The organism is Aeromonas sp. DNRA1, from assembly GCF_963888745.1.
Classification (GTDB): Bacteria; Pseudomonadota; Gammaproteobacteria; order Enterobacterales; family Aeromonadaceae; genus Aeromonas; species Aeromonas hydrophila.
Window position 1 is genome coordinate 1 of the sequence record NZ_CAWPKQ010000003.1, and the last position, 57671, is coordinate 57671.

General features: G+C 62.2%; 44 protein-coding genes and 1 tRNA gene. 26 read left to right on the forward strand and 19 right to left on the reverse strand.

Annotation, left to right across the window (positions count from 1 at the left end; all coding sequences use genetic code 11):
* From AACQ43_RS10140 to AACQ43_RS10150, 3 genes are all read left to right on the forward strand, one after another.
* Nucleotides 1-2212, forward strand: a 2212-nt coding sequence (locus AACQ43_RS10140) for a type I secretion C-terminal target domain-containing protein (protein ID WP_168967172.1), incomplete at its 5' end; no start/stop codon positions are given.
* Nucleotides 2213-2298: 86 nt separating this feature from the next.
* A complete protein-coding gene (locus AACQ43_RS10145; protein ID WP_025201484.1) occupies nt 2299-2856 on the forward strand; it encodes a hypothetical protein in 558 nt (185 codons plus the stop codon).
* 56 nt (nt 2857-2912) lie between these two features.
* The gene (locus AACQ43_RS10150) at nt 2913-3617 is read left to right on the forward strand and encodes an SIMPL domain-containing protein (protein WP_029300114.1); all 705 of its coding nucleotides are present in this window, start codon (nt 2913-2915) and stop codon (nt 3615-3617) included.
* A gap of 246 nt (nt 3618-3863) precedes the next feature.
* Here the strand turns inward: AACQ43_RS10150 and AACQ43_RS10155 are convergent, their stop codons facing one another.
* On the reverse strand, nt 3864-5240 hold the full coding sequence (locus AACQ43_RS10155) for an amino acid permease (RefSeq protein WP_168967173.1): 1377 nt from the start codon (nt 5238-5240) through the stop codon (nt 3864-3866).
* Between the two features lie 362 nt (nt 5241-5602).
* On the opposite strand from AACQ43_RS10155, the gene AACQ43_RS10160 reads away from it, so the two are divergent.
* Complete coding sequence (locus tag AACQ43_RS10160; protein ID WP_168967174.1) at nt 5603-5890, forward strand: hypothetical protein; 288 nt, start codon at nt 5603-5605, stop codon at nt 5888-5890.
* A gap of 90 nt (nt 5891-5980) precedes the next feature.
* Here AACQ43_RS10160 and ppsR read toward each other — a convergent pair whose 3' ends face one another.
* Nucleotides 5981-6793 (reverse strand): posphoenolpyruvate synthetase regulatory kinase/phosphorylase PpsR, encoded by an 813-nt coding sequence (gene ppsR, locus AACQ43_RS10165; RefSeq protein WP_168967175.1) that lies wholly within the window; start codon nt 6791-6793, stop codon nt 5981-5983.
* Nucleotides 6794-7101: 308 nt separating this feature from the next.
* Between ppsR and ppsA the strand changes: the two genes are divergently transcribed.
* Nucleotides 7102-9480, forward strand: a complete 2379-nt coding sequence (gene ppsA, locus AACQ43_RS10170; protein ID WP_168967176.1) for a phosphoenolpyruvate synthase — start codon at nt 7102-7104, stop codon at nt 9478-9480.
* Between the two features lie 301 nt (nt 9481-9781).
* The gene (locus AACQ43_RS10175; protein WP_076361043.1) at nt 9782-10759 is read left to right on the forward strand and encodes an AraC family transcriptional regulator; all 978 of its coding nucleotides are present in this window, start codon (nt 9782-9784) and stop codon (nt 10757-10759) included.
* 95 nt (nt 10760-10854) lie between these two features.
* On the opposite strand, the gene AACQ43_RS10180 is transcribed toward AACQ43_RS10175, so the two are convergent.
* From AACQ43_RS10180 to AACQ43_RS10195, 4 genes are all read right to left on the reverse strand, one after another.
* Entirely contained in the window at nt 10855-13236 is a 2382-nt protein-coding gene (locus tag AACQ43_RS10180; RefSeq protein WP_168967177.1) for a beta-glucosidase, read from the reverse strand.
* Between the two features lie 412 nt (nt 13237-13648).
* Complete coding sequence (locus AACQ43_RS10185; RefSeq protein ID WP_146060987.1) at nt 13649-14107, reverse strand: serine protease chaperone; 459 nt, start codon at nt 14105-14107, stop codon at nt 13649-13651.
* 17 nt (nt 14108-14124) lie between these two features.
* On the reverse strand, nt 14125-15999 hold the full coding sequence (gene asp, locus AACQ43_RS10190) for a serine protease Asp (protein ID WP_168967178.1): 1875 nt from the start codon (nt 15997-15999) through the stop codon (nt 14125-14127).
* A 479-nt stretch (nt 16000-16478) separates the two neighbouring features.
* Complete coding sequence (locus tag AACQ43_RS10195) at nt 16479-17018, reverse strand: isochorismatase family protein (protein WP_168967179.1); 540 nt, start codon at nt 17016-17018, stop codon at nt 16479-16481.
* Between the two features lie 236 nt (nt 17019-17254).
* Between AACQ43_RS10195 and AACQ43_RS10200 the strand changes: the two genes are divergently transcribed.
* A complete protein-coding gene (locus AACQ43_RS10200) occupies nt 17255-18085 on the forward strand; it encodes a MetQ/NlpA family ABC transporter substrate-binding protein (RefSeq protein ID WP_168967180.1) in 831 nt (276 codons plus the stop codon).
* Nucleotides 18086-18156: 71 nt separating this feature from the next.
* Here the strand turns inward: AACQ43_RS10200 and AACQ43_RS10205 are convergent, their stop codons facing one another.
* A complete protein-coding gene (locus tag AACQ43_RS10205) occupies nt 18157-18879 on the reverse strand; it encodes a phosphatase PAP2 family protein (RefSeq protein WP_168967181.1) in 723 nt (240 codons plus the stop codon).
* Nucleotides 18880-19226: 347 nt separating this feature from the next.
* Between AACQ43_RS10205 and AACQ43_RS10210 the strand changes: the two genes are divergently transcribed.
* The 7 genes from AACQ43_RS10210 to dedD all read left to right on the forward strand — a co-directional run bounded on the left by AACQ43_RS10210 (nt 19227) and on the right by dedD (nt 28086).
* Nucleotides 19227-20378: a 4-phosphoerythronate dehydrogenase gene (locus tag AACQ43_RS10210; RefSeq protein ID WP_168967182.1), complete on the forward strand. Its 1152-nt coding sequence runs from the start codon at nt 19227-19229 to the stop codon at nt 20376-20378.
* Nucleotides 20379-20502: 124 nt separating this feature from the next.
* Nucleotides 20503-21519 (forward strand): aspartate-semialdehyde dehydrogenase, encoded by a 1017-nt coding sequence (locus AACQ43_RS10215; protein WP_016351142.1) that lies wholly within the window; start codon nt 20503-20505, stop codon nt 21517-21519.
* Between the two features lie 275 nt (nt 21520-21794).
* On the forward strand, nt 21795-23978 hold the full coding sequence (locus tag AACQ43_RS10220) for a FimV/HubP family polar landmark protein (protein WP_168967183.1): 2184 nt from the start codon (nt 21795-21797) through the stop codon (nt 23976-23978).
* 178 nt (nt 23979-24156) lie between these two features.
* Nucleotides 24157-24966, forward strand: a complete 810-nt coding sequence (gene truA, locus AACQ43_RS10225) for a tRNA pseudouridine(38-40) synthase TruA (protein WP_029300144.1) — start codon at nt 24157-24159, stop codon at nt 24964-24966.
* 119 nt (nt 24967-25085) lie between these two features.
* Nucleotides 25086-25949, forward strand: coding sequence for an acetyl-CoA carboxylase, carboxyltransferase subunit beta (gene accD, locus AACQ43_RS10230; RefSeq protein WP_011706493.1), 864 nt, complete (start codon nt 25086-25088; stop codon nt 25947-25949).
* A gap of 2 nt (nt 25950-25951) precedes the next feature.
* Nucleotides 25952-27211 carry a bifunctional tetrahydrofolate synthase/dihydrofolate synthase gene (gene folC / locus AACQ43_RS10235; RefSeq protein ID WP_168967184.1) on the forward strand — a complete coding sequence of 420 codons (1260 nt, stop codon included), beginning with the start codon at nt 25952-25954 and terminating at the stop codon, nt 27209-27211.
* Nucleotides 27212-27285: 74 nt separating this feature from the next.
* Complete coding sequence (gene dedD, locus AACQ43_RS10240) at nt 27286-28086, forward strand: cell division protein DedD (RefSeq protein ID WP_168967185.1); 801 nt, start codon at nt 27286-27288, stop codon at nt 28084-28086.
* Between the two features lie 57 nt (nt 28087-28143).
* Here the strand turns inward: dedD and AACQ43_RS10245 are convergent, their stop codons facing one another.
* From AACQ43_RS10245 to AACQ43_RS10255, 3 genes are all read right to left on the reverse strand, one after another.
* Entirely contained in the window at nt 28144-28488 is a 345-nt protein-coding gene (locus AACQ43_RS10245) for a TusE/DsrC/DsvC family sulfur relay protein (RefSeq protein WP_011706490.1), read from the reverse strand.
* A gap of 20 nt (nt 28489-28508) precedes the next feature.
* Complete coding sequence (gene yccS, locus AACQ43_RS10250) at nt 28509-30662, reverse strand: YccS family putative transporter (RefSeq protein ID WP_168967186.1); 2154 nt, start codon at nt 30660-30662, stop codon at nt 28509-28511.
* Nucleotides 30663-30825: 163 nt separating this feature from the next.
* The gene (locus AACQ43_RS10255; RefSeq protein ID WP_016351136.1) at nt 30826-31482 is read right to left on the reverse strand and encodes a Bax inhibitor-1/YccA family protein; all 657 of its coding nucleotides are present in this window, start codon (nt 31480-31482) and stop codon (nt 30826-30828) included.
* A 183-nt stretch (nt 31483-31665) separates the two neighbouring features.
* On the opposite strand from AACQ43_RS10255, the gene AACQ43_RS10260 reads away from it, so the two are divergent.
* Nucleotides 31666-31753 (forward strand) — tRNA-Ser (locus AACQ43_RS10260).
* Between the two features lie 70 nt (nt 31754-31823).
* On the opposite strand, the gene AACQ43_RS10265 is transcribed toward AACQ43_RS10260, so the two are convergent.
* A complete protein-coding gene (locus AACQ43_RS10265; RefSeq protein WP_168967187.1) occupies nt 31824-33038 on the reverse strand; it encodes an MFS transporter in 1215 nt (404 codons plus the stop codon).
* 470 nt (nt 33039-33508) lie between these two features.
* On the opposite strand from AACQ43_RS10265, the gene AACQ43_RS10270 reads away from it, so the two are divergent.
* From AACQ43_RS10270 to AACQ43_RS10285, 4 genes are all read left to right on the forward strand, one after another.
* Nucleotides 33509-35134, forward strand: a complete 1626-nt coding sequence (locus AACQ43_RS10270; RefSeq protein WP_168967188.1) for an MCR-3-related phosphoethanolamine--lipid A transferase — start codon at nt 33509-33511, stop codon at nt 35132-35134.
* Nucleotides 35135-35611: 477 nt separating this feature from the next.
* Nucleotides 35612-38161 carry a bifunctional lysylphosphatidylglycerol flippase/synthetase MprF gene (gene mprF / locus AACQ43_RS10275; RefSeq protein ID WP_168967189.1) on the forward strand — a complete coding sequence of 850 codons (2550 nt, stop codon included), beginning with the start codon at nt 35612-35614 and terminating at the stop codon, nt 38159-38161.
* 9 nt (nt 38162-38170) lie between these two features.
* Nucleotides 38171-38857 (forward strand): AcvB/VirJ family lysyl-phosphatidylglycerol hydrolase, encoded by a 687-nt coding sequence (locus AACQ43_RS10280; protein ID WP_039213231.1) that lies wholly within the window; start codon nt 38171-38173, stop codon nt 38855-38857.
* Between the two features lie 157 nt (nt 38858-39014).
* Complete coding sequence (locus AACQ43_RS10285) at nt 39015-40568, forward strand: methyl-accepting chemotaxis protein (protein WP_017408049.1); 1554 nt, start codon at nt 39015-39017, stop codon at nt 40566-40568.
* Nucleotides 40569-40635: 67 nt separating this feature from the next.
* Here AACQ43_RS10285 and AACQ43_RS10290 read toward each other — a convergent pair whose 3' ends face one another.
* On the reverse strand, nt 40636-42219 hold the full coding sequence (locus AACQ43_RS10290; RefSeq protein WP_168967190.1) for a GGDEF domain-containing protein: 1584 nt from the start codon (nt 42217-42219) through the stop codon (nt 40636-40638).
* Between the two features lie 86 nt (nt 42220-42305).
* On the opposite strand from AACQ43_RS10290, the gene AACQ43_RS10295 reads away from it, so the two are divergent.
* From AACQ43_RS10295 to maiA, 6 genes are all read left to right on the forward strand, one after another.
* The gene (locus tag AACQ43_RS10295) at nt 42306-42965 is read left to right on the forward strand and encodes a TIGR01621 family pseudouridine synthase (protein WP_168967191.1); all 660 of its coding nucleotides are present in this window, start codon (nt 42306-42308) and stop codon (nt 42963-42965) included.
* A complete protein-coding gene (locus tag AACQ43_RS10300; RefSeq protein WP_168967192.1) occupies nt 42962-43630 on the forward strand; it encodes an HAD family hydrolase in 669 nt (222 codons plus the stop codon). Before AACQ43_RS10295 ends, AACQ43_RS10300 begins: the two co-directional genes overlap by 4 nt.
* Before the next feature lie 237 nt (nt 43631-43867).
* Nucleotides 43868-44965 carry a 4-hydroxyphenylpyruvate dioxygenase gene (hppD, locus tag AACQ43_RS10305; RefSeq protein WP_017408053.1) on the forward strand — a complete coding sequence of 366 codons (1098 nt, stop codon included), beginning with the start codon at nt 43868-43870 and terminating at the stop codon, nt 44963-44965.
* A gap of 47 nt (nt 44966-45012) precedes the next feature.
* Nucleotides 45013-46173: a homogentisate 1,2-dioxygenase gene (locus AACQ43_RS10310; protein WP_011706477.1), complete on the forward strand. Its 1161-nt coding sequence runs from the start codon at nt 45013-45015 to the stop codon at nt 46171-46173.
* Nucleotides 46174-46184: 11 nt separating this feature from the next.
* Nucleotides 46185-47183 carry a fumarylacetoacetate hydrolase family protein gene (locus AACQ43_RS10315; RefSeq protein WP_168967193.1) on the forward strand — a complete coding sequence of 333 codons (999 nt, stop codon included), beginning with the start codon at nt 46185-46187 and terminating at the stop codon, nt 47181-47183.
* Nucleotides 47184-47255: 72 nt separating this feature from the next.
* Nucleotides 47256-47894: a maleylacetoacetate isomerase gene (gene maiA, locus AACQ43_RS10320; RefSeq protein WP_043119137.1), complete on the forward strand. Its 639-nt coding sequence runs from the start codon at nt 47256-47258 to the stop codon at nt 47892-47894.
* Nucleotides 47895-47975: 81 nt separating this feature from the next.
* Here the strand turns inward: maiA and AACQ43_RS10325 are convergent, their stop codons facing one another.
* From AACQ43_RS10325 to AACQ43_RS10345, 5 genes are all read right to left on the reverse strand, one after another.
* Nucleotides 47976-48476, reverse strand: a complete 501-nt coding sequence (locus tag AACQ43_RS10325; protein WP_168967194.1) for a thioredoxin family protein — start codon at nt 48474-48476, stop codon at nt 47976-47978.
* A 179-nt stretch (nt 48477-48655) separates the two neighbouring features.
* Entirely contained in the window at nt 48656-50320 is a 1665-nt protein-coding gene (asnB, locus tag AACQ43_RS10330; protein ID WP_168967195.1) for an asparagine synthase B, read from the reverse strand.
* A gap of 193 nt (nt 50321-50513) precedes the next feature.
* Complete coding sequence (locus AACQ43_RS10335; protein ID WP_017408059.1) at nt 50514-50882, reverse strand: cupin domain-containing protein; 369 nt, start codon at nt 50880-50882, stop codon at nt 50514-50516.
* Between the two features lie 125 nt (nt 50883-51007).
* Nucleotides 51008-52582: a cation:proton antiporter family protein gene (locus tag AACQ43_RS10340; RefSeq protein WP_168967196.1), complete on the reverse strand. Its 1575-nt coding sequence runs from the start codon at nt 52580-52582 to the stop codon at nt 51008-51010.
* A gap of 69 nt (nt 52583-52651) precedes the next feature.
* On the reverse strand, nt 52652-53401 hold the full coding sequence (locus AACQ43_RS10345; protein ID WP_011706469.1) for an HAD-IIA family hydrolase: 750 nt from the start codon (nt 53399-53401) through the stop codon (nt 52652-52654).
* Nucleotides 53402-53615: 214 nt separating this feature from the next.
* On the opposite strand from AACQ43_RS10345, the gene AACQ43_RS10350 reads away from it, so the two are divergent.
* Nucleotides 53616-54635, forward strand: a complete 1020-nt coding sequence (locus AACQ43_RS10350) for an adenosine deaminase (RefSeq protein WP_168967197.1) — start codon at nt 53616-53618, stop codon at nt 54633-54635.
* A gap of 85 nt (nt 54636-54720) precedes the next feature.
* Here AACQ43_RS10350 and AACQ43_RS10355 read toward each other — a convergent pair whose 3' ends face one another.
* Both AACQ43_RS10355 and AACQ43_RS10360 read right to left on the reverse strand, forming a co-directional pair.
* Nucleotides 54721-55842 carry an alkene reductase gene (locus tag AACQ43_RS10355; protein WP_168967198.1) on the reverse strand — a complete coding sequence of 374 codons (1122 nt, stop codon included), beginning with the start codon at nt 55840-55842 and terminating at the stop codon, nt 54721-54723.
* 188 nt (nt 55843-56030) lie between these two features.
* Nucleotides 56031-57566, reverse strand: coding sequence for a TerC family protein (locus AACQ43_RS10360; protein ID WP_168967199.1), 1536 nt, complete (start codon nt 57564-57566; stop codon nt 56031-56033).
* Nucleotides 57567-57671: the final 105 nt, after the last annotated feature.

Sequence of the window (57671 nt, forward strand, 5' to 3'; positions counted from 1 at the left end):
GAGTGCGACGGTGACGGTGGTGGATGGGGACAACGACACCGCGACCGGGACGGTGAGTGCGGACCTTGGCGGCAACATCCGCTTCGAGGACGACGTGCCAACTGCAAACCCTGTAACCAATGCAGGTCAAGCAACTCAGGTTCAAAATACCAACCTGATGCTTATCCTCGATATTTCCGGCAGCATGGATTATGACTCCGGTTATCAAGGCATGACTCGAATGCAAGTCATGCAGAAATCAGCATTGGAGTTGCTCGACAAGTACAGTGCTTATGGCAATGTCATGGTCAATATCATCACATTTGCTACTTCCGCGACCAATCCGACAGGTGTCTGGGTCAATGTGGATACAGCCAAGGCGATTATCCTGGGTCTGGTATCAACAGATTCAACAAACTATGACGATGCACTCAATGAGGCGATCAAAGCATTCGGCGATACAGGCAAGCTGGCCAATGCCCAGAATGTCTCTTACTTCATGTCTGATGGTGAGCCTAATGCAAATGCTCTGAGCGGTAGTCCAGCCACAGTACCTGATGGCAACAACAGCTTGGGTGGAGGGGATGGTATTGATGGCGATGGGACCACTCTCACTGGGGAGGCAAAAGACTGGGCTGATTTCCTGAAAGCAAATGACATCAATTCATTTGCTCTAGGTATGGGAAGTGGTTCAACTGCCTCGGCATTGGATCCTATTGCCTATAACGGTGTCAGTGAGGTGAACACAACTTCGTTGATTGTGACTGACTTCAGTCAACTGGCAGCCACGCTGTTGAGCACTGTTGTTGCACCTCCACTGTCCGGACAATTGCTCAACGGAGGGTTAACAGCCAGTACCGGTGCTGATGGTGGATGGATTGGCTCTATTACAGTTGCTGGTGTTACCTACCATTACGACCAGAAAACTGACATCTCAAGTGTTACCGGTGGTACCTCTGCGGGAACATTCAACACTGCTACCAATGAATGGTCTATCTCGGTTGCTGGCGGCATCCTGAAAGTTGATATGGACAATGGCGCCTATACCTTTACTCCGCCATCGGTCATTCCGTCTGGTGGGATAAGTCAGGTATTTGGCTACAACGTGATTGACCATGATGGAGACACGGCTGCAAGCACTCTGTCTCTTATCATCAACCCAGCTATCGGACCTACAGTGGTGCGTGATGACTTTGTCATTACCAATCAAGATCCTTCGACTATTCCTGATTGGGCACTGCTTGCCAATGACACTGGACCATTAGCTGCCACTCAAGTAATCACAGGTGTATCTGGTGCTGTCGGGGGCACGGTCACTGATGGAGCTGGTTCTATTGTGTTTGATGACACGTCGGGTAGTGCAACACCTAGTACCTATGATGGTTCATTCAACTACACCAACAGTACGACGACGGATCCGGCTAAGGTTTTCGTAGATGTACAGAGTGGTTCTACTCTCACGGGCAGTTACCTTGATGAAATCCTGATTGGTGGTTCAGGGAATGACACGCTTAACGGAAATGCTGGTAACGATATCCTACTTGGGGGAGCAGGCAATGACAGTCTGAATGGTGGTGAGGGTAACGATATTCTTGTCGGTGGTGCGGGTAATGACACCCTAAATGGTGGCAGTGGCAATGATACCGCGAGCTACCTTGATAGCACGGCAGGAGTCACTGTCACTGTAAATGGTAATAACCAGATCACTGGCGGTGCAGGTACGGATAGTTTGAGCAACATGGAGAACCTGATTGGTTCCATGTTCAATGACTCTCTAACAGGAGATGGCAATGCCAATGTCCTCAGTGGTCTTGCTGGCAACGACATCCTGATTGGTGGTGGTGGCGATGACATGCTGATAGGAGGAGCAGGCAGTGACACTATGACCGGTGGCACTGGCAAGGATACCTTCAAGTGGATGGCGGGTGACGCCGGTGGTATTGATACCATCAAGGACTTCACCACTGGGGCTAATGGGGATGTACTCGACCTGAGTGAATTGTTGAGTGGTGAGCATACCAATGCTGCCACGCTGGATCAGTATTTCAACTTCGCATCTGGTCCTGGCAGTAACAAGTCAACATTAACTATCGATTTGGATGGTTCGGGAAGTGCGTCTACAACTCATACCATCTTCTTCGATAATGTGGATCTCACTCTCGGAGGCACAAGAACAGATCAACAGATCATTCAAGACTTGCTGAATCAAGGCAACCTCAAGGTTGATCCGTAACCAGCCAAGGGGGCCGGGTAATACCTGGCCCCTGTTTTTTGACTGAGGGGGCGGCTAAGATAGCGGCAGTACAGGAGAGGGTCACCATGCAGTCATTTAATTGGGTCGATATCGATGGCATTCGCTATAGCTGGGACGGGCAGGGCAGCATTACCTGTACCGGCCAGTTTGGCTATCACGCCACGATGGCGGGTGATCGGATTGATGCGCTGGATCTGGAGAGCGATGATGGCGAGGTTGCTGGTTCACTGAATGTGGATTTTGCGGCAGCCACTATCTCATTCACGCCAGCCGTCGATGCAGCACCACCTCACATGATGGTGCTGGTAGGTCATGAACAGGGGCAGCAGGAGTATACGTTGCAGAGTTTGAGCGATGTCTGCCTGCAGGATCTGCTCGGCCACTCCGACAACATCGATTGTGCCCCTCTGGTGACCACCACGATGACGGAGCCGGTAGCTCCGCTGGCCGGACATGTTCTGTCGTGGGACTCCTTCCATTTTGATGATGATGTGCTGCTGGGTTCCCGCAGCGCCACGCCACAGGCTGCTGCTCATCAGGGGCTGCCGGGTGGCGAGATCAGCATCAATATCGATATGACCAATCAGGTGCTGGATCAGATCCCGCCGTTGCACGATATATGAATCCCATTCGACGACGGGCATAATGACCTCACTCCAATAGATTGAGGTCTTTTTTTATGTGGCGTCCCCTGCTTACCCTGTCTGCCCTGGTTATCAGTGCACCCCTGTTTGCCCTTGAAGTGCCGCAAGCCCCCCATCTGGTGGTGAGCGGTTATGCCGAGCAAAAGGCCGAGCCCGACATGCTGACGCTGAATGTCTCCGTAACGGCGCTGGAAAAGCAGGGCATCAAGGCCAAGCAGCAGGTGGATGGCAAGGTTGCCGCCTTCTTTGGCCAGCTGGAAGGGCTGGGCATCAAGCGCAGCGACGTGGAGGCGGGCAATCTGGTGATCTCTCCGGAATACCAGTATCCGCAGAACAAGAAGCCGGAACTCGTGGGCTACCGTGCCCAGCGCCAGCTTGCGGTCAAACTCTATCAACTCGACAAGCTGAGCGAGCTGATGGACACCGCACTCAAGGCAGGGCTGGAATCCGTGTCCCAGATTGAGTACGGGCTCAAGGCGCCGCAAACCATCAAGGAGCAGGCGCGCCTCGGAGCGGTTGAAGATGCCAAAACCAAGGCTGAGTCTCTGGCCAAGGCGTTTGGCATGAAACTCGGCAAGGTTTACAGCGTCGAGTACCGCAACAATAGCCCCATGCCGATCTACAGCCGGGCCCTCAAGGCTGCTGCCATGGCACCTGCTGCCGACATGATGGAAAACAGCTACCAACAGCAGCAGATCACCATCACGGACAACGTGGAAGCCGTCTTCCTGCTGGAATAATCCTGCGGTTTTCTACCTGCCTATCTGCATCAAGCCCGAGCACTCTGTCTCGGGCTTGTTGTTTTTAGACGAGCAGGATGCTTGCCAAAGAGAGAGGGTTGGCGATTGCTGCTGGCTGAGCGCGTGCTCACAGGGTCATGGTGGACTGGAGAAGGGAGGCGGGCGGTGCCAGCCATCAGGGGTCATATCCGGGTAGAAAAAAGCCGGTCAGTGACCGGCTTTTGAGGAGCGATGAGGCTGATGCCATCAGCCCAGGTTGGCAGCAACGCGAGCCTGGCGCTTCTGCTTGAACTGATAGCCGATGGCCAGCACGATGATCCAGACCGGGATGAGCAGTACCGAGATCTGGATGCCCGGTGTCAGGTACATGATGACCAGGATGCCGGCCATGAAGGCGAGGCAGAGGTGGTTGCCGAACGGATACCATAATGCCTTGAACTTGGGAACCACGCCTTCGGCCTGCTTGCTCTTGCGAAACTTCAGGTGCGCCAGGCTTATCATGGCCCAGTTGATGACCAGGGCGGAGACTACCAGCGCCATCAACAGCTCGAACGCCTTGCCCGGCATCAGGTAGTTGATGAGTACGCACAGCAGGGTTGCCGCAGCGGAGACGGAGATGGCCACCACCGGCACACCGCTCTTGTTGGTTTTGAGCAGGCTGCGCGGGCCGTTGCCCTGCTTGGCCAGACCAAACAGCATGCGGCTGTTGCAGTAGACACAGCTGTTGTAGACCGACAGGGCCGCAGTCAGTACCACCATGTTGAGCACGGTGGCAACCAGATTGCTGTCAAGTGCGTGAAAGATCATGACGAAGGGACTGCCGCCTTCCACCACCTTGCCCCAGGGGTAGAGGGACATCAGCACGGCCAGGGCGCCGATGTAGAAGATGAGGATCCGGTAGATCACCTGATTGGTGGCCTTGGGGATGCTCTTCTCGGGATTGTCGGCCTCGGCAGCCGTGATGCCGACCAGCTCGAGCCCGCCAAACGAGAACATGATCACCGCCATCGCCATCACCAGACCGCTGATGCCGTTGGGGAAGAAGCCGCCCTGGGCCCACAGGTTGCTGACGCTGGCGTCCGGGCCGCCGTTGCCGCTGGCCAGCAGGTAGCCGCCAAACCCGATCATGCCGATGATGGCCACCACCTTGATGATGGCAAACCAGAACTCCATCTCGCCAAACGCCTTGACGTTGGAGAGGTTGATGGCATTGATCAGCACGAAGAAGAAGGCCGCCGACATCCAGGTCGGGATCTCGGGCCACCAGTACTGGACATAAATGCCCACCGCGGTCAGCTCGGCCATGCTCACCAGCACGTAGAGCACCCAATAGTTCCAGCCGGAGGCAAAGCCGGCAAAGTCACCCCAGTATTTGTAGGCAAAGTGGCTGAAGGAGCCGGCTACCGGCTCTTCCACCACCATCTCGCCCAGCTGGCGCATGATCAGGAAGGCGATAAAACCACCGATGGCATAGCCAAGCAGCACGGAGGGGCCCGCCATCTTGATGGTCTGGGCAATGCCGAGAAACAGGCCGGTGCCGATGGCGCCGCCCAGCGCGATGAGCTGGATATGGCGGTTTTTCAAACCGCGTTTCAGCTCCTCGCCGTTTTGTTGAAGATCCATTCTTCCTTCCTTACGTCTTCTGAAGTCATTCGTCTGTCATCTCGTCCGTCGGGTCACTCCATGTGACCGTGCACGGCAAAGCGTGCCTGAAACGTGACGAAATCCGTATTTATTTCGTTACAGTGAGCCGCTTTCTGTTTTTTATGGCGACTACCAACGGAAGCAGAATAGTGATAATCCATCGCCGATGCACCTGTTTTCCTCATCATTCGCTGGTTTTTTCGGCGAAAGGCAGGTTTTTAGGGAGCTGTGAAGCTGGCAGGGAAGTGTTTGGTCGTATTGTGAGCAGTTAGGCTCTGTTTGGTTGACTCTGTCGGCAATTCCTGTTTTATGAAGCCTCCTTTGCAACAAGGATGCACTTCATGCAACGTATTATTGGCAGTTTGCTGGCCGTCGTGCTGTGGCTCACTGTGTGGCTTTCGCCCCTGTTGCTGACCATGGCGGCGGGGTGTCTGCTGGTGTGGGCCGTACAGGGTGATGATTATCTGGTGATGCACCTGCGGACGGTCTTGTTGATCGCCGGTGCCATCGGCCTGCTGCCGGCCCTCTGGCTGACCGAGCAGGTACGCCGGCGTCACGGTGTGCTCAACTTCTACGCCATGCTGATGAACAACAGAGAGCTGAACCGCTCGGGCTCCCAATCCCGCTGAGGTCCAGTCGACAAGCGCCGGATACGGTTGTATCCGGCGCTTTTTTATTGGCGTTTGCCATGTCGTCAGCTTGCCGGCGGGCGGTGCGGCTCAATAAAGCTGACGGCGCAGGCCGGTGGCCTCGAGGATCTTGGCGCTGATCTCCTCCACTGAGTGGGAGCTGGTGTCGAGGAAGCGGATCGCCTCCTGGCGAAACAGCCGCTCGACGCAGGCCAGCTCCTGTTCGCACTGCTCCAGCGAGGAGTAGCGGCTGTTGGCGCGGCGCTGGTTGCGGATCTCGTGCAGCCGCTGGGGGGCGATGGTGAGGCCGAACAGCTTGTGGCGATTGGCCTTGAGGGCGGCCGGCAGATCCAAGACCCCCATGTCCTGCTCGATGAAGGGGTAGTTGGCGGCGCGAATGCCGAACTGCAGCGCCAGATAGAGGCTGGTCGGGGTTTTGCCGCAGCGGGAGACCCCGATCAGGATGATGTCGGCCTCCTCATACTCCTTGGTGGTGATGCCATCGTCGTTGGCCAGCGCGAAGTTGACCGCCTCAATGCGGTCGTCATAGAGCTTGCGGTTTTCCATGCCGTGGGTGCGGTGCAGCCTGGGTTCGGCCTTCACCCCGAGCTCGTGTTCCAGCGGGCTGACGAAGGTGTTGAGAAAGTCGTGGCTGCTGGCCTGGGCCTTGAGCACCTCCTCGCGCACCTGATGATCGACGATGGTGTGGAACAAAATGGGGCGAACCCCGGTCTGGCGGAACTGCTCGTCGATGCGTATCCGTACCTGGCGCGCCTTCTCCAGGGTTTCGACAAAGGGGATGGTGATCTGCTCGAAGGCCAGCGGAAACTGGCTCAACACGGCGTGGCCGAACACTTCGGCGGTGATGGCGGTGCCGTCTGAAACATAAAATACGGTGTGCACTGGGGGCTCCTGTGAGGGGGGCGGCGAGCTGGCAAGCAAGAAGTATCTCTCGAAACCATATCGTTTTTGTCAACCGGTCTGCCGTGCCCAAGTTGTGAAGTGGCTTGCAAACCTGAGTCGTTACCTTTTTGTGTTGGCATTGTAGAATGTCTGTGTCATTCGACCATCCCCAAATCTTGCTCGGGGATTTTTTTGACAATAAGTAGAAAACGTTTTCATGGTCGTTGGCAACAGTAGAAACAGACAATAACGCACATAAACTGGCGCACAAGGTGCCATGGCGGCACAGTGCCCACCAACCTGGAGACATGCAAGTGCAACAGTACGTACTCTGGTACGAGCAACTCGGAATGCAGGACGTAGAACGAGTTGGCGGCAAAAATGCATCCCTTGGCGAGATGATCAGCAACCTCTCTGGTGCCGGAGTGTCGGTGCCGGGCGGGTTTGCCACCACCGCCTTTGCGTTTAACGAGTTTCTGGAGTCAAGCGGCCTCAACGGCAAGATCCACGATCTGCTCGACAGCCTGGATGTGGACGACATCGCCGCCCTCAACCGGGCCGGCCAGCAGATCCGTGACTGGGTGATCGAAGCCCCGTTCCAGAGCGCACTGGAACAGGCGATCCGGGTTGCCTACGACAAGCTCAGCGGTGGGCTTGATGCGTCCTTTGCGGTGCGCTCCTCCGCCACTGCGGAAGACATGCCGGATGCCTCCTTTGCCGGCCAGCAGGAAACCTTCCTCAACGTGCGCGGCATCGACGCCGTCATGATTGCCGTCAAGCATGTGTTTGCTTCACTGTTCAACGACCGCGCCATCTCCTATCGGGTGCATCAGGGCTATGACCACAAGGGGGTCGCCCTGTCGGCCGGGATCCAGCGCATGGTGCGTTCCGATCTCGCCGCCTCCGGCGTCATGTTCACCCTGGATACCGAGTCCGGCTTCAACGACGTGGTGTTCATCACCGGCGCCCAGGGCCTTGGCGAGATGGTGGTACAGGGTGCGGTCAACCCCGACGAGTTCTACGTGCACAAGCCGACCCTCAAGGCAGGACGCCCGGCGGTGGTGCGCAAGACGCTGGGCTCCAAGCTCATCAAGATGACCTATTCCGGCGATGCCAGCCACGGCCGCCAGGTGCAGATCGTCGACACCTTGGATGCCGAGCGCAGCCGCTTCTGCATCACGGATGCCGAGGTGATGGAGCTGGCCAAGCAGGCCCTCATCATCGAGCAGCACTACGGCCGCCCGATGGACATCGAGTGGGCCAAGGACGGGCAGGATGGCCAGCTCTACATCGTGCAGGCTCGCCCGGAAACCGTGCGCAGCCGTCAGGAGGCCAACACCCTCGAGCGCTTTGCCCTCAAGCAAGCGGGCAAGGTGCTGATCGAGGGGCGCGCCATCGGCCACAAGATCGGGGCGGGCCCGGCACGGGTCATCTCCTCCATCAGCCAGATGGACGAAGTGCAGCCCGGCGACGTGCTGGTCACCGACATGACCGACCCGGACTGGGAGCCCATCATGAAGCGGGCCTCCGCCATCGTCACCAACCGGGGCGGGCGCACCTGTCACGCCGCCATCATCGCCCGCGAACTGGGCATTCCGGCGGTAGTGGGTTGTGGTGATGCCACCAAGCGCATTGAACCGGGCCAGCTCATTACCGTCTCCTGCGCGGAAGGGGATACCGGTTTCATCTATGACGGCGAGCTCGACTTCGACGTGGCGGTGACCGAGGTGGGCAACATGCCGCGCCTGCCCATCAAGATCATGATGAACGTCGGCAACCCGGACAGGGCGTTCGACTTCGCCCAGCTGCCGAACGCCGGTGTCGGTCTGGCCCGTCTCGAGTTCATCATCAACCGGATGATCGGGGTACACCCCAAGGCGCTGCTGGAGTTCGACAGCCAGAGCCCCGAGCTCAAGGCCACCATCGGCAAGATAATCGCCGGCTACGAGAGCCCGCGTGAGTTCTACGTCGCCAAGCTGACCGAGGGCATCGCCACCTTGGCTGCCGCCTTCTGGCCGGAGCGGGTGATAGTGCGGATGTCGGACTTCAAGTCCAACGAGTACGCCAACCTGGTGGGTGGCCGTGACTACGAGCCTCACGAAGAGAACCCGATGATCGGTTTCCGCGGTGCGTCGCGCTACATCGCCGACAGCTTCCGCCCCTGTTTTGCCCTCGAGTGCGAGGCGATCAAGCGGGTGCGCGATGTGATGGGGCTGACCAACGTCGAGGTGATGATCCCCTTCGTGCGCACCGTAGGCGAGGCGGAGCAGGTGATCGACATCCTGGCAGAGAACGGTCTGCGCCGTGGCGAGCGGGGGCTCAAGGTGATCATGATGTGCGAGATCCCGAGCAACGCCCTCTTGGCAGACAAGTTCCTCGAGCACGTGGACGGCTTCTCCATCGGCTCCAACGACATGACCCAGCTCACCCTTGGACTTGATAGGGACTCGGGCCTTATCGCACACCTGTTCGACGAGCGCAATGAAGCGGTCAAGGCGCTGCTGGCGATGGCCATTGCTGCCGCCCGCAAGGCGGGCAAGTACGTGGGGATCTGCGGCCAGGGGCCGTCCGATCATCCGGACTTTGCCGCCTGGCTGGTCGAGCAGGGCATAGACTCTGTGTCGCTCAACCCGGATACCGTGGTCGACACCTGGCTCTATCTGGCCGAGCAGCACAAGGCGAACTGACGCCGGCTGCACAGCCCCCCACCAAAATGGCGCCCACGGGCGCCATTTTTCATGACTGAACCTGACGCAGCTGGTCCGATATGACGGCCAGATGTGCCCAAAATGGCGCGCTGGCGCGTGCTTTTACACTCCGTTACATCTGCTCGCTTTGCAACCGCCCCATAATGGTCGCGCCAGCCCGCTGCACGGGGTGGCAGGCCTGCCGCCAGTGGCGGGCCAGGGGATCACGAGCAGTTTCCTGTCAGCACGGAGGCCAGGACGGCAGATGTCACAGAGCGTATCAAACCAGGTGATCAGACGAATGCTGGGAGCCTGCCAGCAGCAGGGGGGCGATCCCGATGCGATTCTGATGGCGGGCGGCCTCACGTCGTTCGACATCGAGCGGGAACAGGGTCGGCTGCCGGCCCACAGCCACTACCGGATGCTGCAACTGATGCAGCCCTATCTGGCCAGTTTTCACGAAACCATCCTCTCCTACGACATCGGCCAGCTCTACCAGCACTATCCGCCGCTCATCAGCCTGTGCCTGAACCAGCCCTCGCCGCGGGCGGCGCTCGAGGTGCTGTTGGCCTATCGCCCCATCATCGGCAGTTGTGACGAGCTGCGGGTGCGGCGGGGGGCGCAGGCCAGCCAATACCTGTATGTCAATCAGGGGCCTGCCAGCCTGGGGGCAAGTCAAGCCATCCCCAACTTCATCATGCTCTACCGGATCCTGCGGGTCTATCTGGCGGATCCCCGGGTCTCGGTGGGCTTCACGGGGCTGCCGCCACCACGCCATCAACTGTTGGACCAGTTCTTTGGAGCCCGTTGCCGCTGGGAGCAGGGGGAAAACACCCTGACCATCGACAACGCCCAACTCGACTGCCCCAGCCACTGCTACAACGAGCCGCTGGGTCATCTGCAACTGGCCCAGCTGGCGCAGATCTGCGCCGACATCGCCGAGCGGGCCCCCTTTGCCTATCTGGTGGGGGAGCGGATCCGCCACAAGATCCGGGAAGGGGAGCTGGAGAGCGACGAGAGCCTGCTCAAGGAGGTGTGCGCGGCCATGAACGTCAGCCGCTGGACCCTCAATCGCAAATTGCAGGGGGAGGGGAGCAGCTTCTCCACTCTGCTGAGGGAAGCGAGGGTGAGCGAAGCCTGCCGCTTGCTGGGGGAGGGGGATCAACCGCTGCAGAACATCAGCGATCGGGTCGGTTTCTCGTCCCAGAGCGCCTTCAACCGTTTCTTCAAGGCCAACACCCGGATGACGCCGCTGGCCTATCGCAACGCCCGCCAATAAAAACGGGACCGGCGCAAGGCCGGTCCCGTGGTCGGGTCATTGCTGGGCAACTGTCGGGCAAGGCCGGGCTGGGCGCCCGGCCGTGTCTGCCCCTGTTAGCGGGTGACGGTGGTGACGCTGGCGGGATCCACCCCGGCCGGCAGTGCCAGTGCCCCTGGCGTGGTGTTGCTTACCACTATCTCCTTGCTCACCGTGAAGCTGACCGGCGTGCCGGCGGAGACATCCGACGAGGGGCTGATGTAGGCGCTGTAGCGACCCGGCTCCACGATCCACTGGTTGCTGGCCTCATCGAAGCTGGCAAGGATGCTGGCCGGAATGGTGAAGCTCAGCTGTTCGCTGGCCCCCGGTGCCAGTTGCGCCGTCTTGGCAAAGGCCTTGAGCTCGATGAGCGGTTTCTTCAGCTTGACCTCGGGGGCGGTCACATAGACCTGGGCCGCCTCCTTGCCTGCCACGGCGCCGGTGTTGGTGATGGTGGCGGTCAGCACCAGGTTGCCGGCACTGCCGTCCGCCAGGGTGTTGCTGGCGATGGCGGGGCTGGTGTAGCTGAAGCTGGTGTAGGAGAGACCGAAGCCGAACGGGTAGGAGACCGCCTGCTCGAAGGTGCTGTAGTAGCGATAGCCCACGTAGATCCCCTCGTTGTAGTAGAGATCGTCCGGTTCGCCGTCCCCGTCGGTGTCCTCACCCGGGAAGGTGCCGGCGGAGGGAACGCTGGCGTAGCTGTGCGGGAAGCTCTGGGCCAGCTTGCCGCTCGGGTTGACCGCGCCGGAGAGCACGTCCGCCACCGCGTGGCCGGTCTCCTGGCCAGCCATGTAGGCCAGCAGGATGCCATCCACCTTGTCGCTCCACTGGGCGGTGTCGATGACGCCGTTGACGTTGAGCACCACCACCACCTTCTTGCCCTGGGCGTGGAAGGCGCTGCTCACCGCATCGATGAGGGCGCGCTCGTCATCACCGAGCAGATAGTCCCCCTTGCCGCTGCTGCGATCCGCCCCTTCCCCGGCCTGGCGGCCGATGCTGATGACGGCGGCTTGCTGGGTGGCGGCTGCACTGGCGATCAGGGCCGCCAGATCGCCGCTGATTGGCGCCTCGGCGCAGGTGTAGTAGCCCTTGGCGCCAAATTGTCCCTCGTGATAGACCTTGTTGTTCTCGTAAAAATCGCGGTAGTAACTCTGCAACGCCTCGTTGACCGGGAAGCGTGCCGCCAGTCCCTGTGCGATGGTGGTGGTGCTGGCGGCGTTCACATCCCCGCTGCCAGTGCCGCCCTTGTAGGTGTTGATCTGGTTGATGCCAAAGCTGGCTAGCGTGCTGCTTGCCGCCAGTGGCAGGGCTGCGGCGTCGTTGCGCAGCAGCACCATGCTCTCGGCGCCGGCCTGACGGGCCAGTTTGGCATGGGCGGTCAGATCCGGGCTGTTGCTGATGGCCAGCTGGTTGTAGGAGGGGCTCTTCATTACCTGGGTCAGGATGTGGATGGCGGCCTCGTTCACCTTGGCCTCGTCGAGATCGCCGTGCTCGATGGATTGCTGCAACTGCTCCTTGACGTTGCCCGGCTCGATCAAATCCTGTCCCGCCAGCACCTGCTTGTAGGCGTTGTTGGCCACATCGCCGGCAAACCAGTCGGACATCACCAGGCCGTCGAACTTCCACTCGCCGCGCAGCAGGTCGGTCAGTGCATCCCTGCGTTCGTTGACATAGGTGCCGTTGACCTTGTTGTAGGAGGTCATCACCGCCCAGGGCTGGGCCTCGTCTACCGCTATCTGGAAGCCGCGTAGATAGATCTCGCGGAAGGTTCTCGGTTCGCCGATGTCGTTGATCTGGTTGCGGTTGGTCTCGGAGTTGTTGCCAAAGTAGTGCTTGATGGTGGTGCCCACACCGTTGCTCTCCACCCCGTTGACCATGGCAGCGCCGATCTTGCCGGTGAGCAGGGGATCTTCCGAGTAGTACTCGAAGTTGCGGCCATTGAGCGGGTTGCGCTGGATGTTCATGCCCGGGGCCAGCAGGATGTCGACCCCGTATTGGCGCACCTCGTCCCCCATGGCTTCGCCGACGGCCTTGACCAGCTTGACGTCCCAGCTGGAAGCGAGCAGCGAGCCGATGGGCCAGGCGGTGGCGTAGTAGCTGGCGCTGTCACCGTCGCGGTTGGCGTTGATCCGCACCCCGGCCGGCCCGTCCGCCAGTTTGAGGGCCGGAATGTCGATGCCGTCCGCGCTGCGCAGCACGCCGTTGATGTAACCCGCCACGCCGGGCACGTCCTGCTTGACGTTGATGGCGCCGTTGGCACTGCCGTAACCGGGGCCGGAGAGCAGGTCCAGCTTCTCGCCGAGGGTCAGCCTGGCCACCATGGCCTCGGCCTGGCCGCGGTAATAGGCATCGTCCTTGACCAGGGGATCCGAGTCATTCTGGTTGCAACCGACCAGCAGGCCGGCCAGCGCCAGGCTGACACCCAGTGAAACCGCTTTCAATTTTGTGGTGATAGGCATGAAGACGTCCTCGTAACTGTCTGAATAAAAATAAAAAGGAGATATCGACACCGGGCGCAAGGCATCCGCCTGGGCTGGGCCGCTCTGCTGGCGGCTGCCATTGGATATCGCAAGGAAGGCCGAACGGGCCCGTGGGCAGGTGTTTGGCTACAGGCAGGTTAACAAGCCGGGTGATGGCCGCCTTGCCCCTGGGGGGCGAGAAATGTGCCGGCGGGAGCAAGGGGACCGAGTTGTGAGCAAGGTCGCATTGAAAGGCGGTGCCGAACCAAGGTGGCAAGAGGGGAGAAGGGCAGGGGAGATTGGGAAAACGGGTGGCCTGATGGTCACTGAGGATGACTGCGAGCAACGCGCGAGGGGGCCGGCGGCCCCCTCGAAGATCAGCTGATATGCCCGGGCAATGGCCCGGGACGGCTCACTTGGGCTGTTTGAGGGCCCCGGCGAGTTCAATCTGCACGTTGACCCCCTCCTGCTTGAGCGCCGTGGCGACGGCGTTCAGATCGGTGCCCGGCTTGGCTTCCAGCAGGGCGATGCCGCCGCTGCTCTGCTTGAAGCGCAGGCCGTGACGGCTGGCCAGCGCGCTGGCCTGGTTGTCATCGGCTTCCACCAGCAGGGTGCCGCTGGCGGTGAGCTGTGGGCTGGCCACCCCTTGCAGCAACACGTCGCCGCTGCGCAGGGTTTGCCGGGGCGCCTTGCCGTCCGCGCTGCGGGCGACCCGCTGCTTGCTGCCGTTGTCCGGGGTGAGGTAGGTCTGACCGTTCACCTCGATGGTGCGGTACTGCTTGCCGTCGATCACCACCGACTCATCGGCGGCGTGCACGCCGGCCGAAGCCAGGAGGCTGGCCAGGACCAGGCCGAGTAAGCTGTGTTTCATCTTGTGACTCCTTGTGATCATGAGCGGGCGGCATCGTGGCCGATCACCCGCAGGGACCAGTTGAGCAGTTGACCCGGCTGGCTGTTGTTGCGCTCGGTCAGGGTGCTGCGGCGGTTGGTGTTGAGGTCAACCAGCGTCAGCTGGCGGCTGCTGTTGGAGACGTCGGTCACCTCCAGTCGCCACTCGCCCAGGGCCGCTTCGCCATAGAACTTGTGGGAGAGCATGCGCATGTCGCGCAGCCCCTTGGTGCGCACATAACCCAGTTGCTGCCGGTCGAGGGATTGCCCCACCAGGCTGTTGTTGGGGTTGAGCAGCACGCTGCGGGTGCCGGACGGGGAGACCAGCTCGATCAGCAGGTCGGGCAGGCGCTGATGATCCAGGCTCACCGTGACCTGGACCGCTTCCACGGTCAAAGCTTGCGCCACCTGGGTGCTGGAGCGGGTGGCACTGCTGCCCACATCCGCGATGCTCCCTTCACTGCGCGGCACCGTCACCTTCTGAGCCGGCAACTGCACCAGCGGCGGCAGCGGGGTGTGGTTGGCGGCGGCCGTCAGGGTCTTGTTCACATCGATGAGGCCAAAGCCGTAGGTGGGGCTGTACCAGAGGCCGGCGGCGTTGCGCTCCCACCCTTCCAGGCCGGTGACCTGGCGGGGTTGACCGTTGGCGGCGGTATAGCTGACCTGGACCGACTGCTGGCCGGCATCAATGCGGGTGGCGTTGCGGGCCAGCAGATCGCGCAGATCCCGCACCGACAGATCCGGGTAGGCGGACATCAGCAGCGCCATGGCGCCCGAGGTGTTGGGGGTGGCCGAGGAGGTGCCGTTCATCACGCCGTTGTAGTCGCAGGTGGCATCCAGTTGCGGGTTGTTGTGCAACCGGTTGGTGCTGGGATCGTCGGTGCGGTTGTAGCCCATGTCGCAGCCGGGCAGATCCGTGGTCACCATGGCCGGCGCATCGGTACCGTACTCCCCGCCGGGGGCGCTCAGGAAGACGTTGCTGCCGACGCTGGAGTAGGAGGAACGCACTCCATCGGCGTTGATGGCGCTCACCACCAGGTTCCAGAAGTTGCTGTTGGAGGGGTCTATGTTGCTGTTCTCGAACGGCAGCTTGGGCAGGGCGCCGGTGCGGCTGAACATGTAGTCACCCGCGGCGATGCGGTTGAAGCCGTTGCCTGCCGCCTTGATATAGGCTGCGCCCTGTGCCTGCTGGGTTTGCTGCTCGAACAGGCGATCGAGCTGAACCTGATCCAGCCCGCTGGCGCTTTGCGGATCCACTAGGCTCATGCCGTAGCTCTGGTTGAAGACCCGGTTGTCGGCGGTGGCGGTGCTGCCGCCCAGCGCATAGATCCAGTCTTTCTGCAGCTGCTTGCTGCGCTCATCCAGCAGGTTGAACCCCTGCAGCTGGACGCGGGGGGCCACCCCCAGGGTGCCGATGCGGTTGTCGACCGCCCCGATCAGGCCAGAGACGGAGGTGCCATGGGCACTGTCCGGATCGGTCGGAGTGGGGTCGCTGCTGCCGGTCACCACGTTTTTCGAGCCGGGGCGCACATTGTCGGCCAAGTCCGGGTGGGCGATGGCCAGGCCGTCATCAACCACGGCCACGTTGATGCCCTGACCCTGCACGCCGGTACGGTGTGCCCACCAGAGGTTGAGGTCGTTGCCTGCCACGCCGCCGCGGGGGCTGAAGGCATTCTGGCCGCTGTTGAGCAGGTGCCACTGCTGATCCTGCAGCGGGTTGATGCCGGGCAGGCAGCGCGCTGCGCTGCTGCGGCCGGTATCGAGGCCGGCTTCCTTGCCGGTCAATGGGGTGCAACTCTCACTCGCCTGAACTGAAGCGATGGGCAAGGCCGAGAGCAGGGCCGAGATTGCCAACGCTAACGATGTTTTTCTCATTCATAAACTCCATCTTATATCGCACCGTCCTGGGTGCGACTGGCATCTATACACGGGAAAAACAGAGTCAAAAAGCACTCGTTTTGATTCTGAGATAAGGCTCAAAAAAATCCCACAACAAATATTTCACAGACCATGTGGGGGTTCCTGTGAATCCTTTTGTGTGCTGTATTGAGAATTTTTCTCAGCTAACTGGTGTTGATATTTATCTTTATATATCAACCTGTTGGTAACCATTCATTAACGTTTGGTGAGGAGGCCGGTGCGAAAGAGGGTGGGCGGAGCGGCGCGAAATGGGAGGCGCACCGTGCAGGCGGGGAGCGCAGAGATCGAAAGCAGAGTGAGGGTCAATGCAGGCAAGCCACAGGGTGCCAATGGCGCAGTGTCGGATGAAGTGGCTGGTCGGCAGGGGAGGCTATTTAATCAGCACCAGCAATATAGCGCGGAATGCCGGACGGTGGGGCCGGTCGACAGGAGGGCTATTTGATCAACGCCAGAATGGATCGAAAGGCCGGATGGCGGCAATCACCCAGCAGCTCGTAGAGGCACATCTCCACCGAGGTGAGTTCGGCCCCGTGCGCCGCCAGCTTGTGGATGGCGATCTCCCGGTTGGCGGCGCTGCGCGACGACACCGCATCCACCACCAGCGACACCTGGCTGCCCGCATCCAGTAGCCCCAGCACCGTCTGGTAGACGCAAATATGAGCCTCGATGCCGCACACCAGCCAGTGGCTGACGCCCTGGCGGGCTAGGGCGTCGGCCAACGCCGGTTCCCCCAGGGCGCCGAAGCTGTGCTTGGCCAGCACAAGATCGCCTGCCTGCATCAACTGCAGCTTGGGCACGGTGGCCCCGAGCTTGTCCGGGTTCTGCTCCAGCCAGACAACCGGCAGACCTAGCAGTCTGGCCCCCGCCACCAGTCTGGCGGTGTTGGCGATCAGGGCATCGCTCCCCTCGACCAGCCGGGCTAGCTTGCCCTGAATATCGACGACCAGCAGGCCGGTGTTCGTGGTGGTCAGCATGATGGACTCCTTTCTAGGGAATGAAATGGGTAGCCGATGGTGCTCAGCCGCATTGAGTCCTTATATCAAAGGCCGTGATTTTTTATAAATAAGCTTGCCCGATTTTGTTGCTTGGCGAAGAGAAACGGCTCTGTTATGGTGTGCTAAATTAGCCGTTTGGATGGCTAGATGGTTGCGGTGGTTCAAGCACGACTCTGCCATCGCGCCAGCCGTTGAGATGTTTACAGGGAGTTTTTATGCAGCGTCGTTCCTTCTTTACCCTTTCCGCCCTGGCCCTGCTGGCCGGTACTCTGCCATTGGCGACGCTGGCCGCCGATCCGGCCAAACAGGAGATCGTCATCGGCACCACAGTGGGGGATTTTGCCGACATGGTGACCGACTCCATCAAGCCGCAGCTCGAAGCCAAGGGTTATCAGGTCAAACTGGTGGAGTTCACCGACTACGTGACCCCCAATATCGCGCTGGCCGACGGCTCGCTCGATGTGAACTGCTTCCAGCACAAGCCCTACCTAGAGAGCTTTGCCAAGGATCGGGGGCTGTCGCTTGCCCCCATCACCCAGGTACCGACCGGCCCCATGGGGCTCTATGCCGGCAAGTTGGGAGATCTGAAGGCGGTGAAGGAGGGGAGCACGGTGGCCATTCCGAACGACCCCACCAATCAGGCGCGGGCGCTGCTGATGCTGCAGGATCTGGGCTGGTTGACCCTGAAGGAGGGGATCAACCCGCTCAAGGCGAGCGAGTTCGACGTGGTGGAAAACCCGCACAACCTCAAGCTGGTGCTGCTGGAGGCGGCCCAACTGCCCCGCTCGCGCGAAGACGTGGACTTCTCGGTCATCAACGGCAACTTTGCCGCCTCAAGCGGCATTCCTTTCAGCTCCGGGCTGTTCCTTGAGCGCAGCTACGACTTCATCAACTGGGTGGTGGTAAAAAGTGCCGATGCGGACAAGCCCTTTGCCAAAGATGTGGCTGCGGCCTACAACTCGGCCGCCTTCAAGGCCTATGCCGCCAAGCGCTTCGTCGGCTACAAGTACCCCGAAGGGTGGCAAGGCGCGAGCGCCAGCAACTGAGTGGCCAGCGTCACAGGCTTTGAACAAAAATGGGCACCCGCGGGTGCCCGTTTTTTTGTGTCGTGCAGATGTCAGTAACGGCGTAGCCACCAGCGGGCGGCGAACAGCGCGGTGAGGCTGCCGAGCAGGGCGCTTGCCAGCACATCCAGCGGCCAGTGCATGCCGATCAGCATGCGCGACAGGCCGACACCGATGGCCCACAGCGGCAGCAGCCAGGCGCCGGCAGGGGCGCGCGCCAGCCAGATCAGGCCGAAGAACTGGGCCAGGCTCATGGCGGCGATGCTGTGGCCGGAGGGGAAGGCGTAGTTCACCTCCGCCTGCCAGTGGTTGGCGAGCCACTCGGGCAGTGCCAGCAGCTGGCTGGCGGCATGGACCTGCTCGCTGCGCACCTCCACCTTGCCAGCGTAGAACTGCTGGATGGCGGGGATCAGCTGCTGGCTCTCCAGCCAGAGCAGGTAGGGGCGGGGCTCCTCGGTCAGATGCTTGATCAGGCTCTTGATGAGCCAGTCGCCGGCCAGCACGGCAAACAGGGCGCTGCCGAGGGCCAGCAGGGCGGGCAGGCTCAGCGTCAGCTTGTGTCGGGTCAGCAGCAGCAGGGCCAGGATGCTGACGGCGATGCCGGGCACATCCACCATGCGGGTAAGGGCGTAGGGCCACCAGAGCCAGTCCGAGTGCAGGGCCTGGCTCATGAACGGTTGCCAGGGCAGGCAGGCCAGCAGGAGCAGCGGCAGGATCAGGGCGGCACTGAAACACAGCACCTGGCGGCGCGGCAGGGAAGAGGCGTGAGTCGGCATAACGGGGCTCGGCAAGGTGCCCAATCATGGGCAGCAAAAAAAGAGGCGCCATTGTGCCAGCCCAGTCCGGTCGGTCAAGTCGCGCCCTGCTCGCTGTAACACGGGGTTACAAATGAGTGTGGTGATGACCGACCTGCCGAGTGCAGTCCGGCTGGTGGCGAGGGGGAACACCCGAGGTTGCTTGTGCAGGTTGCACCACTCGGTTGAGCAGAGATGAATCAGCAGCGCGCAGGTTCCCGCCAGAAAGTCGCGGCGACGGCCGCTCATGGATGAATAAGCATCTGAAACTTCGGTCTGTTTGGGCTAGAATGGCGCGCTTGTGGCCGCTAGCGAAGTGAGAGAGCCCGATGAAGATCGTCGTTGATGAAAATATGCCCCACGCCCGTGAGCTGTTTGCCGAATTTGGCGAGGTCATCCCGCTGCCCGGCAGGCAGATGCAGGCGGCGGATCTGCAAGAGGCCGACGTGCTGCTGGTGCGCTCCGTCACCCGGGTGGACGCTGCGCTGCTGGCCAGCTGCCCGCGGCTGAGCTTCGTCGGCACCGCCACCATCGGCACCGATCACGTGGACAAGGGGCTGCTGGCCGAGCGGGGCATTCCCTTCTTCAGTGCCCCCGGCTGCAACAAATATTCGGTCGGCGATTATGTGCTCTCCGCCCTGCTGGTGCTGGCCGAGCGCCATGAGCTCAACTTGAGCGAGATGAGCCTCGCGGTCATCGGTGCCGGCAACACCGGCGAGTGTGTGGCAGGCAAGGCCGAGGCGCTCGGCATGCGGGTGCTGCGCTGCGATCCGCCCCGTGCTCGCGCCACCGAGGCCAACGAGGTGGCGCAGTTTGTCGACTACCAGCAGGCCCTTGAGGCCGACATCGTCAGCTTCCACGTTCCCATCACCCACCAGGGGCCGGACGCCACGTTCCACCTGCTGGATGCGGCGCAGATTGCCGCCCGGCCGGCCGGGCAGATCCTCATCAACGCCTCCCGTGGCGAGGTGTGGGACAACCAGGCCTTGCTGGCGCGCCAGCAGAGTCAGGCGCCGCTGCGGCTGGTGATGGACGTGTGGGAAGGGGAGCCGGAGCCGCTGCAGGCCCTGGTGCCCCACACTGAGCTGGCGACCCCGCACATCGCGGGTTACAGCCTGGAAGGCAAGGCCCGCGGCACCTGGATGCTCTATGAGGCGCTCTGCCGCCAACTGGGGCGCACGCCGCGCCAGGATCTGCAGAGCTTGCTGCCCATTCCCGAGGTACGCGAGGTGACACCGGGCCAGCCGGCGGATCAGGCCTTGATCAAGCAACTGGTCCACCTTATTTATGACGTGCGCCGCGATGACGCCCGTTTTCGCAACCGGCTTGGTGTGGCGGGCAGTTTCGATGAGCAGCGCAAACACTATCCGGAGCGGCGCGAGCTCTCTTCCCTGCAGCTGAAAGGGCCGTTTGCCAGCGATGCCCTGGCCCGGCTCGGGTTTGTCTGCCAGCCAGCCAGACTGAACACTTTACATACTTGAAGGGGCGGGAGCCTTGTCCCGCCCACCCCCGGTCTGGCCGACGTCAGACCCGCTATCAGGCAGGTCCGCCTGCCAGCGGTGATGCCAGCGCGCGTCACCGGCACCATCATAGGAGAGAACAGCAGTGAGTCAGCAATTCAACGTAGCGGTATTGGGCGCCAGCGGCGCCGTGGGCGAGGCGATGATCGAGATCCTGGAAGAGCGTGCCTTCCCGATCGCCACCCTCTATCCGCTGGCCTCCAGCCGCAGCGCCGGTGACACGGTGCGTTTTGCCGGCAAGAACGTCGAGATCCTGGATGTGGAGGAGTTTGACTGGAGCCAGGTGCAGATCGCCCTCTTCTCCGCCGGGGCCGAGGTCTCTGCCAAGTGGGCGCCGATTGCCGCCGAGCACGGCTGCATCGTCATCGACAACACCTCCTGCTTCCGTTACGACGAAGACATTCCGCTGGTCATTCCGGAAGTGAACCCGGATGCGCTGGCCGATTTTCGCAACCGCAACATCATCGCCAACCCCAACTGCTCCACCATCCAGATGCTGGTGGCGCTCAAGCCGTTGCACGATGAGGTAGGTATTGCCCGCATCAACGTGGCGACCTATCAGTCCGTCTCCGGCTCCGGCAAGGAGGGGGTGAGCGAGCTGGCCGGCCAGACCGCCCACCTGCTCAACGGTCGTCCGGTGGAGCCGAGCCTCTACCCGCAGCAGATCGCCTTCAACCTGATCCCGCAGATCGACAGCTTCACCGACAACGGCTACACCCGGGAAGAGATGAAGATGGTGTGGGAGACCCAGAAAATCCTGGGGGATGCCAGCATCGCCGTGAACCCCACCTGCGTGCGGGTGCCGGTGTTCTACGGTCATGCCGAGGCGGTCCACGTCGAGCTGCATCAGCCGCTCGACGCCGAACAGGTGAAGGAGCTGCTGCGCAATGCGCCGGGCGTCACCCTGTTTGACGACGAGAACGACTATCCGACCCCGGTGCGCGACGCAACCGGCAAGGATGAGGTTCTGGTGGGCCGGGTTCGCCAGGATATTTCTCACCCCTGCGGTATAAATATGTGGATCGTGGCCGATAACGTTCGTAAGGGTGCGGCGACCAACAGCGTGCAGATTGCCGAACTGCTGGTGCGCGATTACCTCTGATCGCCGGGTCCATTGGCCTGGCGGGGAGGGAAATCCGCCAGGCTGCCAGTCTATGCACCCATGAGGTGGATGTGACCGGGGACGCACTCTGCTGACGCGGGAATTTTTCGCGATATCAACTGATTAAGTTTTTTCCTACACTCAGGGGCAAGTTGGGTGCTAAATGTGTCGGACTGCTGGCTTGCAACCTGAGCCTGATTTATATTGAACCGACTGTTTTGGGGTAACTATCCAGATTTTTCAATGTGATAGGGCCGTCATACGAAGGAACGAATATGGGACATTCCCGCATAACATTGGCAACGCTACTCGCATTGGGTCTGCTGGGCACGGCCCAGGCTGAAGACTCGGCGCGGGAGCCTTTTTTTGTTGAGCTAAAAGGCCCGGACGAGCCGGCTCCGCCCGCCGTCAATTCCCAGCCGCTGGCACAACCCGTCGCCGCTCCCCGCGCCACGTCTCAACCCAGCCGAGCCACGGCCCAGCCGATCGTGCGGCAGGTCGTGAGCAATGCCGGCAGTTATGGCCCCATTCGTCCCACCGACACCCTCTGGAGCCTGGCGAGCAAGTACCGCCCCTCCAGCAGTGTCAGCGTCTACCAGACCATGGTGGCGATCTACGAGAAGAACCCCCGCAGTTTCGCCGATGGCAACATCAACCACATTCTGGTGGGCTCGCGCATCCAGCTGCCCACCACCGCCGAGGCCAGCGTCATCACCGATGCCGAGGCCCGCGCCAAATTCCGCAGTGACAACGCCAGCTGGAAAGGGCTGAGCCCGAAATACTTGGCCAGCAAACATACCCAGCCAGCCAAGCCGGTGACCACCAAAGCAGCCTCGACCAAGGCGGCCGAGCCAGCCAAACCCGAGGTCGCCAAGGCCGCGCCCGCCAAGGCGGCGCCCATTCCGGCCCCGGCACCCAAGGTGGAGACACCCCAGCCGGCCACCGAGGTGAAGGCGGTCGCCAAGGCTCCCGAGCCGGTAGCCAACCAGGCGGCGGCCACCAGCGCCGCCACGGCCAGCGCACCGGCGCCGTTGCCGGCAGATGTCAGTCAACCGGTCGGCAAGCCTTCCACCGAGATGGCGCTGGCGCTGGAAGATGCCAACGCCCAGCTCGGCCAGGTCACCGAGATGAACCACAGGCTCAAGCTGCGGCTGCAATCACTGACCGAAGAGGTGGAGACCCTCAAGGCCCAGCTGCAGGATCAGACCGCGCTGCAAAAAGAGATTGCCGAGCTCAAGGCCAAGCCGGTTCCGCCGGTGGCGCCGGCCCCCGAGCCCAAGCAGAACTGGCTGATGGACCTGCTCTCCTCGCCGCTCAATCTGGCCATGATCATCCTGTTGCCGGTGCTGCTGGTGCTGGCGCTGGTGACCCTGTGGCTGCGGGCGCGGGCCCGCCGCGAGCTGGAGGAACAGGAGAAGAGCCTGTCCGAATCCACCGCCATGGTGATGGATCAGGAGAGCAGCGAATTTGACGAGCTGATGACGGTCGGCATCACCGACGACGAGCCGGTACGACCGCGCCCGGATCTCAATACGCCGGATGGCTACATGGCGGTGGAAGAGCCTGCCGCGCCGGCCGACCTGGTGTTCAGCGACGATGGCGAGATGGACCTGGCCAGCTTCGATGCCGAGCCGGCCCCGTCCGCCAAGGCCGCCATCCGGGATCCGGATCTGGTGCCCGAGCTGGATCTGGCCCATGACGAGTCCATCACCCTCGACACCGAGCCGGATCTGGATCTTGCCAGCGAATTCAATCCCAAGCCCAAGGCTGACAACGAGATCATGAGCGAAGAGGAGCTGCAGGCAGCCCTGTTCGCCGAGCTGGACGCAGACCTGGAAGCCGATCTGGCGCTGGACGAGCCCGATGCCGACCCCATGGTCAGCGACGAGGATCTCGCCTCCTTCGATTTGAGCGACTTTGAGACCGCCTTTGCCGAGCCTGACGCCGACAAGGCGGCCAGTGCCCCGGCCGACGCCAGCGCCGATGAGTTGCTGGCGGAGCTGGGGCTGGAGCCCGAGCCGAGCAAGGGGAAACAGGAGGCCGCTGAGGATCTGGAGTGGGATCCCAACGAGCTGGCACTGGCCGATTTCGAGGATGCCTTCGCCGAAGTGGAGTCCCATCCGGGCGAGGTGAAGCCACGGGAACAGGCCCAGGAGAGCGGCTATGTCGAGATCGACAAGCTGCTGGCCGAGGCAGACGCCACCACCACCGAGCAGGAACCCTATCAGGGCTTCTCACTGGACGTGGGGCTGGATGGCTTCCCCGAGGTGCTGCCGGAGTCCACCGGGTTTGACGTGGATGCCGACGATGGCGGGGTCGGGGCCAAGCTGGATCTGGCTCGTGCCTACCTCGAGATCGACGACAAGGATAGCGCCCGCGAACTGCTGCAAGAAGCTGCGGAGCAGGGTTCCGAGCATCAACGGGCCGAAGCCGAGAAGCTGCTCAAGCGCCTTGGCTAGAGAGCCAGCGCATAGTGGTGAAAGCAGGGGCAGCCGATGGGCTGCCCCTTGTTTTTGGCTCCTGTGTTTTGGCGCCTGGTCCGGCCTGGGCGTTGCTATTTGGGATTTTTGAGGCGAGACGCGTATAATCCGCCCCGTTTCGTTTACCGCCCCTTTTCATCAGAAGACAAGTTTATCCATGCGAATTGCCCTAGGTATTGAATACGACGGCAGCCGGTATTTCGGCTGGCAGCGTCAGCGCGAAGTGATCAGCGTACAGGAGGAGCTGGAAAAGGCCCTCAGCCGGATCGCCAATCACCCCGTCTCCATCCAGTGCGCAGGGCGCACCGATGCCGGTGTCCACGCCACTGGCCAGGTGATCCACTTCGATACCGATGCGAACCGCGCCGAAGGGGCCTGGACCCTGGGCCTCAACTCCAACCTGCCGCCGGACATCGCCGTGCGCTGGGTCAAGCAGGTGGACGAGGGGTTTCATGCCCGCTTCAGCGCTACCGCCCGTCGCTACCGCTACGTCATCTACAACCACAACTACCGGCCGGCCATCCTCGGCAGTGGCGTCAGTCACTACCACGAAACCATCGATGCCGATCTGATGCACCAGGCGGGCCAGAGCCTGCTCGGGGAGCACGACTTCAGCACCTTCCGGGCCGTCGCCTGCCAGTCCAACACCCCGTGGCGCAATGTGACGCACCTCTGTGTCAGCCGCTCCGGCCCCTACATCGTGCTCGACATCAAGGCCAATGCCTTCCTGCACCACATGGTGCGCAACATCACCGGCTCCCTGCTGCTGGTGGGGCAGGGGCTCCAGCCGGTGGAGTGGATTGCCGAGGTGCTGGCAGCCCGGGATCGCAACCTGGCGGGCCCGACCGCCAAGGCGGGGGGACTCTATCTGGTGGACGTGGATTACCCGGCGGAGCTGGGGTTGCCGCGGATGCCGCTGGGGCCGTTGTGGCTGCCGGACTCGGCACCGGGTACGACCAGTTTTTAGTAACTGGCCCCGAAAATTTGTGGTTTAATGATCCGTCATTTATTGCCATCGAGCTATTAAGTCATTGAACAATCTAGGCTCGATGCGTTTTGTCAGGCACAAAAGCATTAAGGAATTCCATGAGCTGGCTTGAGAAGATCCTTCCCAAGAGCAAGATCACTACACCTCGTCGTCACAACATTCCGGAAGGGGTGTGGACCAAGTGCAGTGCTTGTGAACAGGTGCTCTACCGGGCAGAGTTGGAGCGCAATCTCGAAGTGTGCCCCAAGTGTGATCATCATATGCGCATCAGCGCCCGTGCCCGTCTCGAGAGCTTTCTCGACGAGCAGGGCCGCACCGAGATCGGTGCCGAGCTGGAGCCGCAGGATGTCTTGAAATTCAAGGATTCCAAGCGCTACAAGGATCGTTTGTCTGCCGCCCAGAAAGAGACGGGAGAAAAAGATGCGCTGGTGGTGATGAAGGGGACCCTCAAGGGGGTGCCGGTCGTCGCCTGTTCATTCGAGTTCTCCTTCATCGGTGGCTCCATGTCCTCCGTGGTGGGTGCCCGCTTCGTGCGTGCCGTCGAGGAGAGCATCAAGGAAGGTCGCGGTCTGGTCTGTTTCTCCACCTCGGGTGGTGCCCGCATGCAGGAGGCGTTGTTCTCCCTGATGCAGATGGCCAAGACCAGTGCGGCGCTGGACCGACTCTCCAAGGCCGGCCTGCCCTATATCTCCGTGCTGACCGACCCCACCATGGGTGGCGTTTCCGCCAGTCTGGCCATGCTGGGTGACATCAACGTGGGCGAGCCCAAGGCACTGATCGGCTTTGCCGGCCCGCGCGTCATCGAGCAGACCGTGCGCGAGAAGCTGCCGGAAGGTTTCCAGCGCTCCGAGTTCCTGCTGGAGAAGGGCGCCATCGACCTCATCATCGATCGCCGCGAGATGCGCAACCGTCTGGCCAGCCTGCTCGCCAAAATGCTGAATACTCACGTCATCGAAGAGTGAAGATGAGTTCCAACATGCAACAATCCCAAAGCCGGTCGCTGGTCGACTGGCTTTCTTATTTGGAGCAGATCCACCCGGTCAACATCGACATGGGGCTGGATCGGGTCGGCGCCGTGGCCCGCCGCATGGGTCTTACCCAACTGCCGTTCAAGGTGATCACGGTGGCGGGCACCAATGGCAAGGGCTCCAGCTGTGCCATGGCGGCCAGCATACTGATGGAAGCCGGCTACCAGGTCGGCGTCTACTCCTCTCCCCATTTGCTGCGCTTCACCGAGCGGGTGCGGATCAACGGGGCCGAACTGGCCGACAGCGATCACTGTACCGCCTTTGCCGAGGTGGAAGCGGCCCGCGGCGAGATTGCCCTTACCTTCTTCGAGTTCGCCACCCTGGCGGGCTTGTGGCTGTTCCGGCGCGCCGCGCCGGATGTGCTGTTGCTGGAAGTGGGGCTGGGCGGTCGGCTGGATGCCACCAATGTGGTGGAATCCGATGTCGCCATGATCACCTCCATTGCGCTCGATCACTGCGACTGGCTCGGGGATACCCGCGAGGCGGTGGCGGTGGAGAAAGCGGGGGTGTATCGCGCCGGCAAACCCGCCATCAGCGGTGAGCCCAATCCGCCCGTCACCATCGCCAGCGAGGCTGCCCGCCTCGGTGCCTGCCTGCGTCAGGTCGGCATTGATTTTCGTGGCGATGAGCACGCCACCGGCTGGGATTATCACGGTCTTCATCAGTGGCGCGACCTGCCCAAGCCGGCCCTGCCGCTGATGAACGCGGTCACCGTGCTGGCGGCGCTGGAGTCCCTCGGCCTGCCGCTGCCGGAAGAGGCTATTCGGCAAGGGCTGGCCAATGCCCGGCTGGCGGGGCGGATGCAGCAACTGCAAAGTGCGCCGCTGGTCATCGTCGATGTGGCCCACAACCCCCATTCTGCCGCCTATCTGGCAGCCCAGCTGCGCAAGATGCCCTGCACCGGCGTGCGCCGCGCCGTGGTGGGCATGCTCAAGGACAAGGACATGGCGGGATCGCTCGCCGAGCTTGATGGCCTCATCGGTGAGTGGTATCTGGCCAGCCTGACCGGCCCGCGGGCGGCGAGCGCTGCCCAGCTGGCGGCCGCTCTTGGCAGCGAACGGGGGCCGGCGACCACCTTTGACAGTGTGGGACAGGCTTATGCTGCGGCGTTGGCCGCATCGAGTCCTGATGATATGGTCATTGTGTTTGGTTCGTTTTACACTGTTGCCGACATTCTGGCGGGTGCCGCCGTCTAGGCCACACCCCGGCTCCCCGGCCCTCTGGCGGGGTGCCGAATCGCATATTGAGTTACGTAAAGGTAGGATTCAACTTGGCCTCTAAGTTTCAAAACCGTCTGGTGGGCACCGTCATCCTGGTGGCCCTGGTTGTCATTTTTCTGCCGGATTTGATGGACGGCCACAAGCTGGAGCAGAAGGAAGAGGCGTTTGCCAAGATCCCGCTGCGCCCGGAGCTGGAGCCCGCCAAGCCCGCCTTGCAGGTATCGGCCGCCAGCACCCTGCCGGCGGAACACCTGGCCAGCCAGCAGCAGGCCTCTGCTGCCCAGCAGTGGCAGGTGGAAGAGGTATCTGAGCCGGTAACCCTGGGGGCCAAGCAGGGCCAGCCGCCGGTGCAACAACCGGCCGCCAAGCCGGTGACCCAGCCCATCACTCCGCCTGTGGTCAAGCCCCAGCCCAAGCCTGAGGTGATCGCCAAGAAACCGGTGGAGCAGCCCAAGCCCAAGGTGGTGCCGCCCAAGCCGGTCGAGGTGCAAAAACCGGTTGAGAACAAGCCACAGGCGGGCCAGATCAAGTCGATGGACGATCTCATCGCCAGCAAGATGGGACAACCGACCACGACAACAGCCCCGGCGCCAGCGGCTACTGCACCGGCCCAGGGCAGCTGGATCCTGCAGCTCGGCGCCTTCAAGAACGTCGACAGCGTCAATGCGCTGGTGGGCAAGCTGCGGGCTGCGGGCTACTCGGCGCACACCTCGCCGCGTACGCCTGTCCAGGGTCAGCTCAACCGGGTCTTCATCGGGCCGGATGTCTCCAAGGCCAAGCTGCAGGGCATGCAGAGCCGCATCGGCCAGATGACCGGCTTGAGTGGTTCCGTGGTGGCTTACAACCCCTAAGAGGGTCGACAAGATAAAAAAATACCGCGCCCATCCAAGATGCAGCGCGGTATTTTTTTAGATGCATTTCACCGGTTTGGGCAGGCCGCCAATCTTGGTGGCCTGCTTTGCGGGGCCTTCCGGGAACAGCTTGTATAGGTAGCGGCTGTTGCCCTTTTCGGGGCCGTACTGCTTCTCCATCGCCTTGACCAGGGCGCGGATGGCGGGAGAGGTATTGAACTCCAGATAGAAGGCGCGCACAAAGCGCACCACTTCCCAGTGCGGCTCCTCCAGCACGATGCCTTCCTGCTCGGCCAGTACCAGTGCCAGCGCTTCGCTCCAGTCGTTGCTGTTGAGCAGATAACCCTTGGCATCGGTTTCGATGAGTTGGCCGTTGAATTCCAGCTGGTGATGCTCGGACATGGTGGGCTCCTTGTGGCCTGTCAGGATTGGGCGGGCATGGTAGCGCCTTGTTCCCGGGTGAGCAACCGGCTCTCGTTGGCCAGGGTGAGCAACTCATCGGCCAGCTGGCTGATGAGGTTGAGCTGCTGGGTCAGCATCAGCTGCTCCTCGCTGCTGTCGGGGGTGATGACCGGGCACTGCCCCTCGATCTGCTCCGGCATCTCTCCCGCCAGATGGCCGGCAGCTCGCTCAAGGGTGTGGCTCAGGTGACGGCTGATCTCGTCCAGCTCGCCGATGGCCTCCAGCTTGTCGCGATGGGCTCCCAGCGCCGAGATGTAGGAGAGCAGGGCGTGGTTGCGCCAGGTGAGGGTGAAGCAGAGGTCGAGAAAACGGCGACGCTTCTGCGGCTCCACCAGCATGCTCTGCCAGGCCATGGCCAGCTCGCTGTCCGCCAGATGGGCGCTCTTGCGCGCCACCCGGTAGTCGATGGACTCATCCCGCTGCTGCTGCAGGCTGGCGAGCACCGCCGAGAGGTAGCGGGCGTTGGCCGAGAGCGAGTTGGCGATCAGGGTTGGCAGCCGCTTATACTGCCAGTCCGGCCAGAGCCAGGCCACCAGGGCGTAGGAGAGCAGACAGCCGAGGAAGGTATCGAGCATGCGCGGCCCCAGGATGGCGAAGCCGATGCCGTCCAGCAGGTTGAACGCCATCAGCACGTAGAGGGTGATGAAGCAGACCGCGGCGCTGTAGTTGCTGCGCACCTGGGTGAAGAACAGGAAGGCGGCCAGCCCCATCACCACCAGCTGCACGTGCAATTCCGGGAACAGCCAGAGCACCGGGATCCCCACCAGCAGGCCAGCGAAGGTGCCGAGCATGCGCTGCACCAGCCGGCGGCGGGTGGCGCTGTAGCTCGGCTGACAGACGAACAGCACGGTCAGCAGGATCCAGTAGCCCTTGTCCAGGTGGAACGCCTGCAGGATGCCATAGCCCACCACCAGCCCGAGCGACAGCCGCAGGGCATGGCGAAACACCATGGAGTTGGGGGTGAGATGCTGTTTGAGCTGGGTCAGCAGTGGCAGGCGGGTAGGGCGGGCCAGGGGTGGCAGGTTCTGCGGCGCCTGCTCGGGATTTTGCAGCTCCTCGGCGCTTTGCAGCAGCTGGTTGATGCTGGCCAGATTGCGGCGCAGAAACTTCATCGGCGTCAGCAGGGTTTTCGGGTAGTGCTGCTTGAGGTGGGTGAACTCCAGTTGATCGCCGAGGGCCTCCAGCGTCCAGTGGATGCGCTTGTTGTGGGCATAGGGCTTGTGCACCAGGATGGCGTAGCCGAGCCGCTGACACGCCTCGGAGAGCTGCAGGAACACCTCCTGGAAGCCGTCAAGCACGATGCCCTGTTTGAGCTCGGCCTCCAGCTTGCTGTAGGGGTAGTGGCTGGAGGTGGCCCGCTCGTGGATCTCCAGCGCCAGCAGGTAGAGGCGCAGCAGGCTGGCCAGCTCGGGGGAGGCCCGGTGACGGGTGCTGAGGCGGGCGTTGAGCGCCGACTTGGTGAGCGTCAGGGCGTTGACCAGGTTGATGTTGAGCTGGGCCAGGTTGTGGCGAATGGCCTGGGCGCCGTGCTCGTCGGCCGGGAAGAAGCGGGATTTTTCCAGCAGATAGCGGGAGAGGGCAAAGTAGCTCTGGGCCAGCTGCTCGTGCAGGGTCTTGTAGGGCAGCAGCCAGAGCCAGATCAGCGACACCAGGCCATACCAGAGTGCCCCGGCGCCGAGGGCCAGCGGCTGATAGAAGAGATCCGGTGCCTTGGCGGCCCCCAGCATGGTGTAGATGGCGATGAGCAGGGAGCCGAAGCTGATGGTGGCGTAACGCTGACCGAGCGCCCCCACCATCACGAAGATAAAGGTGGAGCCCGCGAGCCCCAGGGCGAACAGCCAGGGTGTGGGGAAGAGGTACTGCACGCACAGGGAGGCAAACAGGAAGCAGAGCAGGGTCATGGCGAGGTTCTTGACCCGGCCCCACAGACTGTCGTCGGTCTCGGCGATGGCGCCGGCCACCACCCCGAGGGAGAGCAGCACGGTGAGCTGGATGTCGCCGGTCGCCAGGGTGAAGGCAAGCAGCCCCATGATGGCCAGCAGTACCTTGAGGGCGAAATAGATATGACTGTCAGTCAGCAAACGGCGCAACAGGCCAGAGAAATCCGTGGGCATGGGAGAACGCAACCCTTGAGCGAAACGAAAACCAGAGCATAACCGGTCAACAACGAAACGGCCCTGATTTGGATCAGGGCCACTTCGCTTCATATCCTTGATTTACAACTTATCCTGACAGAAACAGGCGCCAATAAAAACCCCGCCGAAGCGGGGTGTTTGATTAGTTGCGGTTGCCGCCAAGCAGACTCAGCAGGCTCAGGAAGATGTTGTAGATGGAGACATACAGGGTGACGGTGGCGGAGATATAGTTGGTCTCGCCGCCGCGCACGATCTGCTGGGTGGTCAGCAGGATGGCACCGGAGGAGAACAGCATGAACATGGCGGACAGGGCCAGGCTCAGGGCGCTCATCTGCAGGAAGATGTTGGCGATCATGGCCACCAGCAGTACCCAGAAACCGACGAACAGCATGCCGCCGATGAAGGAGAGGTCACGCTTGGTGGTCAGGGCATAGGCCGACAGACCGAAGAAGGTGAGCGCGGTGCCGCCAAGGGCGGTCATCACGATCTCGCCGCCGCCATTGTTCATGTACATGTTGATGATGGGGCCGAGGCTATAGCCCAGCAAACCGGTCAGGGCGAAGGTGAACACCAGCCCCATGCCGTTTTCGCGATTCTTCTCGGTCAGGAACATCAGACCGTAGACGCCGATGAGGAAGATGGCCCAGTGCAGGGGCGGCATGTTCATCACGGTGGCTACCCCGGCCACCACGGCAGAGAAGCCAAGAGTGAGGGAGAGCAGCATATAGGTGTTGCGCAGTACCTTGTTGGTATCGCGCGCGGCACTCTGGGTGCCGGTATAGATAGAACGGGTATCCATCTTGGGTGTCCTCTTGATTTCCGGGGTGAGGCGGCAATCAGCCTCGTTAACGCATTGTATGCACTGAATGTCGGGATGACGAGCGCTGATTTCAAGCCCCACCCCAGCCTGTTGCCCCCTACTATCCCAAATCAAATATGTATTGCATATGAACAAGGGGCTGACGTAGTATGCACGCCGTTCGGAGGGGTGGCAGAGCGGCTGAATGCACCGGTCTTGAAAACCGGCGATGGGCGACCATCCGTGGGTTCAAATCCCACCTCCTCCGCCATCTTCAGAAAAAGCCCGCGGCAACCTGGTTGCCGGGGGCTTTTTGCTATCCGGCCGCCGGTGTTTTCGGGTTATGGCGTCGTGGTGGATGGCGGCGGCTGGTATTTGCCGAGTACCAGCAGGGTGAGCAGGCAGCAGGCGGCGCCGGCGTAGAAGGTGAAGGCGGGGCCCAGATTGTCCCATAGCAGGCCGGCCAGCAGGCTGGCCAGCAACATGGCGAGGCCGCAGATGAGGTTGAAGAAGCCAAACGCGCTGCCGCGCAGATCCGCCGGGGCCGTGGCGGCCACCATGGCGGCCAGCAGCCCCTGGGTCATTCCCATGTGAATGCCCCACAGCATCACCCCTGCCAGCAGCACGCCCCAGTGGGTGCTGGCCGCCAGCACCAGATCGGCGGCAATCAGTACCAACAACCCCCAGATCAGCAGGGTGCGGTGGCTCATGCGATCCGAGAGGCGGCCGAACGGGTAGGCGCTGAGGGCATAGATCAGATTCATCGCCACCATGACCAGCGGCACCAGCGCCAGCGCCATGCCGCTTTGCTGGGCACGCAGCACCAGAAAGGCTTCGCTGAAGCGGGCCAGGGTAAACAGGGCGCCGATCAGCAGCACCCAGCGATAGGGTTTACCCAGCCGGCGCAGGTTGTCGCGTCGCAGGGGGTTGCGGCGCTCGCGACGGTCGCTCTCTTTGGGTTCACGCAGGCCGATGGCGAGCAGGGTGACCGAGGCCAGCCCAGGAATGACCGCCAGCCAGAAGATGGCGCGAAAATCATCGTGCCAGAGCAGCATCAATCCGACGGCAAGCAGTGGCCCCAGCAGGGCTCCGACCGTGTCGAGGGACTGGCGCAGGCCAAAGGCGGCGCCGCGCAGCTCAAGGGGAGTGAGGTCGGCCACCAGCGCATCGCGGGGCGCGCCCCGAATGCCTTTGCCGATTCTGTCCAGCAGGCGGGCGGTCAGTATCAACCCGCTGCCAGTGGCGATGGCGAACAGCGGCTTGGTCAGGGCTCCCAGCCCGTAACCCAGCAACGCCAGCCCCTTTCGTCTCCCCAGATAGTCGCTCAAGGTGCCGGAGAAGACCTTGACCATCAGTGCCGTGGCCTCCGCCATCCCTTCGATGAGCCCGATGGTGAGGGCGCTGCTGCCGAGCACCGTCACCATGAACAGGGGCAGCAGGCTATGGATCATCTCGGACGAGATGTCCATCAGCAGGCTGACGAAGCCCAGCACCCAGACCCCGCGCGGGATCTGGCGGGAGGGTGGGGCCGGGTCTTGTCTGTTGCCTGTCGTCATCGGGGGGGGGCGCCTTGCTTCGCATCAATTCCCACAGAGCATAGCCAGCCCGGCGACCCAGAGACGGCCGGGCTGGCTTGCTGTTGTGCATGTTAACCCTCTCTCGCATCTGTCGTGTGACGAGGACTCGTCAGGGAACAGCCTCGCCGAGCAGTCTTAAGCAAAACTTAAGGACGAGCGGTCGTCTGAGAAAGAGTGGTGCGAGCGCCAGGCGGGGAGATGAGTCGTATGTGTGTGGCTGTTTTTTGTGCGGCCAAATAACACGGGTATCTTAATTTTTCCTTAAGTATCGTCGGCTAGGCTGTCGGTTTGCTGATGATTGTTGATATAAATCACATTATTGATGATATTTGAAAATAGTATATTTGGTGTTTTCAGCACGCTGTTACTATCCGGCGCCAAATATCGGCGTGTCGACTCTGGCTCGGCTATTTCGATGTGTAATAAAGAAGCGTAACAGGGAGATATGCATGCCTTCTTTTCTTAGAATAAGAATTGTTCCATTTATTTTGTTGTTGGCATTTATCTTTGCTTTCTTGCTCAACTGGCCAGTTCTGCTGCATTTTTATGAGATATTGACGCAGCTTGAGCATTTTAAAATCGGGTTTGCCATCTCCATTCCCATCGTATTGGTTGCGGCATTGAACTTTGTATTCATGCCATTCTCTGTGCGTTATTTCATCAAGCCTTTCTTTGCCTTTCTGTTTATCACCGGTGCCATTGCCAGCTACACCATGATGAAATACAAGGTGCTGTTTGATGGCGACATGATCCAGAACATCTTTGAGACCAACCAGAGCGAGGCTTACTCCTACCTGAGCGTGCCCATCGTGGTCTGGGTATTGCTGGCCGGGGTGCTGCCGGCGGTACTGCTGTTCTTCGTCAAGATAGAGTATCCGGCCAAATGGTATCAGGGCCTGTTGCAGCGCGGCCTCTCCATGCTGGTCTCGCTGGTGGTACTGGGACTCATCGCCGCGGCCTACTATCAGGACTATGCCTCGGTTGGGCGCAACAACCAGACCCTGAACCGGGAGATCACGCCGGCCAACTACATGTACAGCACCACCAAGTATCTCTACAAACGCTATCTGGCGGAGCCGGTGCCGTTCCAGCGCATGGGTGACGACGCCAAGCGGGTGGCTGGCAAGGACAAGCCGACCATGATGTTCCTAGTGGTGGGGGAGACGGCGCGCGGCAAGAACTTCTCCATGAACGGCTATCACAAGGAGACCAACCCCTTCACCAGCAAGCATGCGGGGATCATCTCCTTCAACGACGTGCGCTCCTGCGGCACGGCGACGGCTGTCTCGGTGCCCTGCATGTTCTCCAACATGGGGCGCAACCAGTTCGACGGCAACCAGGCCCGCAACAGCGAAGGGCTGCTGGATGTGCTGCAAAAGAGCGGTATCTCCATCTTCTGGAAGGAGAATGACGGCGGCTGCAAGGGTGTGTGCGATCGGGTGCCGAACATGGTGGTCAAGCCCAAGGAGCACCCCAAGTTCTGCGACAAGAACACCTGCTATGACGAGGTGGTGCTGGAGGGGTTGGACGACGAGCTTGCCGGCATGAAGGGGGACAAGCTGGTGGGCTTTCACCTCATCGGCAGCCATGGCCCGACCTATTACAAGCGTTATCCGGGGTCGCATCGCCATTTCCTGCCGGATTGCCAGCGCAGCGATATCGAGAACTGCACCGATCAGGAGCTGGAGAATACCTACGACAACACCATTCGCTACACCGATTTTGTGATTGCCAGCATGATCGAACGGCTGAAAAAATATGAAGACAAATACAACACGGCGCTGATCTATATTTCCGACCATGGCGAGTCACTGGGGGCATTGGGGCTCTATCTGCACGGCACCCCTTACAAATTTGCACCGGATGATCAGACCCGGGTGCCCATGCAGGTATGGATGTCGCCCGGTTTCTCCAAAGAGAAGGGGATGAACCTCGACTGTCTGCAGCAGAAGGCAGCCAATACCCGTTATTCCCACGACAACCTGTTCTCGTCCATGCTGGGGATCTGGGATGTGAATACGGCGGTATATGACCAGCAGCTGGATATCTTCAGTCAGTGTCGCAGCGTACAGTAACGCCATATTGAGATAAAGGGGAGCCTGGTTCCCCTTTTTATTTTGGCGCAGTCTATTGATGACCCATGAGCGGCTTGCCAATCTGACCAGCTGGGTCGGGTAAACCCTGTTATCTGGTGTATGATGTCTCTGCTCATTAATTGTACGGTGCGCCCACGGGATGTGGTGGGGCTGACCGTCAGGGTAAGCGGTGAATTAATCTGCCGGCAGCTGAGTAATTTTATTTCTAGAGCAAGGCTCGTCTTTTGCAAAAAAGTCGATATAAAGTGGGATGCCATGCTGGGCGGGGGCATTTTCCGGGCAGCCAGGGCCAAACCGGCCATGTCATCCGTGCCGACCGTTCGCCGCCCATGGCCCATAAAACATCTATTTGAAGGCCAAGGCGCGAAGGAGTGCGAGCTGCGCTTCTCGCTGCCAGTGGCCACGTTCAGCAACGTGACGCGCATGGCCATGGCCTCGCGTCGGTAGGGATCGGCAATGCGGCGTCATCTGTTTATCTGGTTAGGCCCGTTATGTAGCTTGTTGTTGTTGGGGGCGGCGCTGGCCGTGCTCTATCGTCTGACTCACCTCTGGCACTGGCACGACATCCGGCTGGCCATCTGGTCTTTGCCGCTGCCGCTGCTGGGCGGTGCCCTGTTGCTGACCCTGCTCAGCTATGCCTGCCTCTGCTGCTACGACCTGCTGGCGGTGCACGCCCTCGGCAAGCGGCTGCCCTGGCAGCAGGTGGGGGTCACCTCGTTCATCGCCTACACCTTCTCCAACACCCTGGGCTTCGCCCTGCTGACCGGCTCGTCGGTGCGCTATCGCATCTACTCGTCGCTGGGGCTCGGCACCGGGGAGGTGGCCAGGATCATCGTCTTCTGCTCGGTGACCTTCTTCCTCGGCCTGCTGGCCTGGGGGGGCACGGCCCTGCTGGTGGGGCAGGCCACCACCTTGCTGCCGGACTGGCCGCTGTGGGCCGATCAGCTGCTCAACGTGGCGGGCGCTCTGGCGCTCTTGGCGGTGCTTGGCTATCTGTTCTGGCCAAAGCCTGCGCTGGTCTGGCGTGGCCATGAGCTGGTGTTGCCGGTATTCAGAACCCGGCTGCTGCAACTGCTGGTGGCGCTGCTGGACTGGATGGCCGCTGCCGCCGTGCTCTATGTGCTGCTGCCGGCGGACAGCGTCTCCTATCCGGTGCTGCTCAGTGCCTTCGTGCTGGCCAGCTTCCTCGGGGTGCTGGCCCATGTGCCAGGCGGGATCGGGGTGTTCGAGGCGAGCATGAGCCTGCTGCTGGCCAAATACCTGCCGGTGGACAAGCTCTTGGCCTCGCTGCTGCTCTATCGCTGCATCTACTATGTGCTGCCTTTCCTGTGTGCCCTGCTGCTGTTCACCAGCCAGGAGTTGCTGCAGCAGAAGGCGCGCTGGAGCCGGCTGCAGGGCATCATGACCGCGGTGCGCGAGTTCCTGCCGGCGCTGATCAGCCTGGGGGCGTTCGCGGCGGGCAGTCTGCTGCTCTGCTCGGGGATGATCCCCACCATGCGCGGGCGCATCGAGATGTTCCTGCAGGTATTGCCGCTGCACCTGCTGGAGCTCTCCCATGTGCTTGGCAGCGTCAGCGGCGTGCTGCTGATCCTGCTGGCCCGCAGCCTCTACCGGCGTCACGATGCGGCGTTTCGCATCACCCAGCTGCTGCTGGGGCTGGGGATGATCTTTTCCTTGCTCAAGGGGTTCGACTGGGAGTCGGCCCTGCTGCTCGGGCTGTTCCTGCTCATCATCACTCCCTGCCGCTCACTGTTCTATCGCAAGGGGTCCCTGCTGCACGCCCAGTTCACCCCGGGCTGGCTCATCTCGGTGGGGGCCGTGCTGCTGGGGGCGCTCTGGCTGCTGCTCTTCTCCTACCGTCAGGTGGAGTATGACCACGCTCTCTGGTTCCACTTCTCGCCCCATGGCGCCGCCTCCCGTGGGCTGCGGGCCATGGGCAGCGTGGTGGCCGTGCTGGCCGTGGTCGGGGTGGCCCAGCTGCTGGCACCGCTGCGGGTCTCCGGGCGCAAGCCGGAGCCGGACGAGCTGGCCCGCGCCCATGCCCTGGTGCTGCGGGAGGGGGGCGGTCATGGCTACCTGGCCCAGCTTGGCGACAAGTCGCTGCTGTTTCATCCCGGCGGCGAGGCATTTTTGATGTACGGCGTCGAGGGCAATGGCTGGATCGTGATGGGGGATCCCATCGGTCAGCCTGAACTGATCGAGGAGCTGCTCTGGCAGTTCCGCGAGCTGTGCGATCAGCACGATGCCAGCCCGGTGTTTTACCAGGTGTCGGCCCGCTACCTGCCGCTCTACCTGGAGCAGGGCCTGATCCCGTTCAAGCTGGGGGAGGAGGCCATCGTCGATCTGGCGGCCTTCGAGCTGGCCGGCAGCCGGCTGCGCAACCTGCGCCAGAGCCATGCCAAGGGCAAGCGGGAGGGGTTGTCGTTCGAAGTGGTGGCGCCTGAATGCGTACCTGCACTGTTGCCGCGCCTCAAGGAGGTTTCGGACACCTGGCTGCAGAGCAAGCAGGGCAAGGAGAAGGGCTTCTCGGTGGGCAGTTTCGAGCCCGCCTACCTCAGCCTGAGCCCGGCCGCGCTGGTGCGTCACGAGGGGCAGATCGTCGGTTTTGCCAACCTCTGGGTCAGCGACAACAAGGAGAGCCTCTCCATCGATCTGATGCGCTACAGCCTGGACACGGGCACGGCGCCCATCATGGACTTCCTGTTCGTCGAGCTGCTGCTGTGGGGCAAGGCCGAGGGCTACGCCAGTTTCAACCTCGGCATGGCGCCCATGTCCGGTTTCAACGATCACCCCCTGAGCGGCTACTGGACCCGGCTTGGCAACACCATCTTCACCCGGGGCAGCCGTTTCTACAATTTCCAGGGGCTCAGACGCTACAAGGAGAAGTTCTCGCCGGACTGGGAGCCGCGCTACCTGCTCTGTACCAGCAAGCTGGTGCTGCCGAGGGTGCTGACCAACCTGATATCCCTGATCAGCCGAGGCCCGTTCGGGCTCATCAAAAAATAGGAGTCGGCCATGAAAATCCTGTTATTGCTGCTGGCGTGCTGCGCCTTTTCGCTCTCTGCCGCGCCGGTGAAAGAGGAGTTGGGGCTGGTGGAGCTGCCGGTGGCGCAAGCCTCGAGCGCCCCCATGGTGGTGTTCATGAGCGGTGACGGCGGCTGGGCGGCGCTGGACAAGGGCCTCAGCGCCCAGTTGCAGCAGCACGGCATGCCGGTGGTGGGCTGGAGCTCGCTCACCTACTACTGGAAGAAGAAGGATCCAGAGCAGGTCACCGCCGATCTGGTGCGGATCCTGGATGATTACCAGTCCCGCTGGGGGCGCCAGCGCTGGCTGCTGGTGGGCTTCTCCTTCGGTGCCGAGATAGTGCCCTTCGTCATCAACCGGTTGCCCGAACCTTATCGCAAGAGCCTGGTCGGGGCCGTGATGCTCTCCCCTTCGACCGCCTCCGACTTCGAGATCCACGTCAGCGACATGGTGACCCACGACAAGGCGGGCAGCTATCCCACCCAGCCCGAGGTGAACGCCATCCACACCCTGCCGATGCTCTGCGTGCAGGGGGCGGATGACGACTCGCCGGTACGGCTCTGTCCCCGTCTGCAGCAGCCCAACGTGACCACGGTGACCCTGCCCGGTTCGCACCATTTCGAGGATGACTATCCGGTGCTGTTCAAGACCATTGCCAGCCATCTTTCACTGCAATAAATATCGCACGCCGGCAGGAAATATTGATTTAAATCAATGATTATTTCCTGCTGGCCCGATCCGTTCTCGCCTCGTCAGAATCTTTTTGCATTGACCTTTACAGGTGCTGATTGCTTCCCAACACTCTACTGAGCAACAACGTAAGAGTGGGGGCTACATGCGCGAACAAAAAGGCCATCTTGTTGATCAAGAAGTGGATTTCGCAGCTGATGAACAGCTGGTGTCCACCACGGATCTGCGGGGCGTGATCACCTACGCCAATGACAACTTCTGCCGGGTCGCCGGTTACAGCCGGGCCGAGCTGGTGGGGCAGCACCACAACATGGTGCGCCATCCCGACATGCCCAAGGCGGCATTTGCCGACTTGTGGGGCAAACTCAAGCAGGGCCAGCCATGGCGCGGCATGGTGAAGAACCGCTGCCAAGATGGTCGTTATTACTGGGTGGATGCCTACGTCACCCCCATCTTCGAGCAAGGCAAGATCAGCGGCTATCAGTCGGTGCGCTGCCGTGCCGATCCGCAGATGAAGCAGATCGCAGCCCGTACCTATGCCCGGCTGCGGGCGGCGGAGCAGGGCGGCGGCAAGCCCAGGATTTCGCTGGCGCGGCTGCGCCACGGGGTAGCGGTGGCCGGGTTGCTGGCGCTGGGCTGGCTCGGCACCGTGCAACTGGGCGGCTGGGCCGCGCTTTACATGGCGCTGCCGCTGATCTTGCTGGGGTTGCTCTATCGCCACGAGCTCATCACCACCCCCCGTTATCTGCAGCAACTGGCCGGCGAGTACGACAGCCTGACCCGGCTCATCTACTCGGGCCAGGAGCCAAGCGCCATCGCCGACTTCCACATCAAGCTGCTGCAGGCCCGTATTCGCACCGTGCTCGGCCGGGTGGATGATGCCACCCACGCCCTGCAGGATCTGGCGGTGCACCTGAAGAGCGCCTCCAGCGAGGCCAGCTCGGACATCGCCGAGCAGGATGCCCAGACCCAGCAGATGGCGGCCGCCATCACCGAGATGGCGAGCACGGCCCAGGAGATCGCCCGCAACATCCAGGACACCAACAGCCAGATTGCCGAGGCCAAGGCTCACTGCCAGCACACGGATCAGCAGTTGATCGAGACCGAGCACAAGATCACCGATCTGGCGAAGGAGGCGGAGCACGCCTTTGCCTCGGCGGTGGCGCTGGCCAGCGAGTCGGATCGCATCGGGGTGCTGATGGGGGAAATTCAGGGCATCGCCGATCAGACCAACCTGCTGGCGCTCAACGCCGCCATCGAGGCGGCCCGGGCCGGCGAACAGGGGCGCGGTTTTGCGGTGGTGGCGGACGAGGTGCGTACCCTGTCTACCCGCACCCACAAGGCGACCGAACAGATCCAGAGTAGCATCGGCCAGATCCAGCGCACCCTGAACGGCTGGAAGGGGATGATGCAGAACAACCTGCAACAGACTCAGGCCTGCGTAGAGATGACCCGGATGGGGTCGGACAGTTTGCACCAGGTACTGACGGAGATCGAGCTGGTGATGGACTTCTCGGCCCAGATCTCGGCGGCGGCGGAGGAGCAGCAGGCGGTGGTGGAAAACATCAGCCAGAACGTCAACCTCATCTCTCAGCACTCCCATGCCAACAGCAGCAAGATGCACGACGTCGACGAGTCGAGCGAGATCCTGCTGACCAAGGCCAGACAGCTCAAGTCCCTAGGGCAGACCTTCGGCTAGTCGCCGCTGCCATCCATACAACAACAAGGCCACCTGCGGGTGGCCTTGTGCTGTCGGGGACTTGGGGTCAGCCTGGGGGCTCAGCCAGCGGGGCCCCCTTGTCGTGGTACATGGCGCGGTCGGCCTGGATCAGCCACTGCTCGGCGCGCCAGCCCGGCTGGTACTGGCTGATGCCGACGCTGATGCCGACCGCCAGCGGAACTCCTTCCACCTCGAACGGCGACTGCATGGTGGCCCTGATCTGCTCGGCGATGACGTCGGCTTGCGCCTGATCATGGCCCGGCAACAGCAGCACGAACTCGTCGCCGGCCAGTCTGGCGAAGAAGTGCTGTGGCCCGAGGCTGCGGCTGATCCGCTCCGCCAGCTGGCAGAGGAGGGCATCGCCGTGGCTGTGGCCGAAGTTGTCGTTGACCTGCTTGAAGTCGTCGAGATCGCAAAACAGCAGGCAGCCGGGAGCCGGGCCCTTGACCTGGGCATCGAGCCGCTCCATCAGGCTCAGCCGGTTGGGCAGGCCGGTGAGCGGGTCGCGGCGGGCGAGCTGCCAGATCTCCTCCTCCCGCTGGCGGCGCAGGGCGATCTCGCGATTGAGCCGCTGGTTGCACATCAATAGATAGAGGGCCAGCAGCAGGATCAGCACGCTGGCCGCCAGGCTCAGCAGGAACCAGGGGCGCCAGAAGATCCACTGCTCGGAAGGGGCCTGATAGAGAAATTCGTGCAAGGAGACCGGCTTGGACACCAGCCCGATCTCGACCAGCTGTTGCATGATGTGGGTCATGCGATCGGGATTCATATACCCGATCTCCACATAGAGCGGCTGGATCATCTCCTTGCTCACCTGCAGCTCGTACTCCATGTGGGCCTGACTGCGGTTGACGCCATACTCCTTGCGCAGCAGGGCGATGGCCTCCTGTGGGTGAGCGAGGGCATAGCGCCAGCCCGCCAGGCTCGCGGCCCGAAACCGGGCCACCCGATCCGGATGGGCACGCTCCTGCGCCTGGGTGGTGAACAGGATGTCGCTGTAGAAATCGATGCCGTAGTTGCGCGGATTGATGACGGAGACGGGAATGCCGCGCTCCTCCAGATAGAAGGGCTCGTTGCTGAGGTAGGCGTTGAAGATATCGACCCGGCCCTCGATGAGATCCTCGATGTTGACCGAGGTGGGCAGCGGGATGAGCTGGTGCTCATTGAGCCCCTGATAGAAGAGGGTGGCCAGCAGTTCGGCGTCCTGATGGGCCGAAAACATCATGATCCGTTTGCCACGCATGTCGTCAACGGTGAGAATGCCGCTGTCACGGCGAGCCAGAAAGATGGACGGGGAGTGCTGATAGACGCTGGCAAGCGCCAACAGCGGCTGGCCGCTGGCGTAGCTGGTGAGCACCTCGGTGTTGCCGACCCCGAAATCGGCCCGCCCGCTCAGCACCTCTTCTACCGGGCTGATGTCCTTGCCGCCGGGCCGTATCTCGACGTCCAGCCCTGCACTGGCATAAAAGCCCTTGGCCTTGGCCATGTGATAGCCAACGAACTGGGGCTGATGCAGCCAGCGCAGCTGGAGTACGACCCGCTCCGGCGCTTCAAGGGTGGATTCGCTGGCCCGCAAGGGAACAGCGTGACTGATGCCAATCAGCAGCAGCCAAAGCAGGTATCTCTTCATCCGTGCGAGTCTTGTTCTGAGTGTTCATGGGGTGCGACCCCGCAGGGTCATGTTCTTGTAATTAAAAACATTCTAAAGGGTTATTGATGTACCGGATACTAGCGCAGCACAAAGATTTCATGGTTATCAACAAGGGGCCCGGGCTCGGCATGCATGACGAGACCGACGAGGCCGGCCTGCTCCATCCGGGGCTGGTCAGTCGGGTCAAGGCCGACACCGGTCTGCTGCTCTATCCGGTGCATCGGCTCGACAAGATGACCTCCGGGCTGGTGCTCTTGGCGCGCACCACCGAGGCCAACCGGGCCCTCAGCATGGCCTTTGCCGCGCGGGAAGTGAGCAAGCAGTATCTGGCCCTCTCCGATCGCAAGCCCAAGAAGAAGCAAGGCTGGGTGAAGGGGGACATGCAGAAGGGTCGGGGTGGCAGCTGGATGCTGGCGCGCAGCCAGGACAACCCCGCCATCAGCTGGTTCGACTCGGTCTCGGTGCGCGAGGGATTGCGGCTCTACCGGATCAAGCCCAGAACCGGCAAGACCCACCAGATCCGGGTGGCCTTGAAGAGCGTGGGGGCGCCGATCCTCGGGGATGAGCGCTACGGCGGCACGGCGGCCGATCGCGGCTATCTGCATGCCTGGCGCCTCGCCTTCACCCTGGCGGGGGAGACGTTCGACTTTGTCTGTCCGCCCGACGAAGGCGCGCTGTTTGTGCTGCCCGAGCTGCACGCCGCCATCGCGGGGCTGGCCGAATGAAGGGGGCTGCCATGCAAGGAGTGCCGGATCTGCCCGCCAGCGGCTGGATCCTGGCGGATTTTGACGACACCCTGGCGCCGGATGACAGCCATGCCGGGCTGCTGCGTTTCATCCTGCGCCGCCGCATCTGGCCGCTGCTGCTGTGGCCGGTGATGGCGCTGGGTGGGTTGGTCTATCTGCTGCCAAGCCAGCGTCGGCGCGGCATTTCACTGATCTGGTGGGCCATCACCCTCGGGCTGTCGCCGCTGGGGTGGCGACGCCTGGTGCGGGCCTATTGCCGTACCCGGCCTGGACTGTTTCGTGAGGCACGCGCCCTGCTGCTGGCCGAAGGGCAGCGCTGCTGGGTGCTCTCCGCCAGCCCTCGCGCCCTGGTACGGGGCCAGCTGCATCAACAACTGCCCGGCCATCTGCCCCATCGCATTCTGGGGTCGCGGATGCACTATCGCCTCGGCGGCCTGATGCCGCGTTTTTACTGCCACGGCCGCCACAAGATCCTGCCCGGGATCCACGCCCTCGGCGCCACCCTGGCACTGAGCGACAGCCTGCACGACTTGCCGCTGCTGGCAGAGGGGCAGGCGGCGTGGCTCATCAATCCCACCCCGGCGCGGCTGCAACAGGCGCGGCAGGCATTGCCCCGCATCGAACCCAGATACTGGTCCCTGTAAGGCAAAGCTGACAGCCTTGCGGGGCGCCACCGAGCGTGCCACAAGGCTGCGGCCTTAATGTCACAATCTATTTACATTTTTTGAGCGTCCCCCCCGGCAAACTATCTGAACGCCGCCTCTTCTCTTCCGCCGCGCCGCCACCTCTAATGAAACAAGTTGTTAACAATGCCGGTGGCGGCTGCCCGCAGCGCCCCGGTGTTACCCTCTTCGTTATCAGTCAATCGCAAGGAGCGCATCATGACGACCACTTCTTCTGCCCGTACTCACACCATCAATCCGCTCGGTACCGATGGTTTCGAATTCGTCGAGTACACGGCGCCGGATGCCAAAGGGATTGCCGCCCTCAAGGCGCTGTTCGTCTCGCTGGGCTTTGCCGAGGTGGCGCAGCACAAGCACAAGCAGTGCTGGCTCTACCGCCAGGGGGACATCAACTTCGTGGTCAATGCCGAGCCCCACTCCCAGGCCGAGCAGTTTGCCAGCCTGCACGGGCCGAGCGTCTGCGGCATGGCGTTTCGGGTGAGCGATGCAGGCAAGGCCCAGCAGTACGCCATCGGCAAGGGTGCCAAGCCGTTCGTCGGCAAGATTGGCCCCATGGAGCTCAACATCCCCGCCATCTACGGCATCGGCGAGAGCACCCTCTCTTTCGTCGACCGCTACGGCGACAAGGGCTCCATCTATGACGTGGACTTCGTCTTCTATCCCGACTGGCAGGCACGCATGGCCGAGGTGGATGCCGGGCTGTACGAGATTGACCACCTGACCCACAACGTGCAGCGCGGCAACATGGATGTCTGGTCCAATTTCTACGAGCGGATCGGCAACTTTCGCGAGATCCGCTACTTCGACATCGAGGGCAAGCTGACCGGGCTCCATTCCCGTGCCATGACGGCCCCCTGCGGCAAAATTCGCATTCCCATCAATGAATCCTCCGACGACAAGTCCCAGATCGAGGAGTACCTGCGTCAGTACAAGGGGGAGGGGATCCAGCACATCGCCATGGCGTCGAGCGACATCTACCACACCATCCGTACCCTGCGTGGCCGTGGTACCGGCTTTATGCCGACCCCGGACACCTACTACGAGAAGGTGGACAGCCGGGTCGAGGGACATCAGGAGGATCTGGCGGCGCTCAAAGAGCTGCGCATCCTCATCGACGGCTCCCCCACCAAGGACGGCATCCTGCTGCAGATCTTCACCGACACCGTCATTGGCCCGGTGTTCTTCGAGATCATCCAGCGCAAGGGCAACGAGGGCTTTGGCGAGGGCAACTTCCAGGCACTGTTCGAATCCATCGAGCTGGATCAGATCCGTCGCGGGGTGCTCAATGATGCGTAACGGGAACCGCCACGGGCGGGTTGGTTGTCAAGCAAGGGAGGTTGGCGATGCGCAACTGGATTAACTTTCCCCACCGGGAGGGGACACACTCCCGTCAGGCTCATGCCGACCTGCCCGAGCAGGCCATCTATGAGCGTGAACTGGGCCGCTCCGGCTTTTTCGGGCCGGCCACCCACATGCACCACAAGCATGCCCCCACCGACTGGGTCAACTGGGAAGGGCCGCTGCGCCCGCGCCTGTTTGATCTCAACGCCCTCGGCGAGGAGGTGAGTTCCCTCTCCCCCTGGGTGATGCCGGATATTCTCAGCAACCCCCACTGCCGCTACCGCATCTGGCGCCTGCATGAGCCCATGCCGTTTCTGGTGCGCAACGCCGATGGCGACGAGCTCCTGTTCATCCACGAGGGGAGCGGCGAGTTCTATTGCGACTACGGTCACCTGACCCTGCGCGATGGCGACTACCTGGTGATCCCCCGCGGCACCATGTGGCGCATCGAGCCGACGGCGCCCCTGTTCATCCTGATGATCGAGGCGACCAACGACAGCTACCAGCTGCCGGACAAGGGGCTGGTGGGCAATCACGCCATCTTCGATCCCGCAGCGCTGGACGTGCCGGCCATCAACGAGCGCTTCCTGGCCCAGCAGGATGAGAATCCCTGGTCGCTGCAGGTGAAGCGTCACAACCAGGTCTCGGTCATCACCTGGCCGTTCAATCCGCTGGATGCGCAGGGCTGGCACGGGGATCTCTGCGTGGTGCGTCTCAACTGGCGGGATATCCGCCCGCTGATGAGTCATCGCTACCACCTGCCACCCTCGGCCCACTCCACCTTCGTGGCGAGCCGGTTCGTGGTCTGCACCTTCGTGCCGCGCCCCATCGAGAGCGATCCCGGCGCCCTCAAGGTGCCCTTCTACCACAGCAACGACGATTACGATGAGGTGCTCTTCTACCACGCCGGGGATTTCTTCAGCCGGGACAACATCGAGCGGGGCATGGTCACCTTCCACCCCGCCGGGTTCACCCACGGCCCCCATCCCAAGGCGTTTGCGGCGGGTCAGGCCTATGCCAAGAAGTTCACCGACGAGGTGGCGGTGATGCTCGATACCCGCGATGCGCTCAACGTCGGCAGCCTGTGTGACGGGGTGGAGAACCCGCGTTACGTCACCAGCTGGTTGCGCCCGGAACTCACGCCAGCCACGAACGGCAAATAAAAGGAATCCCTATGAAACTGGCAACCCTGAACAATGGCAAACGGGACGGCGCCCTGGTGGTGGTGAGTCGCGATCTGAGCCGCGCGGTGCGCGTGCCGCAGCTGGCCGCCACCCTGCAGGCGGCCCTCGACGAGTGGGCCGAACTTGCGCCCAAGCTGACCGCCGTCTATCAGCAGCTCAACGATGGCGCCTGCGCCGACGCCTTCCCGTTCGACGAGACGGCCTGTCTCTCCCCGTTGCCGCGCGCCTACCAGTGGGCCGACGGCAGCGCCTACGTCAACCACGTGGAGCTGGTGCGCAAGGCCCGCGGCGCCGAGATGCCAGAAAGCTTCTGGCACGATCCCCTGATGTATCAGGGGGGCTCGGACAGCTTCCTGCCGCCCCGTGGCACCATCCCGATGGGGTCGGAGGAGTGGGGCATCGATTTCGAGTCGGAGATCGCCGTCATCACCGACGACGTGCCGATGGGCACCAGCCCGCAGGCGGCCGTCGGCCACATCAAGCTGCTGATGCTGGTCAACGACGTCAGCCTGCGCAACCTCATCCCGGGGGAGCTTGCCAAGGGCTTTGGCTTCTTCCAGTCCAAGCCCTCCAGCAGCTTCTCGCCGCTGGCCATCACCCCGGACGAGCTGGGGGATGACTGGCGCGATGGCAAGGTGCATCTGCCCCTCGAAACCCACCTCAACGGCGCCCTGTTCGGGGCCCCCGACGCCGGGGTGGACATGACCTTCAACTTTTATGAGCTGATCGCCCACGCCGCCAAGACCCGGCCGCTCGGGGCGGGCTGCATCATCGGCTCGGGCACCGTCTCCAACTACGACCGAAGCCGCGGCTCATCCTGCCTCGCCGAGCTGCGAATGCTGGAAATTATCGAGTCAGGTCAAGCCACTACACCCTTTCTGCGCTTTGGTGATACAGTGTCCATCGCGATGCAGGATCGCAACGGGATGAGTCTGTTTGGCACCATTTTGCAGCGGGTCACGCCGGCGGGGGCCAGTCAGACGACGTGAGGGGCCAGCATGGATACGAGGCCGGCTGGTGAGCGGCAGGTGCCCTTGCACCTGCCAACACAGGGACAGATTATGTTGCAGTTGTTTGGATATTGGCGTTCATCGGCAAGTTATCGGGTACGGATCGTGATGCAGCTCAAGGGGCTCGATTATGAGCAGCATCCGGTCAATCTGCGGCAGGGCGAGCAGCGCGAGAAGGCCTACCGTCGGCTCAATCCCCAGGGGCTGGTGCCGTTTCTGGTGGATGGCGAGGTGCAGGTGGGTCAGTCGGTGGCCATCATGGAGTACCTCGACGAAACCTATCCCGCCCACCCGCTGATGCCATCGGCCCCGCAGGAGCGGGCCCGGGTACGCCAGATCGTCAACATGATCGCCTGCGACATCCACCCCCTCAACAACCTGCGGGTGCTCAACTATCTGGAGCAGTCGCTGGGGCAGGGCAAGGCACACCGCGACGAATGGTATCGCCACTGGATTGACGAGACCTTCGCCGCGCTGGAGCAGCTGCTGATGACTACCGCCGGCATCTATTGCGTCGGCAACGAGGTGACCCTGGCGGACTGCATGCTGGTGCCCCAGGTCTACAACGCCCGCCGTTACGACATGTCGCTGGAAGACTACCCGACCATCAATCGCATCGTCGCCAACTGCGAGCAACTGCAGGCGTTTATCAAGGCCGCGCCAGAGCAACAGCCGGATGCCCAGCCCTGAGGCTGCGCCTTCCTGCCAGGTTCCAATTATCGAGCCCCGCACGGTCAGCCGACCGTGCGGGGCTTTGATATCAGGGGCTCACTAGCCGTGGGTGGTCTTTGGCTGGAAGAAGGCGATGAACTTGCCGAATTTCTCCCCGTCGTAGCTGTCACCCTTCTCCAGCAGCCCGGTGTTGAAGGATTCCAGCAGCTTGCCCTTGGCATCCAGCACGTAGAAGTGGGGCACCCCCAGATACTCGGGATAACCTTTGAGGAAGGACTCGTTCTTGTTCTGTTTGCTGACGTTCACCTTGACCACCACGAAGGTGCGGTTGAGCTGACTGGCAAGATCGGGTTTTTGGTCCAGAAAGTGGTTCATCTCCTGGCACCAGCTGCACCACTCGCCGCCCACCAGCAGCAGGACTTTCTTGCCCTCGGCACTGGCCTTGGCGGTGGCGGCGGCGAGATCGCGGGCCGGGTCCCGTTGCTCGTCATAGCCCTGGCTGTAATCGGGCAGGGTCTGGCTCCAGAGGTGGCCGGCGCTGTACGCCTCGCCATGAAACAGGGCGGTGCCAAGCACCAGCGGCAATAGCAGTCGGTTCATCACGTGCTCCTTGTGTTGTTGTGGTTGCTTCCAAGCCGCAACAATGTGACACGAGTGAGCCCGGCCGCCAAGGGCGAGATGGGCGCTTGTTATGCAAAAAGCGGGAATGGGTCGGCGAGAAAAAACAAAGCCCCTCGCAGGAGGGGCTTGGCATTCAGGCAAAGGAGGTCGCCGGCAGATCAGTAACCCTGCTGGTGGACGTCCATCACGGCGCGACCGGACGGGTCGGCCATCTCTTTGAACTTGGCATCCCATTCCAGCGCGGTCGGGGTGGAGCAGGCGACCGACTTGCCGTAGGGCACGGTGCGGGCGGCGGACTCCAGCGGGAAGTGCTCGTCAAAGATGGCGCGGTAGAAGTAGGCCTCCTTGGTGAGCGGGGTGTTGACGGGGAAGCGGAAGGCGGCCGCCTCGAACATCTGATCCGTCACCTCTTCCTCGACCATGGCTTTCAGGCTGTCGATCCACGAATAGCCTACGCCGTCGGAGAACTGCTCCTTCTGGCGCCACGCCACTTCGTGGGGCAGCAGATCCTCGAACGCTTCGCGCAGGATATGCTTCTCGATCTTGCCCTTGCCGCACATCTTGTCGGCGGGCTGCAGGCGCATCGCCACGTCCATGAACTCCTTGTCGAGGAAGGGCACGCGACCCTCCACCCCCCAGGCGGCCATCGACTTGTTGGCGCGCAGGCAGTCATAGAGATGCAAAGAGGCAAGCTTGCGCACGTTCTCTTCGTGGAATTCGCGGGCGTTGGGCGCCTTGTGGAAGTAGAGGTAGCCGCCGAACAGCTCGTCGGAGCCTTCGCCGGAGAGCACCATCTTGATCCCCATTGCCTTGATGTAGCGGGCCATCAGATACATCGGCGTGGAGGCGCGGATGGTGGTGACGTCATAGGTCTCGAGGTGATAGATGACGTCGCGCAGGGCATCCAGTCCTTCCTGCACGGTGAAGTGGATCTGGTGGTGGATGGTGCCGAGGTGATCGGCCACCTTGCGGGCGGCGGCGAGATCCGGCGACCCTACCAGGCCGACGGCGAAGGAGTGCAGCTGCGGCCACCAGGCTTCGCTCTTGCCATCGTCTTCAACCCGGCGGGCGGCATAGAGCTTGGTGATGGCGGAGATGACGGACGAGTCCAGCCCGCCAGAGAGCAGCACGCCGTAGGGCACGTCGCACATCAGCTGGCGCTTGACCGCCGCTTCCAGCGCGGCTTTCAGCTCGGCTTTGTCGCTGACGTTGTGCTCGACCGCGCCGTACTCCATCCAGTCCCGTTTGTACCACTGTTTGAGCTCGCCATCCTTGCTCCACAGGTAGTGTCCCGGCGGGAAGGTTTCGACGCTCTTGCATACCGGCACCAGGGCCTTCATCTCGGAGGCGACGTAGAAGTTGCCGTGCTCGTCGCGGCCGGTATAGAGCGGGATGATCCCCATGTGGTCGCGACCAATCAGATAGGCATCCTGCTCGGCGTCATAGAGGATGAAGGCGAAGATGCCGTTGAGATCGTCCAGGAAGGCGGGGCCCTTCTCCTTGTAGAGGGCCAGCAGCACCTCGCAGTCGGAGTGGGTCTGAAACTGGAAGTCGACCTTGAGGTTCTTCTCGAGTTCCTTGTGGTTGTAGATCTCGCCGTTGACGGCCAGCACGTGGGTGCGCTCGGGGTTGTAAAGCGGCTGGGCGCCGTTGCCCGGATCGACGATGGCCAGGCGCTCGTGCACCAGAATGGCTTTGTCGGAGCTGTAGACGCCGGACCAGTCAGGACCGCGGTGACGCAATCGCTTGGACATCTCCAGCGCCGATTTGCGCAGTGCGGCCGCATCGGATTTGATGTCCAGAATGCCGAAAATAGAACACATTGGCGGTAATCCTCTTGATTTTTATATGAGCCCCCCACGTTCGGGCTCGAAATTCCATTTACATTCCTCGCCAATCACAATGCCTAGTGCAAAAACCTTTTGCAAGCGGGAAAACCGCAGAAAATCATGCCGTACACGTCAACCCGGTCGGCCTGAAAAGGGGCGGCTACGGCGACCCTGGTTGACGCAGACGTCAAGTCGCGGCGGGCTCGAAGATCACATAGAGCTTGCGGCAGGGGGTGAGGGTCTCCCACTCCCCGACAAAGCCGGCCGGGATGACGAACTGATCGCCGGGTTTGAGGGGCAGTTTGCCGCCCTGGCCGTCGTGGATCACCGCCTCGCCTTCCAGCAGCTGGCAATATTCGTGCTCGGTGTAGTGGATGGCCCAGCGGCCGGGCTCGCAAGCCCAGAAGCCCACGTGAAACTGCTGGCTCGGGTCTGAGTAGTGGTTCCATACCGTCTGGCGCGGGTTGCCGGCGCGCAGGCGCTCGGGGGCGGGCATCAGCGGGGTGGGGGCCGCCTCGTGGCGGTCGAGCAGGATCCAGTCGTTGAGGGTCTTCATGCTGCCTCCTTGGCAAGGGATAAAAAACGGGGCCATCCAGGCCCGTGATTGTTCGTTTTATTAAACGAGGTTGCGTATAACGTAAACGATAGAGCCTCCCTTGCCAAGGGGGCCGCAGCCCCCCGTCAGCGTGGCTGCAGCCGTTTGATGACGTGGCGGGCGAAGCCGCTGCCCGCTTCGTCGTAGACGTTGAACACCGCATCCACCCCTTGCTCTTTCAGGGAGGCGATGTCGTCCTCGAAGCGGACGATGGCGGCAATCTTGCCGGCAAAGCCGTGGCTGCGCAGTTTCTCGATGGCGTAGAGGTTGCCCGAGTGGTGGGGCATCGCCAGCAGCACCAGGTTGACCTGGTTGGAGAGCAGCACCTTGTCCCAGAAGTCGGTATCGGTGGCATCCCCCTCGATGACGTTCATGCCCTGGGCGCGCAGGGTGGGCAGCTTCTCGCTGTCGTTCTCCACCCCGAGGATCACGGTGCCGTACTTGTTCTCCAGCTCGAAGTAGGCGCCCTGACCGATCCGCCCCATGCCGAGGATGATCACCTCGGCATCGCCGAGCTCGATGGGCCTGTCCTCCGGGTGCAGGGTGGTGGCCTGCATGCCGCGCAGCCAGTTGCCGAGCCGATGGTAAATGCGCTCGCTCTGGCCGTTGAGGGGGGCCGAGATCATGAAGCTGGCCGCCAGTGCCAGGGAGAGCGCAACCAGCCACTCGTGGGAGATCCAGCCCGCCTTGGCGGCGATGGCCGCGACGATGAGACCGAACTCCGAGAAGTTGGTGAGCGCCAGGGTGGAGAGCAGGGCGGTACGTACCCGCAGGTGGGCGCCGCTGTAGACCAGGTAGTAGAGCGCGCTTTTGAGCGGCAGGGCCAGCACCAACGCCAGCGCCAGCAGCATGGTGTCGTGGGTCGGCAGGCCGTTGAGGCCGATGGTGAGAAAGAAGCAGATGAGAAACAGATTTTTGAGGTTGAACAGCGACTTGGCCAGCCCCGCAGAGGCGGGGTGGGAGGCGATCAGCATGCCGATGACCAGCGCCCCGAGATCGGGCTTGAGCCCGACCACCTCGAAACCGGCAGCCCCCACCACCAGCGCCAGGAAGATCCCGAACAGCACCTGCAGCTCGCCGTGACCGGCCCGCTCCAACAGTTTCAGCAGCAAGGGGCGCAGCAGCGGCAGGCCCAGGATCCAGAGCGCCCATATGCTGGGCCACTGACCGCTGGAGACCGCCAGGAAGGCCACCGCAAACAGATCCTGCATCACCAGCACGCCGACGGCGAGGCGGGCATAGAGGGCGTTCATGTCGCTGCGCTCCTCCAGCACCTTGACCGCAAACACGGTACTGGAGAAGGAGAGAGCAAAGCCCAGCAGCAGTGCGAGCCGCCAGTCCAGCGACATGGCCAGCGCCAGCCCGAGCCCTTTGCACACCAGCAGCACCACGGTGAACAGCAGGGTGGAGAGCAGCAGGTGCAAACTGGTAGTGCCCCAGACGTCGCGCCGCATCAGGATCTTGACGTTGAGCTTGAGGCCGATGGTGAACAGCAACAGGGTGACGCCGAGATCGGCAATTTCGTTCAGGGCCGGGGTGTTCTGATAGCCCATGCCGTTGAGCAGAAAACCGGCCGCCAGAAAGCCCAGCAAGGGCGGCAGGCCGATGAGGTTGACCAGCATGCCGCAGCCGAAGGCCACGGCGATCATGACAGGTTCCATTACGCGTCCTTCAGGGGTAACGAGGCAGACCTTGGCCTTGCGCCAGGCCGGCCCGTCAGCCGGCAGGGATCAGACGATGTCGATATCCACCACTGAATCGAAGATGTGGTTCGGCCGAAACGGCATGCGGTCGATGTCGGCCACCTTGCTCACCCCGGAGAGCACCAGCACCGTCTCGAGGCCGGCCTGGAAGCCCGCCAGAATGTCGGTGCGCAGGTTGTCGCCGATGATGATGGTGTCGTCGGAGTGGGCCTCCATCCGGTTGAGCGCCGCGCGGATGATCCAGGCGCTCGGCTTGCCGACGTAGAAGGGCTTCTTGCCGGTCATCCGCTCGATGGGGGCGCAGAGGGCGCCGCAGGCCGGGTGCATCATGGGGCCGTGGGTATCCGGGTTGGTGGCGATGAAGCGGGCCCCCTGATCGACGAACTTGGCCCCCAGCTGCATCATGGTCCAGTTGTAGTTGCGGGTCTCGCCCACCACCACGAAGTCGGGGTCGATGTCGGTGATGGTGAAGCCAGCCTTGTAGAGCTCGTGGGTCAGTGCCCCTTCGCCGATCACATAAGCCTTCTTGCCATCCTGGCGCTTGAGAAAGTCGGCGGTGCCCATGGCGGAGGTATAGAAGCACTCCTCCGGCACCTCGATCCCGGCGGAGCGGAAGCGATTTTGCAGATCTTTCTGGGTCTGGGCCGGGTAGTTGGTCAGGAACAGCAGCTTGCTGCCCTGCTCCAGCAGGCGGTGGACGAAGCGGTCGGCACCGGGTACCAGATCGTTGTTGTGCAGGATGACGCCGTCGATGTCGCAGATGACGTTTTTCTTCATGGGGACTCCTTGTGTAGGCGCAAGAGGCGGCGGAAAGTTGCGCCAACTCTCAAGATCTTCAAATAGTTATGTTGTTTTTGTGACGCCATTATAAGTCTGTTTGATGACAAGTCTCCCCCATAAACAGAGATAGGTGCACAATGAACGACAGAGGGGAGGGATCCGCTCTGCCACTTGCTGGTCCCGCTGTCTGTGAACCGATGGAGCCGTCATCATGGATAACTTTATTGCCGGTCTGCCCAAGCTGGAGCTGCACCTCCATATCGAAGGCTCGCTCGAGCCGGAACTGATGTTTGCCCTGGGCCAGCGCAACGGCGTGGCCCTGCCCTGGCCCGACGTGGCCAGCGTGCGTGCCGCCTATGAGTTCGACTGTCTGCAATCCTTCCTCGATCTCTACTACCTAGGGGCCAGCGTGCTCATCACCGAGCAGGATTTCTTCGACCTCACCTGGACCTATCTGGAACGCTGCGCCGCCGACAAGGTGGTGCATGTGGAGATTTTCTTCGACCCCCAGACCCACACCACCCGCGGCGTGCCCTTCGCCATCGTGCTAGGGGGCATCGAGCGGGCGCTGCAGAGCGGAGAGCGGGAGTTTGGCATCAGCTGGCGGCTCATCATGAGCTTCTTGCGCCACCTGAGCGAAGAGGATGCCTTTGCCACGTTGGCAGAGGCCACTCCCTTCCTGTCGCGCATTCACGGCATCGGCCTCGACTCGGGGGAGCGGGGCAACCCGCCCAGCAAGTTTGCCCGGGTGTTTGCCCGCTGCCGCGAGCTGGGGTTGCCGGTGGTGGCCCACGCCGGCGAAGAGGGGCCGGCGGACTACATCTGGCAGGCCATTCGGGAGCTTGAGGTGCGGCGCATCGATCACGGGGTGCGCTGCGTCGATGATCCCGATCTGCTGCGCTATCTGGCCGATACCCGGCTGCCGCTCACCGTCTGCCCTCTCTCCAACACCCGCCTCAAGGTGTTTGACAAGATGGCCCACCACAACGTGCTGGCGCTGCTGGAGCAGGGGCTGTGCGTCACCATCAACTCCGACGATCCCGCCTATTTCGGCGGCTACATGAATGCCAACTTCCACGCCCTGGCCCATGAGCTGGGGGCCAGCATGAACCAGCTCTGCCGCTTGTCACTGAACGCGGTGGAGGCGAGCTGGCTGAGCCTGGCCGACAAGGCGCGGCTGACTCGGGAGATCAGAAGCTACGCCGCCTGCTACGGGGTCAGCCTCCATTAGCCTGCGGCGCCGGCAAGCACGACAGGCAAAAAAACGCGCCCACCATCTCTGGTGGGCGCGTTTTTTATGCCTGGGCGGGTGTGACTCAGGTCGTGTGGGGCTGGGCGGCCGCCTGATAGGTCGGGTAGTCAATCAAGCCCTTTTCGCCGCCGCCGAACAGGGTGGCCGGATCGTGAGGGGCCAGCGGATAACCGTGGCGCAGTCGCTCGGGCAGGTCGGGGTTGGCCACGAAGGGGCGACCGAAGCCTATCATGTCGGCCCAGCCCGCCTCGAGCGCCGCCCGGGCACGCTCGCCATCATATTTGCCGGCATAGATGAGGGTGTTGGGGAAGGCGTCGCGCAGCCCCTGCTTGAAGCCTTCCGCCATCAGTGGGGCATCGTCCCAGTCCGCCTCGGCGATGTGCAGGTAGACCACGTCGAGGCGGCCCAGCAGACGGGCGGCGGCCAGGTAGGTCTCCTGCGGGTTGGCATCCACGGTGCCGTTGAGGGTGGTGAGCGGCGCGAGGCGCACCCCGACCCGGTCAGCCCCGATCTCGCTGCAGACCGCCTCGGTCACCTCTTTGAGGAAGCGCAGCCGGTTTTCCAGCGAACCGCCATAGCCGTCGGTGCGGGTGTTGGACTCGGAGTCGAGGAACTGGTTGATGAGGTAGCCGTTGGCGGCGTGCAGCTCGATGCCGTCAAAACCTGCCAGCATGGCGTTGCGAGCCGCCTGGCGAAACTGCCCCACTACCGCGTCGATATCGGCCTGGGTCATGGCACGCGGGGTGACGGTTTCGACAAAACCGGGGGCATCGCTGCCGTTGTCGACGAATACCCGCACCCCTTTCGCCTGAATGGCGGAGGAGGAGATGGGCTGGGCACCGCCGAGGTTGTCAGGATGGGTGACCCGGCCCACGTGCCAGAGCTGGGCGAACATGGTGCCGCCCTTGGCGTGGACGGCGTCGGTCACCTGCTTCCAGCCAGCCACTTGTTCGGCGCTGTGGATCCCCGGCGTCCAGGCGTAGCCCTTGCCCATGGGGTCAATCTGGGTGCCTTCGCTGATGATGAGGCCGGCCCCGGCGCGCTGGGCGTAATAGGTGGCCATCATGGCATTGGCCACGTCACCGGGCTGGCTGGCGCGGGAGCGGGTCATGGGGGGCATGACGATGCGATTGTTGAGGTGCAGCTGGCCGAGACGCAGGGGGCAGAACAGGTGATCGTGGTGCATGGTGAATTCCTCATGGTGATGATGGGCTCACTCTAGTGCCGGTATCCCTTGCGAAAAAGAGGGGTAATTGCAGAAAAGAATTGCGCTGATGACAGCAATGGTGAAACGAGGAAGGGGCAGGGGGGGGCTCCTGAATAAAAAAGGGGGCCAGCAAGGCCCCCTTTTTCAGCATGGTTCACGCAATGGCGTCAGGCCTCCTGCGGCATGACGCGCACCCGCTCGATGCGCCGCTCGCTCACCTCGACCACCTCGAAGCCGAGCTGCTGCAGTTGCAGCTGCTGGCCCGGGGCGGGCAGGGTGCCGAAGTGGGAGAGCAGCATGCCGGCCAGGGTCACGTACTCGTCGCTCTCGCTCACCAGCCCTTCGTGTTCCAGCACCTGCTCCACGTGGTGGATGTTGGTGCTGCCGTTGATGAGCCAGCCTTCTCCATCGCGGACGATGTCTGGCGTTTCGTCTTCATCGGGCAGCTCGCCGACGATGGCCTCCAGCAGGTCGTGGGTGGTCACCAGCCCCTGGATCACGCCGAACTCGTCGGCCACCAGGATGAGGCTGCCCTTGGCCTGGCGCAGCTCCGCCAGCAGCTTAATCACGTTGATGGTCTGCGGCACTATGATGGGGTCGTTCTGCCTGGCCAGCTCGCTCAAGGATTGCCCTTCGTTGAGGGCAAACAGCAGGTCGCGCGCCTTGACCACCCCGATCACCTCGTCCAGGTCGCCGTCACAGACCGGGAACAGGCTGTGGGGCTCCTGCTGCAGCAGGGTGCGGATCTCGTCGTTGGAGTCGTTGACGTCGATCCAGGCCATTTCGGAGCGCGGGGTCATGATGGTGCGGATGGAGCGTTCGGCCAGCGACAGCACCCCGGTCACCATGTAGCGCTCCTCCTCGCCAAAGCTTACCGGCTCGGCGGCGGGGGCGTCCAGATCGTCGTCCGGCCGGTCCTGATACGCCTTGCTGCCCATCAGCTTGAAGATGGCGGCGGTGGTACGCTCGCGCAGGGGCTGCTTGGCCTCGTGTCGCTCGGCACTGCGCTGGGAGAGCTGGTTGAAGAATTCGATCAGCACCGAGAAGCCGATGGCCGCGTAGAGGTAACCCTTCGGAATATGGAAGCCGAACCCTTCCGCCACCAGGCTAAAACCGATCATCAGCAGGAAGCTCAGACAGAGCACCACCACTGTGGGGTGGGCGTTGACGAAGCGGGTCAGCGGCTTGGAGGCGAGCACCATCACCAGCATGGCGATGGTCACGGCCGCCATCATGACGCCGAGGTGTTCCACCATGCCGACGGCGGTGATGATGGAGTCCAGCGAGAAGATGGCATCCAGCACCAGGATCTGGGTGATCACCACGGCGAAGCTGGCGTAGACGCCGACCGGCCCGTCTTCGGGCGGCTTGGCCTCCAGCCTTTCATGCAGCTCGGAGGTGGCCTTGAACAGCAGGAACAGGCCGCCCCCCATCAGGATCAGGTCCCGACCGGAGAAGGGGTGATCCCACAGGTGCAAAATGGGGGTGGTCAGGGTGACCAGCCAGGACATCACGCTCAAGAGCCCCAGGCGCATCAGCAAGGCCAGCGACAGGCCGATGACACGGGCCTTGTCCCGCTGGGCGGGGGGCAGCTTTTTCACCAGGATGGCGATGAAGACCAGGTTGTCGATCCCGAGCACGATTTCCAGGACGATCAGGGTAAACAGACCGATCCAGATATGGGGATCCAGCAGCAATTCCATGTAGTGACCTCAATAAAAAACAGACAGAGCAGAGAGTAAGCACGGCGTACGATGGCCGCAGTGACAGCAAGGCAATGGCGTTATTCAGAGGCGCTGATTAAGCAG

Excerpts from the sequence above, each read along its gene's own strand:
- AACQ43_RS10145 (WP_025201484.1), top strand. The coding sequence starts at position 2,299 with ATGCAGTCATTTAATTGGGTCGATATCGATGGCATTCGCTATAGCTGG.
- AACQ43_RS10150 (WP_029300114.1), top strand. The coding sequence starts at position 2,913 with ATGTGGCGTCCCCTGCTTACCCTGTCTGCCCTGGTTATCAGTGCACCC.
- AACQ43_RS10155 (WP_168967173.1), bottom strand. The coding sequence starts at position 5,240 with ATGGATCTTCAACAAAACGGCGAGGAGCTGAAACGCGGTTTGAAAAAC.
- AACQ43_RS10160 (WP_168967174.1), top strand. The coding sequence starts at position 5,603 with ATGCAACGTATTATTGGCAGTTTGCTGGCCGTCGTGCTGTGGCTCACT.
- ppsA (WP_168967176.1), top strand. The coding sequence starts at position 7,102 with ATGCAAGTGCAACAGTACGTACTCTGGTACGAGCAACTCGGAATGCAG.
- AACQ43_RS10175 (WP_076361043.1), top strand. The coding sequence starts at position 9,782 with ATGCTGGGAGCCTGCCAGCAGCAGGGGGGCGATCCCGATGCGATTCTG.
- AACQ43_RS10180 (WP_168967177.1), bottom strand. The coding sequence starts at position 13,236 with ATGCCTATCACCACAAAATTGAAAGCGGTTTCACTGGGTGTCAGCCTG.
- AACQ43_RS10185 (WP_146060987.1), bottom strand. The coding sequence starts at position 14,107 with ATGAAACACAGCTTACTCGGCCTGGTCCTGGCCAGCCTCCTGGCTTCG.
- asp (WP_168967178.1), bottom strand. The coding sequence starts at position 15,999 with ATGAGAAAAACATCGTTAGCGTTGGCAATCTCGGCCCTGCTCTCGGCC.
- AACQ43_RS10195 (WP_168967179.1), bottom strand. The coding sequence starts at position 17,018 with ATGCTGACCACCACGAACACCGGCCTGCTGGTCGTCGATATTCAGGGC.
- AACQ43_RS10200 (WP_168967180.1), top strand. The coding sequence starts at position 17,255 with ATGCAGCGTCGTTCCTTCTTTACCCTTTCCGCCCTGGCCCTGCTGGCC.
- AACQ43_RS10205 (WP_168967181.1), bottom strand. The coding sequence starts at position 18,879 with ATGCCGACTCACGCCTCTTCCCTGCCGCGCCGCCAGGTGCTGTGTTTC.
- AACQ43_RS10210 (WP_168967182.1), top strand. The coding sequence starts at position 19,227 with ATGAAGATCGTCGTTGATGAAAATATGCCCCACGCCCGTGAGCTGTTT.
- AACQ43_RS10220 (WP_168967183.1), top strand. The coding sequence starts at position 21,795 with ATGGGACATTCCCGCATAACATTGGCAACGCTACTCGCATTGGGTCTG.
- truA (WP_029300144.1), top strand. The coding sequence starts at position 24,157 with ATGCGAATTGCCCTAGGTATTGAATACGACGGCAGCCGGTATTTCGGC.
- accD (WP_011706493.1), top strand. The coding sequence starts at position 25,086 with ATGAGCTGGCTTGAGAAGATCCTTCCCAAGAGCAAGATCACTACACCT.
- folC (WP_168967184.1), top strand. The coding sequence starts at position 25,952 with ATGAGTTCCAACATGCAACAATCCCAAAGCCGGTCGCTGGTCGACTGG.
- AACQ43_RS10245 (WP_011706490.1), bottom strand. The coding sequence starts at position 28,488 with ATGTCCGAGCATCACCAGCTGGAATTCAACGGCCAACTCATCGAAACC.
- yccS (WP_168967186.1), bottom strand. The coding sequence starts at position 30,662 with ATGCCCACGGATTTCTCTGGCCTGTTGCGCCGTTTGCTGACTGACAGT.
- AACQ43_RS10255 (WP_016351136.1), bottom strand. The coding sequence starts at position 31,482 with ATGGATACCCGTTCTATCTATACCGGCACCCAGAGTGCCGCGCGCGAT.
- AACQ43_RS10265 (WP_168967187.1), bottom strand. The coding sequence starts at position 33,038 with ATGACGACAGGCAACAGACAAGACCCGGCCCCACCCTCCCGCCAGATC.
- AACQ43_RS10270 (WP_168967188.1), top strand. The coding sequence starts at position 33,509 with ATGCCTTCTTTTCTTAGAATAAGAATTGTTCCATTTATTTTGTTGTTG.
- mprF (WP_168967189.1), top strand. The coding sequence starts at position 35,612 with ATGCGGCGTCATCTGTTTATCTGGTTAGGCCCGTTATGTAGCTTGTTG.
- AACQ43_RS10280 (WP_039213231.1), top strand. The coding sequence starts at position 38,171 with ATGAAAATCCTGTTATTGCTGCTGGCGTGCTGCGCCTTTTCGCTCTCT.
- AACQ43_RS10285 (WP_017408049.1), top strand. The coding sequence starts at position 39,015 with ATGCGCGAACAAAAAGGCCATCTTGTTGATCAAGAAGTGGATTTCGCA.
- AACQ43_RS10290 (WP_168967190.1), bottom strand. The coding sequence starts at position 42,219 with ATGAAGAGATACCTGCTTTGGCTGCTGCTGATTGGCATCAGTCACGCT.
- AACQ43_RS10295 (WP_168967191.1), top strand. The coding sequence starts at position 42,306 with ATGTACCGGATACTAGCGCAGCACAAAGATTTCATGGTTATCAACAAG.
- AACQ43_RS10300 (WP_168967192.1), top strand. The coding sequence starts at position 42,962 with ATGAAGGGGGCTGCCATGCAAGGAGTGCCGGATCTGCCCGCCAGCGGC.
- hppD (WP_017408053.1), top strand. The coding sequence starts at position 43,868 with ATGACGACCACTTCTTCTGCCCGTACTCACACCATCAATCCGCTCGGT.
- AACQ43_RS10310 (WP_011706477.1), top strand. The coding sequence starts at position 45,013 with ATGCGCAACTGGATTAACTTTCCCCACCGGGAGGGGACACACTCCCGT.
- AACQ43_RS10315 (WP_168967193.1), top strand. The coding sequence starts at position 46,185 with ATGAAACTGGCAACCCTGAACAATGGCAAACGGGACGGCGCCCTGGTG.
- maiA (WP_043119137.1), top strand. The coding sequence starts at position 47,256 with ATGTTGCAGTTGTTTGGATATTGGCGTTCATCGGCAAGTTATCGGGTA.
- AACQ43_RS10325 (WP_168967194.1), bottom strand. The coding sequence starts at position 48,476 with ATGAACCGACTGCTATTGCCGCTGGTGCTTGGCACCGCCCTGTTTCAT.
- asnB (WP_168967195.1), bottom strand. The coding sequence starts at position 50,320 with ATGTGTTCTATTTTCGGCATTCTGGACATCAAATCCGATGCGGCCGCA.
- AACQ43_RS10335 (WP_017408059.1), bottom strand. The coding sequence starts at position 50,882 with ATGAAGACCCTCAACGACTGGATCCTGCTCGACCGCCACGAGGCGGCC.
- AACQ43_RS10340 (WP_168967196.1), bottom strand. The coding sequence starts at position 52,582 with ATGGAACCTGTCATGATCGCCGTGGCCTTCGGCTGCGGCATGCTGGTC.
- AACQ43_RS10345 (WP_011706469.1), bottom strand. The coding sequence starts at position 53,401 with ATGAAGAAAAACGTCATCTGCGACATCGACGGCGTCATCCTGCACAAC.
- AACQ43_RS10350 (WP_168967197.1), top strand. The coding sequence starts at position 53,616 with ATGGATAACTTTATTGCCGGTCTGCCCAAGCTGGAGCTGCACCTCCAT.
- AACQ43_RS10355 (WP_168967198.1), bottom strand. The coding sequence starts at position 55,842 with ATGCACCACGATCACCTGTTCTGCCCCCTGCGTCTCGGCCAGCTGCAC.
- AACQ43_RS10360 (WP_168967199.1), bottom strand. The coding sequence starts at position 57,566 with ATGGAATTGCTGCTGGATCCCCATATCTGGATCGGTCTGTTTACCCTG.